The following is a 56203-nucleotide window of genomic DNA, read 5'->3' as shown; positions in this document are numbered from 1 at the left end:
AGCTCCAGCGTGATTCCAGTCGTTTCCTGCCCCTGAAGGTCGCCGCTGCGGGTCAAAGTCAGCATCTCTTTTCACCTCCCTGTCAGCGAATTAACAATTTCGTTTAAAAAGACGGGAAAGGACATCTCCAAAAGAGATGCCCTTCTGCTTCCCGTGGATTAACGGTTATGAATTTCGTTTTCTCTTTTGTTGCGTCCGCCCAGACCGGCCAGACCGACGAGGCCGAGAAGACCGAGCCAGCCCCAGTTCGTATTGTTGCGGGTCGTTCCGTACGTACGGTAAGTGGACGTGTCGTAAGCACCGCGGTTGTTGGTGCCCGTCGTGCTCATGCGGTCCATCATACGGTTGCCGTTGGTACCGACCGTACCGGTCGTTCCGTACGTGCCCGTGTTGCCGTTATAACCCGTACCGTAGGTATTCACGCCGCTGGTTGTGCCTGTCGCTGCGCCTGTCGCCGCACCCGTTGCTGCGCCGTTTACGGCACCGGTGACGGCACCGGTCACACCGCCGGTTACAGCGCCTACCGTACCTGTTACGGCGTTACGGCCCGTGCTGTATGCGCGGTTCAACTGATCCGGTGCTGTGGCGTTCGGGTTAACACCGTTCATGGTTGTCCCCGGAGTCGTCGTGCCGGTCACCGTCGTGTTGGTCGTTCCTGTTGTCGAACCTGTTCCCAACGTGCTGGCGTGCGCGGCACCCACCGTAAGCATAGAAGTCAGGGCAACAGCAAGCGTAGCATAGCGAAGCTTTTTCATGGACAGTCCCCTTTCAAAGCAGTTGTTTTATTGCTCCCTTAGGATGTCCGGCCCGGGTTGCTTTAAACGGGGTACATACTGGCAGAGGAAGGGGTGCATTCCCTTTTGTTTTGGGCTACAATAGGAAAAGTCAGATTGAAAAAGGAGTACTGAAGCCTCATGAACGCAATTACAACCGAGCCTCTCCTGTGGGGGGATAAACGGTTTCATACATGGAATTACGAGATGCGCCGCCAGTTCGGCGAGAAGGTATTTAAAGTCATGCTGGACGCGGGTTTCACATGCCCGAACAGGGACGGCAAAATCGCTACCGGAGGCTGCACGTTCTGCAGCGCAAGAGGGTCCGGCGACTTTGCGGGAAGACGCCGCGACGACCTGGTGACGCAATTTAACACGATCCGGGACCGCCAGCACCAGAAATGGCCGGATGCGAAGTACATCGGCTATTTTCAAGCCTACACCAACACTTACGCGCCCGTGGACGAGCTGCGGGAGTATTACGAAGTCATTCTTCAACAGCCCGGCGTTGTAGGGCTCTCCATCGCCACGCGGCCGGACTGCCTGCCCGACGATGTCGTGGAATATCTGGCCGAGCTTAATGAGCGCACCTACCTGTGGGTCGAAATGGGCCTTCAGACCATTCACGAAAGCACGTCGACCCTTATTAACCGGGCCCATGACACGCAGTGCTACACGGAAGCGGTCGCCAAGCTGAGAAAACACAACATCCGCACGTGTGCGCATATTATTTACGGACTGCCTCAGGAAACCGATGACATGATGATCGAGACCGGGAAAGCCGTCGCCGCCATGGATGTGCAGGGCATCAAAATCCATCTGCTCCACCTGATGCGCAAAACGCCGATGGTGAAGCAGTATGAAGCGGGCCTGCTGCGCTTCCTGGAGCAGGATGAATACATCAAGCTCATCGTCGATACGCTCGAGCTGCTCCCGCCGGAAATGATCGTTCACCGGCTGACCGGCGATGCGCCGCGCGATCTGCTCATCGGCCCCATGTGGAGCCTGAAGAAATGGGAAGTGCTGAACGCGATCGACGCCGAGCTCAAACGCCGGGATACTTGGCAGGGGAAGCTCTGGACGCCCGCAACCCCCGCCGGACCGGTATAAGCGGAGGCCGCCATGGGATTTCTCTCCATTCTGAGCTGCGCGCATAAATGGATCGAGGAACGTGTCCGCCCCGGCGATACGGTGGTAGATGCCACCGTGGGCAACGGAGTGGACACCCTCTTCCTCGCCAGGCTCGTCGGCCGCGTCGGCCGCGTGTACGGCTTCGATATCCAGCCGCAGGCGCTGGATACGGCCCGTACGCGGCTGGAACGCGAGCTGGACGGCTCCGGCGGCGCGCAGCGGGTCTCGCTTCTGCTGCGCAGCCATGCCGACATGGCGGACGCTGTCCCGAACGACTGCCTGGGACGGACGGCCGCCGTCATGTTCAACCTTGGGTATCTGCCCGGCGCAGATCCCGGGGTTATTACCGTGCCGGCTTCCACGCTGCCCGCTCTGGAAGCCGCGCTCCTACTTCTGCGCGAAGGCGGCATCCTCACCATCGCCCTGTATCCGGGCCACGATGGCGGAGCTTCCGAGGCGCAGGCGGTCGAAAGCTGGGCCGCCGCGCTTCCCCAGGAGAAGTGGAGCGTGCTCTGCTACCGGTTTATCAACAGTGCGGCACGGTCGCCTTACTTGATTGGTATAGAGAAAAAGAAACCGAGAGGAGTACTGAAATGAAACCTTACCCGATTCATTTTCAACCCGATTTTAAACACCGTGTATGGGGCGGCCGCGCCCTGGAGGAATTCGGCTACGAGATTCCCGAAGGCCATGTCGGCGAAGGCTGGATGATCGCGGATCATGCGAACGGCACCTCTACCGTTACAAATGGAGAACTGAAAGGCCTCGGCCTGGACGAAGTCCGGGAAAAGCTGGGCGCCGAATGGTTCGGTACGAAAGGCACTTCCGCCGGAAACGGACGTTTTCCTCTGCTCGTCAAGCTGCTTGACTGCAACGACGACCTCTCCGTTCAGGTGCACCCCGGCAATGACTATGAGAACCTCGCGCAGGGCGAGCTTGGAAAGACCGAAATGTGGTACGTGCTGGACGCAAAACCCGGAGCCAAGATCATTTACGGGCTGAAGGATGGAATCACGCGTTCCGAATTTCAAGCAGCCGTTCAAGAGGATCGCATTCTCGATACCATGATGTCCGTGGAGGCCGAGAAGGGCGACAGCTTCTATATTCCTTCGGGTACGGTCCATGCGCTGGGCTCCGGCGTGCTGGTAGCGGAAATCCAGCAAAACTCGGACACGACTTACCGTCTGTACGACTATAACCGCCCCGGACTCGACGGCAAGCCGCGGGAGCTTCATATCGAAGATTCCCTGAACGTCATCGCCTTCGGAAAGGCCGGCGCCACTTTCATGAAAACGATGGACGCTGCACCGAACGAATGGCTGGAGCTGGCCGCTTCCCCTTATTTCGTGGTGGAAAAAGGCATCGTAACCGCTCCGTGGAACTTGTCCACGACACCGGAAAGCTTCACGCTGCTGATCGCCTGCGAAGGCAGCGGTTCGCTGGAATGGGCGGACGGCTCTCTGGCGATGAAGCCGGGCGACTGCTTCCTGCTCCCGGCCACGCTGGGCGGTTACACGCTAAGCGGCAGCCAGACGGTGCTGCGCTCTTATCTGCCTTAGGCCCGAGGCATCGCTCTTAGCCTATAGATAAGCCCCTGCGGCCGAACATAAAAAAAGCCTTCTTCCCTCCGTGCCGACGCACGGAAAGGAAGGAGGCTTTTTAGCGTTGTACGAGACGGAAGATCTCAACGGGCATGTTCGCCCAGGCTCTCCAGAGCCTCTTCGGGAAGCAGCCCTACCCGGACTAGTCCCTTGAGAATGCCGTCTTCGGAGCACGAGTCCGTGACCACATCCGCCGCGGCTTTCGCTTCGGGGGCCGCATTGCCCATCGCGATTCCCGTTCCTACGCTGGTGAGCATCTGAATATCGTTCAGCCCATCGCCGAAAGCGTAACAATTCTCGTTCGGAATTCCGACGGCTTTGAGCATTTCCTGAATGCCGATCGCTTTGGAGCTTCCGGCAGGCAGAACGTCAAGAGCATGCTCGTGCCAGCGGATGAACTGAAAATGCGGGTACCGCTCGGCGTACAGTTTCTCGGCTTCGGCGTCGCAGAATAAATGTCCCTGAAATACCGCAGAATGTTTGTAAAACTCCGGATCGGCTTCCGGACACGGAATCTTGAGGTTATCGTAGCTTTCCTTTACATGCGGATGCGAGCTGCTTACGCGGGTCTCGGGGTGGCCGCAGTACGCCAGGGGATGGCCCTGCTCGTCCGCCGCTTGGACCAGTTCCGCAAGCTTCACGGGATCCATCGGATTCGAATAAATTTCACGGCCTTCGAACAGCACGTACTGTCCGTTAATGGACACGTAGGACGAAATGCCGAGTTCTTCCCTCACATCCTTGAACATGGACGGTACGCGCCCCGTCGCTATGGCCGTAAACACGCCTCGTTCCTGCAGCAGCCTGACGGCTTTGCGGGTGGATGCGGGAAGCTGTTTATTTTCATCCAGCAAAGTCCCGTCGATATCAAAAAATACGATCGCTCTCTCCATCTCTCTGTACCCCTTCCGGTATAAGTTCGTTCTAAAAATGTGTCGAGGTATCAAGGTCTTGATAAGAAGCCCTTCGCCTCATCCGTAACGCCCCGGAGGTTACGCCGGACGGAGACGTGAAGGCTTGCGAATTAAGCGTAAAGTATGAAATGCTTTTCACGTCAAGTCTCTCTCCCGAAATTTTTGACGCGGACGATCGGGCTGCTTTAAACTGAGGACAGAAAGGAGGCCGGACCTATGGCCAACATCAAGGACATTGCCAGACTGGCCGGAGTCTCCGTAGCGACCGTTTCCCGCGTGCTCAACGACCATCCTTACGTCAGCGAAGCCAAACGCGCGGCTGTACAGGAAGTCGTACACCGCCTTAACTATTCCCGCAATGTGAATGCGGTTCATCTCATCACCGGCAAAACGAACATGGTCGGGGTGGTCATCCCCTACCTTAATCTGCCCTACTTCAACAGCATTATGGAAGGAATCGCGCAGGAGGCGCTGGAAGCCAATGTACATCTGCTCGTCAGCCAGACGAACTATGCGGCGGATAAAGAGACCGAGCTGTTGAACATGCTAAAGATCAAACAGATCGACGGCCTGCTGATCTGTTCCCGATCCCTGGAGTGGGAAGTCATCGAGGCTTACTCGCAGTTCGGACCGATCATTGCCTGCGAATATATCGAGAGCGACCGGATCTCGTCCGTCCATATCGATCATTACGGCAGTTTCCGGCTGGCCATGCAGCTTCTTCTGGAAAAAGGGCATACCCGCATCGGCTACTGCCTGGGACGGGGACACAGCTTTAACAGCCGGAACCGGCGGCGCGCCTTTTCCGACGCCCTCTCTTCGGCGGGTGTTCCCGTCCGGGAGGAGTGGATGTTCTACCAGATCTACTCCATCGAAGACGGAGCGGAGGTAGTCCGCGGCATCCTGGACATGGAGGAGCGTCCGACCGCTCTGCTCGTGGCGGGCGACCAGGTAGCCGCCGGCATCATCAGCGAGGCGGTCAAAAACGGCCTCCGCGTACCGGAGGATCTGGCGATCGTCTCTTTCGACAACCACCCGATTGCGCAGCTGTTCGATATCACCACGATCGACAACCGGCTCGTCGAAATCGGGCGCACTGCCTTCTCCCTGCTGCTGAAGCGGCTGCAGGACCCCACCAGCCCCGTGGAACACCGGGAGCTGCCGTTCCGCCTCATTGAACGCGCGACCGTGTAGCGCCGCTTCAAGAGTGCCGGGCTTGGCACGGAGCGGCATGCCGTCGGCGCCCGTCTTGCCGCCCTTCCGCTCGGCAGGAGCCCGGCAGTGCGGCGGCAGCCTCGGAGGCGCGGCGAGCTGCGACAGGCGCCCGGGGCGAAGTTGCCGCGCATCGTGCGGCTTCGCCCCGGGAAGCTGGTGGCGGACCCGGACCAGCCGCCATTACCCGGCCGCGTGAGGTTCCTAACATCGGATACGTGATAAATCCGGCAACAGGAACCGAGCGCATCGCCTCACTACGAAGCCTGTGCGCAAAAAAAGGCTCCCGCCCCCTCGTTACGAGGGCGGGAGCCTTTCTGCCGTGCGGCTGCTCAGTTCCCGGCAGACGCGGACGCCGCCGATGCGCGGCCCAGCGGCATCGAATACACGGACGGCCGACCGCCCGCTTCCGGCCGGTACACGGCCAGCAGCAGCGATTCCGCCGAAGTATCGAGCGAGCCGTCCTGCAGGTAGCGCTGCAAGTCGAACGGGATCACTTCGATGACGGCATGCTTGTGCAGGTCCTTTTCGCCCATGCGCAGCTCGCTGAAATTGCCGGAAACTTCATCCGGACGATCCGCGGCTCTTTTTAAATAATCGCTCTGTTCGGCTTTGTCCAGCTTGAAATCCCACCAGATTTTACGCGGCTTGTATTTATGATTCAGGAAATAATCAAGCTTCATCAGCCCTTCGATAACGTCCATCCGTTCGGTGCCCCGCCAAGTCAGGAAAGCATGAAGCCGGGTGAATAAATCTTCCAGCTGGTGGCCGATTTTCTGCCAGCCTCTTTCCTCCCAGTAATCGCCGAACTCCTGGAAGAAATCGAATGCCGAAGAAAATTCCGAGGCAATCAGGTCATTCACGGTATGGTCCGTGCGGTGGGCGTTCCAGTATTTCTCCAGCACGTCTTCTACACGTTTGATCCGGATCAGGTCGGTAAACGGCAGAATGTCGTTGCCCAGAATCTCATAGGGCGCCTGATCCATGAAAATATAGCCGTACTTAGCCGCATCGATGCGCAGACCGGTTCCCCGGAGCATTTTCAGGAACCCGAGCTGGAGCTCCTCGGGGCCCAGCGCGAAGACGTCGTTGAACGTTTTGCGGAAGGAGTCGTAGTTCTCCTCGGGAAGGCCGGCTATCAGATCCAGATGCTGGTCGATTTTGCCGCTTTCCTTCACCTTCGTCACCGTGCGGGTAAGCTTGGCGAAATTTTGGCGGCGCTTCACCAGGTTGTTCGTCTCATCGTTCGTGGACTGGACGCCGATCTCGAAGCGGAAAATTCCCGGAGGCGCGTTCTCGGCGAGGAAATCCAGCACTTCGGGCCGCATAATATCGGCCGTAATCTCGAACTGGAACACGCAGCCCTGATGATTGTCAATCAGGAACTGGAAAATTTCCAGGGCGTAATCCCGCTTAATGTTAAACGTCCGGTCGACAAACTTAATAAGTTTGGCTCCGTTCGCTATGAGATACAGGATTTCGGACTTCGTCCGCTCCATATCAAAATAGCGCACCCCCACCTCGATGGAGGATAGGCAGAACTGGCATGAGAACGGGCAGCCCCGGCTCGTTTCGAAGTAAACGACCCGGTTCCCGAGGTCCTTAAGATCTTCTTCGAACCGGTGTGGAGAAGGAATCGCATTCAGGTCCAGCTTCGGACGGCCGGGGGTCAAAATAATTTCTTCCCCTTTGCGGTACGCGATGCCGTACACGAAATGAAACTTCCGCGTAGTCGACAGCTCCTGAAGGAAATGCTTGAACGTCTCTTCCCCTTCGCCCATAACGATAAAATCCACTTCCGGAACGGTGCGCATCCATTCCTCCGTATCGTAGGAAACTTCCGGTCCGCCGAGTACGATGGTCAGATCGGGACGGATTTTTTTGATCATGCGGATGACGCGGAGTGTTTCTTCAATGTTCCAGATGTAGCATGAAAAACCGAGCACGTCGGGATTTTTGCCGTATAAGTCCGAAACGATGTTCATCGCCGGATCTTTGATCGTGTACTCCACGATATCAATCGGAAATTCGGGCTCGCTGAATGCCTTCAGGTACCGCAGAGCCAGCGAAGTATGAATGTATTTGGCGTTCAATGTGGCAAGAACGATATTCATGGTCGTTTACAACCTCTTTTATCAATAAAATCAAGGATCGTTCTTATTCTACACGAACCCCGCCGAATTGACAAAGCGGAGGGATACGGGCGCATGCGCCTTGTCAGCGCGGCGTGTCGAATTCCGGCTCTGTGTCCTCCCACCCGGCGCCCGTCTCGGAAGACCAGGAAGGAAACTGATCGGCGGCGGGCAGGGCAGGCACATCGGCGTACACGTTCCTCCACCGCTTCGCCTGTTCCATCAACTGCCGCTCCACCTGTTCCTTGCGCTGCATAAGTTCACCGGGGTCCCCCGCCTCCTGCTGAATCGCCTTGCGGATGCTGGTATGCTCCTGAAGCCATTGGGTAAGCTGGTACAAGATCATGGGCGTCTCCTCCTTTTAAAGCGCTGTCATTTAGGTATCAGGTTGCCCTTTTAGACGCCGGGTCATACCGTTTGGAGAAACCGTAAATCGCAAAGCATACATATTTTTCTTTTATTGAAACATTTCTCCTGTCCGTGCAGTCTAAAGTTTCAAAGCGGCCGGACCGAAAATTCAGGAGGGATTTGATTATGAAAAGCAAAAAGCCGGTTTTTTATTTAACGGGAGGCATTCTGATCGGAACGCTATTCTCCCAGACAGATGTGTGGGCCAGGCCTGTAATCGACTATCTTCTTCAAGCGGCGACCTATCCGGTAACCGTTGACGGGCAGACATACAGCTCTCCCGATCTTCCCCTGCTAAATTACGAGGGCAGCACGTATGTCCCCCTGAAATCGTTGGGTGATTTGCTCGGAGCTTCCGTGACCTGGAACGATTCGCTCAAACAAGCGGAAATTCACAAGACCAAGCCATCGGCCGCAAAAGAAGATCTCTCCGTCGCTGCCAAAGATTATTACGGTGCCGTGGAGCAATGGACGTTTGACACGCTTTATCAGCCGGATAAAGGAACCTTGGATGAGAAGGGCCGCGGAGAACTGTTGAAACAGCTGGAAACCGTCTACGGACCGAATCTGGCCGCCCGCTTTTTCGACTACGGCTATATGAAAGAAAGCGACGGCAGCTATCTCTCGCGTCCGGGGGACCATCTCCCCCTGCGGAAGCTGAACCGCAACATCATCGCCACCCATGAGATCGCAGGCGGGAAAACTATCGTTACCATTAAGGGAGAAATCGAATATAACCTGGACGGAAAGACATTCACAGACCGATACAAACAGCAGTATACAATCGATCCTCTTACGTTAAAGATTATCGATATCGCTTATCTGGCTCTTCCGATCTGAATGTACGGAGCCTTTTATCAAAACAATAAAAGAACCGCTTCCTGTTACGGAAACGGTTCTTTGCTCTATATTCAGGCGGTTCCTATATGACGTCCGCCTTACTCCCACTTGAAGGTAAAACTCGCGATTGCGAAAGCCACGACCATCCAGCCGCCGAGGATAAGGGCCTGCGGCCACAGCACGGTTAAATCCGCCCCCACGTTCATGACCTGCCGCATAGCCGTCGACAGATGCGTGATCGGGATCAGGTTCACGACCGGCTGGAGGAAAGACGGGATGCTGTCCGCCGAGAAGAAGACGCCCCCCAGAAAGAGCATCGGGAACGAAATAAAACCCGCGATCGGTCCGGCGCTTTCCGGTGTTTTCGCCAGCGACGCGACGATAAAACCGACCGACATAAACGCCAGCGTGCCGAGAATAACGAAAAGCAGAAGCAGCCCCCACGAGCCGTTCACTTTCGTTCCGAAGATGACGGACGCGATGAGCAGAACGATTACCGCCTGCAGTCCGTTCAGCAAGAGCCTCGCCGTGATTTGCGAGGCGATGAACGTGGACGACTTCAGCGTGGTGCTCTGCATCCGTCGAAGAATGCCCCTCTCCCTCCAGGAGGCGATCTGTCCCGCCACACCGTTGAGGTTGTTGGACATGATCATCATCGACACGATGCCGGGAACGAGAAAGTCGATATACGACAGCTTCAGCGCCTGAACGCCTTCCGCTTTGACCGTTATCGCCGGCTTGTAGGCGGTCTTCTCTTTGGAGATGCCGTCCGCCACCTGGGCCACGACGGTTTTGCCGAGCTCGGCGGTCATCATGTTCGTCTGGTCATAGTAAACGTTGACGGAGGAGGCCTCTCCCCCCTTGACGGCGGCATCGAGTCTGTTGCCGTATCCGGCGGGGATGACGACCACCATCTGAAGATTGCCGTCCTTGAGCTTTTGGAGCCCCGGAGCCGTGTGCTCCTCCTGTTTGAGCTTCATGGCAGGCGTCTTCATCAGAGCGCCGACCAATTGAGCCGACTGGGCCGACCGGTCCTGGTCGATGACGACTCCGTTGATGGACATGCTGCTGCCCCCTCCGAAGAACGTGCCGAACATGACCATGAAGAAGACAGGGAACAGAAAAGACCAGAGAAGCACCTGCTTGTTCCGGATAAAAATCCGGAGCTGTGCGAGCGTCAATTGAAGGTACGCTTTCATTCTTCTCTCAGGCTCCTTCCTGTCATGTGAATGAACACGTCCTCCAGCGTGGCTGTCCGTGTCAGCAGATCCGTCAGCTTCCAGCCCCGCAGCTCCGCCTCCCGGATCAGGCCGGTGAGCGACTGCTGGAGATGGTCGGTGTACAGCACGAGGGTGTCGCGGGCAAGCTCCACCTGCTTCACGCCCTGGAGCCTGCGCAGCGTGTCCGTCAGCTCCGTCCGCTCCCGCGGGGAAGCCGACTCCGCCTGGGGCAGCCGGAATTCAATCGCGTTCTCCGATTGAAGGCTGCGCACCAGGTTGGCCGGCGTATCCAGCGCGACGACCTGCCCCTTGTCGATCAGGCAGATCCGGTCGCACAGCACGTGCGCCTCGTCCATGTAATGCGTGGACAGGACGATGGTCTTGCCCTTCTCCTTCAGGCGCAGGATAATGTCCCAGAGCGTGCGCCGCGCCTGCGGGTCGAGACCCGTGGTCGGCTCGTCCAGGAACAGCACCTGCGGGTCGTTGACCAGCGCGATCGCGATGGCGAGCCGCTGCTTCTGTCCGCCGGACAGGTGCTTCACGCGGTCACCCGCTTTCTCTTCCAGCGTCATATCCGCGAGCAGGGGGCCGACAGGCACCGATTTCGGGTAGAAGCTGGCGTACATCTCCACGATCTCGCGCACCTTCAGCAGATCGAACAAGGAGGTCGATTGCAGCTGAACGCCGATCACTTCCTTGACCTTGCGAAGCTCCCGGATGGTGTCGTACCCCGCAATACGCGCCGTTCCCCCGTCGGGCTTGCGCAGCCCTTCCATCATTTCGATGGTCGTGGTCTTGCCCGCACCGTTGGGACCGAGCAGCCCGAACACCTCTCCCTTGCGCACCTGGAAGCGCACGCCGTTAACGGCCGTGAAGCTTCCGTACGTTTTGACCAGCCCGTCCACATCAATGAGAATTTCGTCTGATAATCCGTCCGTCTGCGGCATTCCCAGCCTCCTTTTTTCCATTTTTATGTACGTTTTGTTCCGGCATGCCGAACCAAGTACGAATTTCGCGTTCATTTTCCCAAAAGGAATTCCAGCTTTTCCATTATATCACTCGATCAGGCAGTTATCACGAGCCCGGGCGGGATGAAAATAATTCCCCAATGCGCTATAGTAAATGGATAGAAGATCCGAAGGAGCCAACCTATGCGAAAACAGCGTCCCCCTTTTAACTCCAAAACGAAACCGGCCAGGCCGGCCGCCCCGAAAACGGACAAAGAACCGACTCAATTCGAAATTGGGGAGCCGTCCGAACTGATGAAATTTTTGCTTGAAAAGCTTGCGAATAAAGGAAGGAACACCGTTAAGGGCATTCTGTCCAGAGGCCAAGTGTCCGTGAACGGCAAAAAAACGACCCGCCACGACCATCCTCTCCAGCCCGGCGACCGCGTTACGGTTCAGTGGAGCGTCGTTACCGAAGAGGAGAAACCGATCGGACTGCACATTCTGCATGAAGACGAGGACCTTCTGGTTATCAATAAAGAAGCGGGCCTTCTTTCGATCTCCGGCGGAGACGAGAAGGAATTGACCGCCTATTGGCAGCTGACCGAGCATGTCCGCAGAAAAGACCCGAAAGCGCGTATTTTCGTCGTCCACCGGCTGGACCGGGATACGTCGGGCGTTATGCTTTTCGCCAAGAACGAGAAAACCCAGCAGACGCTTCAAACCGCCTGGCAGGAGGCCGTGCACGAGCGTTCCTACGTAGCCCTCGTCGAACGAAAGGTCAAGAAGCCCGAAGGCACGATCGTCTCCTGGCTGAAAGAAAGCAAAACGCTGCTGATGTATTCCAGCCCCGTGGATAACGGCGGACAGAAGGCGGTCACGCACTATAAAGTGCTGCAGGCTTCCTCCGACTACTCCCTGCTTGAAGTTCAGCTCGAAACGGGCCGTAAAAACCAGATCCGGGTCCACATGCAGGACATCGGCCATCCGGTTGTCGGCGACAAGAAGTACGGCTCCGTGAAAAACACGATCGGCCGGCTCGGTTTACACGCACGGGTCATCGCGTTCGAGCATCCTTCCACGGGACAGCCGATGCGGTTCGAGACCCAAATCCCGGGCAAGTTTCTGCGGGTTTTCGCCAGCAAACCCACTTCATAAAAGGAGAATCCCATGAACGGACAATCGAGAAAAAATATCCATGCCGGACTGACCGTCGACATTGTGCTCAAGCAGGATCAGCGTACCGGCAAACGGACGCGCGGAATCGTGAAAGATATTTTGACGAATTCGCCCAATCATCCCCACGGCATCAAAGTCAGACTGACGGACGGCCAGGTCGGACGAGTCCAGGAAATTGTACAAGAGCCCTGAAACCCTATTGTAAAGCGCCCTGAAAACCAATAAACTAAAAGTAATGAACGCAGTGAGGTGATACGAATGTCAGAAAATCAACAGACACCGCAATCCGCAGAAACACAACCGGCCGAAGGGGCCGAGCCGCGCAAAGTTTCGCTCGCGGAAGCCATGAAACAGAAAATGGCCCAGAAGAAAGCGGCGCAAGCCCAGGCCAACTCCCAGCAGAAGCACCAGGTAACCGGCAATCAGATGATGAAAAGCCAGCAGACCAAGAAACAAAACAATCAAAGAAGACGTATGGGTGTCTAAACTTTGAACGTCATAAGCAGTAGGCAAAGACATGAGGGTTCCGCTTCATGTCTTTATTTTTGCAGGAACCGGCGGTAAATCCGCCTAACCCCCTGCTTCAACATACTTCCGCCGGAGGTTCCTGAGATGTCCATGCTTTTATTTGTGATCGCCGGGCTCGCGGAAATCGGAGGCGGCTACCTCGTCTGGCTGTGGCTCCGCGAGGGTAAGCCTGTCTGGTACGGAATCGCGGGCAGCCTTGTGCTCGTCCTGTACGGAATTATCCCGACTCTCCAGGCCTTTCCTACTTTCGGACGGGTCTATGCCGCATACGGGGGCGTTTTTGTCGTACTCGCTGTTGTGTGGGGATGGCTTGTGGACAAAAAGACCCCCGATTTCTACGATTGGCTCGGCGCGGCCGTTTGCATCGTCGGCGTGTCCATTATTTTGTGGGCGCCCAGAACCTGATCAAATGTCTTGAAGGAGGCGTTCCCCTATGAATTTCCTCGACAGTCTGGTAGAGCAGCGCATTCAGGAAGCGATTCGAAACGGCGATTTCGACAATCTGCCCGGCAAAGGCAAACCGCTCGTTCTCGAAGATTGGTCCGCTGTTCCGGAAGAGCTTCGTTTGTCGTATAAAATCATGAAAAATTCGGGATTCCTTCCCGAAGAAATGCAGCTCCGCAAAGACATGATCACACTGGAGGAACTCCTTGCATGCTGTCATGACGAAGAGGAACGCGGCAAGCTGAAGAAAACACTCAACGCCAAGAAGCTCCGCTTCAATATGTTAATGGAAGAGCGGAGCATGAACCTCTCGCCCGCGCTTGCCCGGTACCGGGACCGGATCGAAACGAAATTTTCCGCAGAACCGGATAAACCGTCCGAATAGGATGAGAAACAGGAGAAACCGAGATGAACCTCACTACTCAAAATTTGCTTGAACTTACCCGGGACATCCAAGAGCGGCACGTCAACTTTGCCGTTTCGGACGTAAACTCGCATGTGCTCCGCATCGCGGTCATGACCGGCAATTACCGCTGGCATTTTCATCCCGATTCGGATGAATTGTTTATGGTGCTTGAAGGAGAACTCTTCATAGACTTCGAGGACGGAACGACTGCCTCGCTGAAAGCGAACGACACGCTTACGATTCCGGCGGGCACGGTTCACCGGACGAGGGCGGAAGTGCGCACTGTCAATCTCTGCTTCGAAGCCAAAGAAGCGGAAACGGTTTTCGTGGACGAGCCTGCGGGGCAGGCAAAATAAAACGAGCTCTGCAGAATAAGCTGCAGAGCTCGTTTTATTTCTTCATCCAGCTTGGCCTTGGGCGAGTCGGGGCTTGTCCCGTTCAAATGGGCCCAGTAAAGGAGCAGTACATTCTGCTGCTCAATGGGCAGCGGAGTGAGGAACTCCTCCCCCTTTAAGCTTTGTTTCAGCTTGTTAAACTCAGTCATCGCCTTTTGGCGTTCAAGCCCTGATTCATACACGTAAATCGAGACGAACTCCTTGTATACGGCTTTCTCAGTCGGACGGCCGACGGAATAACGAACGGGTTTCCTCCCGTTAAGCGTCCAATCGTGAGGATCCGTCTCTTCGAACATCTCTATGCCTTCAGCCGCTAATGCTTCTTTTACCTGTTCCAGCGTTACTGGCGTCTCGATTGTACGCTCCTTAGCACATCCTGTAAGCGCGAGAAGAACAACCAGCAGCAAGCCGCCTAAAAATACCCGTTTCATCGAAATCCCCTCCTGTCCCATCCGTTAGGATTTAATTTCCTTGACGGGTCATCAGAGGGGAATGTTGCAAGGCCGCAAAAGCGGGGAAATATTTACCTGAGCCGAAAGCCGCCCTCCGAATGGAGGATCTGGCCCGTAATCCATTCCGCTTCCTCGCCCGCGAGAAATGCGATCAGTCTGGCGGCGTCTTCCGGTCTGCCGATCCGGCCGAACGGGAACTGATCTGCGAGCCCGTTCCGGAGCTCTTCCGTCATCCAACCGGTGTCGGTCGGACCGGGATTGACCGCGTTGACGGTAATCCCTTTGGGAGCCAGCTCGGCAGCTAATGTGACGGTCATCGCTTCGACAGCGGCCTTCGTAGCCGCATAAGCGATCTCACCCCGCATCGGCCCCAAAGACTGGCCGGATGTCAGGTTAATAATCCGGCCGCCCGATCCCCGGTTAAACCGGCGGCCGAATTCCACGCTGAGCAGGGCGGTGCCCCTCATGTTCACGGCGTAATGGGCATCCAGAATCGCCGCATCAAGCTTCTCGTACCCGTCATTCACCGAGTAGGCCGCATTATTGACAAGGATAGACGGAAACCCGAGCCGCTTCTCCGTTTCGTCCACAATTCGCTTCGCCGCTTCCGGATCGGACTGGTCGATCTCCAGTCTTTCGCAGCGGATTCCCGACTCGGCCAGCTCCCGCAGAATCGCGTCAGGCCCCTCTTCATCCGCTCCCCACGGCATTCCCTTATCGAATGCGGTCCAGGATGTGAATAGCACATCCATTCCTTTGGCCGCCAGCGCCCGGCATATAGCGGCGCCGATACCGATCCGGCGGGAAACTCCCGTGACGATGGCAACAGGTGCGCGGCCTTCCTTGGTTCGTATAGCAGCCTCATTTACCGAATCCGGCCTATTTCCGTGCATGAATACCTCCATCCGCCTCCTACTAACATTGATTAGGGAGGACTTTTTGTTACCTTCAGTATAGAACGGCATCACGATCCCCTGCTGAGATTGTTCGATTATAAAGGAAATTTCCACCGCTCCCTTACATGGGCGGGTCAAATGCGTTATAATGAGACGGTTCCGATGCGCGGCACGGCTTGGAACGGAACCATGAACGTGCCGGATTCATAACCCAATAAGAAAATCCATATGCCCCGCGCATATGGGAGAGGTTCGCGAACTCCCTCTATAAAAAACTAAGGAAAAACAATATCCCTGGATATTCGGGCACAGCTGCTTAAAAAGCGGGCGCTAGGTGTACGTTTTTTTGACGTTCACTTCCGGTTCGCTTTATGATTGCGCTGCGTCCTTCCTTGTGGCATTGTTTTTGTTTTGTTTAAAATGACGGATCAAGAACTCTCTCCATCACCTATTTTTTATTTAAAGGAGACGGAAGAGCGATGAAACATGAAAAAGCGGTTGTCGTATTCAGCGGCGGACAAGACAGCACGACGTGTCTGTTCTGGGCCCTGAAGCATTTTGGCGAGGTGGAGACGCTCACGTTCGATTACGGGCAGCGCCATAAACTCGAAATCGAGTGCGCGGAGCAGATTGCGCGCGAGCTTGGCGTAAAGAACACCGTACTGGACATGAGCCTGCTGAACCAGCTCGCACCCAATGCGCTGACGCGCGCCGATATCGAAATTGAAGAAAAAGAAGGCGAACTTCCTTCCACTTTCGTGGACGGACGCAACCTGCTGTTCCTTTCGTTTGCAGGCGTATACGCCAAAGGGGCCGGGGCCAGACACCTCGTTACCGGCGTGTGCGAGACGGATTTCAGCGGCTACCCGGACTGCCGGGACGCTTTCGTAAAATCCCTTAACGTGACTCTGAACTTATCCATGGATTATCCATTCGTTATCCATACGCCGCTAATGTGGCTGAATAAAGCGGAAACGTGGAAGCTTTCCGACGAGCTGGGAGCTTTCGATTTTGTGCGCACCAAGACGCTTACGTGCTATAACGGCATCGTCGGAGACGGCTGCGGCGAGTGCCCCGCATGCAAGCTCCGTTCGGCCGGTCTGCAGAACTATCTTCTGGAGCGCGAAGGAGCCGATGCCCGATGAAGACGCCAGGCGAATTCCGCATTGTAGAAAACCTTCAGCAGTACGGGCAGGACATCCGGCACGAACAGCTCCGTTACCATACCAAGCGCGTCCTCGTTTCCAAAGAGTTTACGTTCGACGCGGCGCATCATCTGCACGCTTACGAGGGCAAGTGCAAAAACCTTCACGGCCATACGTACAAAGCCGTTTATGGAATCAGCAGCTATGTCAACGAGATTGGCCTTACGCTTGATTTCGGAGAAATCAAAGACATCTGGAAAACCCGGATCGAGCCTTATCTCGATCACCGTTATCTGAATGAGACGCTCCCGCCCATGAACACCACCGCCGAGAATATGGTCGTCTGGCTGTACGAACAGATGGAGACGGCTCTGCAGTCGGATGAGATGCAGGCGAAAGCCCGGGGCGGCAGGGTCGAATTCGTCCGTCTGTACGAGACGCCGACGAGTTATGCCGAAGCGAGACGGGAGTGGATGTCCGAATGAGCGCAAGCCATACAAACGCTGCGGTCCCGTCCCCTCCGCGGACCTTGCCTGCAGCGGGTACAACGGCGGATGCTGCCGTGTCCCCTTCGGGCAAAGCAGCGGCGGGTGAAGCAGCCATCCCCGTGCTCGAAATCTTCGGCCCGACAGTCCAGGGCGAGGGCATGGTCATCGGGCGCAAGACGATGTTCGTGCGCACCGCCGGCTGCGATTACCGCTGCTCCTGGTGCGATTCCGCGTTTACGTGGGACGGATCGGGCGCAGGCGATATCCGTCCGCTCACCGCGGAAGCGGTCTGGGAGGAGCTCGTCCGCACCGGCGGCAGCCGCTTCTCCCACGTGACCTTGTCGGGCGGCAATCCCGCCCTCCTGCGCAGCCTGGGCCCGCTCGTGAAGCTGCTGCGGGCCAAAGGCATCCGCACCGCCGTCGAGACGCAGGGCTCCCGCTGGCAGGACTGGCTGACCGAGATCGACGAGGTCACGCTCTCTCCCAAGCCGCCAAGCTCCGGCATGGAGACGGACTTCGCCAAGCTGGACGACATCGTCCGGCGGCTGAACCCGGACGGCATCAGCCTCAAGGTGGTCGTGTTCGACGAACGCGATTTCGCGTTCGCCCGGGAAGTCCACCGCCGCTACCCTGCCGTCCCGTTCTACCTGCAGGCGGGCAATGAAGACGTCCGACTTGCGGACGACGACCTGCTTCGCGGGCAGCTGCTGCACAAATACGAGTGGCTCGTCGACCTGACGATGGCGTCCGAGGATCTTAACGACGTGCGCGTGCTGCCTCAGCTTCACGCCCTGCTGTGGGGCAACAAGCGGGGCGTCTGATCTCCGAGGATGGCAGTGGCCTGACCCTGCATCCGTCCAAGGCGGTTGACCGCCCAAATCAGTGCTCCAGCATGTTACCCCGGCAGACTTGCTTGCATCTTGCTTATCGACAGCATAGCAGCATGCTTTCTTGCAGTATGCCTATCATGCGGCCCTCGCACTTTTACAAACTTAAAACCGGAGGTGCCTTTATGGCCGGAAGAAACCAGGAAGATCTCGATCTCACCCTGCTGGGCAACCAGCAGACACAATATCCGTTTAATTATGCGCCGCAGGTGCTTGAATCCTTTGATAATAAACACCCTTACCGGGATTATTTCGTCAAATTCAACTGCCCGGAGTTTACGAGCCTGTGCCCGATTACGGGACAGCCCGATTTTGCCACCATTTATATCAGCTATATGCCGGACGCCAAAATGGTCGAAAGCAAATCGCTCAAACTATACCTGTTCAGCTTCCGCAATCACGGCGATTTCCATGAGGACTGCATGAACATCATTATGAACGATCTGATCAAGCTCATGGACCCGAAATACATCGAGGTCTGGGGCAAATTCACTCCGCGGGGCGGGATCTCCATCGATCCTTACTGCAATTACGGACGTCCCGGCACCAAGTACGAGCAGATGGCGGAACACCGCCTGATGAACCACGACCTTTACCCGGAAAAAGTCGATAACCGCTAAGCCGCCGACCATTTAACCGGCTATAAACGGCTTAGCCCATACCCGTACCTGACCGAAAATGAGTTCCGGTATTTTCAACGTCGCCCGCCGATATGCCTAAAGACCCCTTAGGGGTCTTTTTTTCTGCCGATGGGATGCCGATAACTTTGGTATACTAGGAAAGAACATCTAATTGGAGCTGGGTTGAAGGGCTTTCGGAATGGGAAGGAAAAGAAATGGATAATTTAGGAGACTATTTCAAATCGTTTTTCGCCAATATAAGCACCTTGCTCACATTTACTTATTTAGGCAGTCTGGCTTATAAATATGTTTTGTACCGGGTCCCCGTCAACTGGATGAAAGTGCTGTACATCCTGCTTTCGATAGCGGCGGGCTGGCTCTCCATGATGTACGGAGCCCGGCTGACCCCGACGGTCATCTTCGATTTAAGATTCGTTCCTATCCTGGCGGCTCCCCTGTTCCTGTCGCGTCCCTCCCACATTATGCTCATCGGAATCGGAATCGGACTGACGCGCTTATCGTTCGGCTTGAACCACGCCGCTTGGGCGGGCTTCGGCAATATGGTCATTCTCGGCGTTGTAACCGCGCTGACCAGCGAGCTGCTCAAACGCACCTCTCTGCGTCAGACCGCCCGGATTTTGCTGCTGATTCTTATCGTAAATCTGTTCAACGTGGCGGACATCGCGATTCTCGGGGTATATCCGGTCGCTACGTATCTGATTGAGCTTGCTCCGCTGTCCGGCACGGCGGGCCTGTTTTTCAGCTTTTTCTTTACATTCATCCTGCACGATTTCAAAGCGGATTTTCTTCGGCGGGAAGCGCTGAACAAGACCAATCGGGAATTGGCCCAACAGTTCCGGCTGGCCGAAGAAAGAACCGCGGAGCTTCAGCAAATTCACGACGAGCTGGAAGCGAAAAACGAAGAACTGGTGGCCGCTTCCCGTTACAAATCCGAATTTCTGGCGAACATGTCTCACGAGCTCCGGACCCCGCTGAACAGCATGCTGATTCTGTCCCAGTTCCTGGCCGAAAATCAGAACGGGACGCTTTCGGAAGAAGAGATTGAATTTGCCGGGATTATTTACAGCTCCGGCCAGGATCTGCTTACGCTGATTAACGATATTCTGGATTTGTCCAAAATCGAAGCGGGACATATGTCCATCACGCCGGGAGAAGTGAACGTCAGCGAAGTCGTCGAAGCGATGACCCGCACGTTCGAACCCGTTGCCGCCCAGAAGGGCCTATACTTTCACATCCGTTCAACCGGCGTTCCCGACATCATTCATACGGACGAACAGCGGCTTCAGCAGATTTTGAAAAATCTGTTGTCCAACGCGTTCAAATTTACCCAGCGAGGCGGTGTTACGCTTACCTTTTACGTTGAAATGGACGCCGAAGGCATTCAGCATCCCGCCGCCGCCATCCGGGATACCGGCATCGGCATCCGGGCGGACAAGCGGGAGCAGATCTTCGAGGCCTTCTACCAGGCGGACGGCACGACCAGCCGCAAATTCGGCGGAACCGGACTGGGCCTTTCTATTTCACGCCAGTTTGCCCGGCTGCTGGGCGGAGAAATCCGGCTGACCAGTGAAGAGGGAACCGGAAGCACGTTTACCCTCCTCCTTCCTTCCAGCAGCTTGAGCGGTCAGGAGCAGGAGCTTCGGCAGCTCGTGGACAACGCCAAGCTTCCCCGGCTTACGCCGCTTTCCTCTCCGCTTCCGGAGGGAAGCAACCGATCATCGCTCTGACCGCCCGGGCCCTTCCCGGCGACCGGGAAGCCTGCATCGAAGCCGGGCCATCGGACTACATCACGAAGCCGGTCGATAACCACGCGCTCATGATGCCGGTAAAGCCATGCAGCATCAAGCCCGGCTAAGCTCAGAGAAAAAAAGTCTTCTTTCCTTGTCGGAAAGAAGACTTTTTTAGTTCCGGCCCTTGAAGACACGGCCTACGGCATCCTTGCTTGAGCCGATGGACCACAGGGCCATCTATCTTAAAAACCTCGCGCCGGAAACGATAGAGCGGCCCGTGCCCTTCAACCATCCGTGAAAGCGGGCGCCATGACACCTTGCGGGAAGGGGGGGGAATTCCTCCTGCATGGCGGCGGGCCGCTTAACCCGATAGTGTCGAAGAACATTGCCGTGCTGCTTTTCCCAGGCTCTTACCCGTGACAAATTAACGCGGAGGCATTTGTCCGGAACCGGAACCCGCTCCCTGCGGAATAAAACCGCTGAGATCGATTCCGAGCCCTTCCGCAAGCCGTGTCCCGTATTCCACATCGGCACGGAAGAAATTGCAGACGGCGCGAAGCTGGATTTGCATATCCGTTTGTTTGAGGTCGTTCACGAGGTTATCGATCAGGTTAGCGCGTTCTTCCGGCGTAAACCGGCGGTAACGCTCGCCTGCCTGCGTGAAATCGTCCGTTTTCTCGATTTTGCGGCGTGTAGTGGATCCCGTCAGCGGCTGTTCGCTCTCCGCATAAGCGCTTCCCGCTTCTTTCGGCGAATGGTCGTAGGAATTCGGCTCGTAATTGATCGGCGAATGGTCCTGGCGAACCGCCATTTGACCGTCCCGCTGATAATTGCGGACCGGCGCATAAGGGCAGTTTACCGGAATCTGCATATAGTTCGGTCCCAGCCGGTGGCGCTGTGTATCCGGGTAGGAGAACAGACGGCCCTGCAGAAGTTTGTCTTCGGAGGGTTCGATCCCCGGCACAAGCACGCTTGGCGCAAAAGCCGACTGCTCGACTTCGGCGAAGAAATTTTTAGGATTCTCGTTCAAGGTCATTCGTCCTACTTTAACGAACGGAACAAGGTCTTCCGGCCACTCCTTCGTCGGATCGAGGGGATCGAAACTGAACTGATCCAAACGCTCCGGTTCCAGCATTTGCACATTCAGCTCCCATTCCGGATAATTGCCCGCCTCGATAGCGTCATACAAATCGCGCGTCGCGTGATTGTGGTCCCGGCCTCCTTGCTCCTCCGCTTCTTTGCGGCTTAAGGAACGGACACCTTGCAGCGATTTCCAGGTGTATTTGACGTATACGACCTTGCCTTCCGCGTTTACCCATTTGAAGGCATGCACCCCGAATCCGTCCATTTCCCGGTAGTTGGCGGGAGTGCCTCGGTCGGAGAAGACCCAGGTCAGCATGTGGGTAGATTCGGGAGAAAGCGACATGAAATCCCACAAGTGATTTGGCGTTTGAACATTTGTATGCGGAGCCGGCTTCAGCGAGTGAACCATGTCCGGGAATTTCAGCGCATCGCGGATAAAGAATACGGGCAAATTGTTGCCGACGAGGTCATAATTTCCTTCGGACGTGTAGAACTTAACCGCAAAGCCGCGGGGGTCACGAAGCGTCTCCGGCGATCCGCTCGGATGAATAACCGTCGAGAAGCGGACAAGCACTTTCGTTTCAATGGAAGGGTCTTGCAGAAAAGCGGCTTTCGTATACTCGCTCATACCGGCATAAGGCCGGAATACTCCGAATGCCCCCGCACCCCGCGCGTGCACGACACGCTCCGGAATACGCTCGCGGTCAAAATGAGCCAGTTTCTCCAAAAGATGATAATCTTCGAGCAGCGTCGGGCCGTGAGTACCGGCTGTCTTCGAATTCTGGTTGTCGGCAACGGGCGCGCCTTGATTCGTTGTGAGATAAGGACGATGTGGATTCATTCTGCACCTCTTTATAATTATTATTATATGAAAATGATTATCAATGTTATGACGGTAGTATAGCATCGTCTTCTTGTCTCCGTCAATAGAATGACTATAAAATTATAATTATTTTAATGTGGAAATAAAATCGCCTGATTTTTACAAATTCCGACGAGAAGGCAATTGCTTTAACCGACCGTGCTTGTTTACAATAAGAATAATCCGGTGGGAAGCAGCAATGTCCAGTCCAGGATAAGAAAGGAAGATTTTACAGGATGTCGAGCCCTATTTTAACAATTGTGGTGCCTTGCTATAACGAAGAAGAAGTTCTCCCGGAAACGGTAAGCCGGTTAAGCGCGGTTCTGGACCGCCTCATCCAAGAAAAGCTTGTCGCAAGAGAAAGTGTGATGCTTCTTGTCGATGACGGCAGCAAAGACCGGACCTGGGAGCTTATCGATCAATACAGCCGTTCCCATGACTATGTAACAGGCGTTAAGCTCGCACGGAACGCGGGCCATCAGAATGCCCTGCTTGCAGGTTTGATGACGGCGCGGCATACATCGGACATCGTGATTTCCATCGATGCGGATCTGCAGGACGATACGGACGCGATACGCGAATTTGTACTTAAATATCTGGAGGGGGCCGAGATCGTTTACGGAATCCGCAGCGACCGGACGACCGACACCTGGTTCAAAAAAACGACCGCCGAATCCTTCTATAAATTAATGCTACGTCTGGGCGTCCAGATTAAGAACAATCATGCGGATTACCGGCTTATGAGCAAACGCGCGCTGGATTATTTGTCCCGCTATAAGGAAGTCAATGTGTTTCTGAGGGGGATTGTCCCGCTCCTGGGACTGCGTACGGCCGAGGTCATGTACGAGAGGAAAGAACGTTTTGCCGGGGAATCGAAGTATCCGCTGCGCAAAATGCTGTCTTTTGCACTGGACGGGATTACGTCCTTCAGTGTCAAACCGATCCGCATGGTGACGATCACGGGATTTCTGCTTTCCATCTTCAGCGTGTTCGCCGGCGCTTACGCCATCATTTCTAAATTATGGGGAACGACGGCTTCCGGTTGGACTTCTCTTATTTTATCCGTCTGGTTTATCGGCGGGGTGCAGCTTCTTGCCCTGGGGCTGATCGGAGAATATATCGGCAAAATCTACCGGGAGGTCAAACAACGTCCCTTGTATCTCATCGAAAAGTCAATCCCGGCTCAGCAGGACTACGCAGACCCGGCAGACTTTGACCGAATTCCGGTAGGGGCGGGACGAGCGAGGCGTTAGTTTTTAGACGGGAACCGGCTTTCCGTGAAATTACGGGCATCCGCCCTTTTGCCGGAATCCCGGGACGGGGGGGGGGGGGGGATATCCTCACGGCCAGCTTCAGCACGGGGCTTACCTCTGCGCTTTGAGCCTCATGCCCCATAGTCCTGTTATCACACCGTGTGCTTACTGCGCACGGTGTTTTCTATACGGGCTGCCTCAGGCTCCGGGGCTTATGACTATCTTACCGGTCCGGATACCGCTGACCCCTTGATACTCCGGGAACTCTTGGGCATCCTAACCGCAGGAGGTGATAGCATGGCAAGAAGACGAAGCCGCAGAGCCGCTGTTCCCGGAAGCGAGCGCAGTCTGGATAAGTTCAAGGGCCAGGTTATGAGGGACGCGGGTTACAACGTGTCCGACGATCAGCCGAACCTGGTTAAATACGAAGTCGCCCGCACCCTTGGAGTGCCTCTGGAGCCGGGTAACAACGGTCAGCTCCGCACCGAGGATGCCGGTAAAATCGGCGGCGAAATCGGCGGCCGCATGGTGCGGGAGCTTGTCCGGATGGCACAGAAGCAACTTGCGGAACGCGGCGGACCGAAGTGATCCCCGGAACGCCGGAACGCCGCCTGCAAGGTTGACCGCCCGCAAGTGCATCCGCTCTGCGCGGAGGAGCATAAAGCCGCGAATCCGTCCGTCATCGGCGGGCCAAATCGGCCCGGATGACCAGACAGCCGTCTTCGCGGGTCATCCGGCATGAACCCGGCCGGATAGGCCTGAACAGGCGGATGATCTGCTTCCCGCCGATCCGGCTGCCGCTAAGGCGGATGCTCGACCTGTCCGCCGCCAGTTCAATCTCTCCCGGGCGTATCCCCGAAGGCTGCTGCACGATAACCATCAGCCCGCCCCCGCCCTCGGTTATCGAATAGGCAAAAGGCTCCGCCGCCTTGACCTTGGCGGTTTGCCGCTTCTTGCTTCCCGCAGCGAGGCCTTTAACCGGCTTTCGGCCGGAAAAGGGATTGGCCGCGGGAAGCCGGGCGGCGGCAGGCTGATCTCCGCTCGCCCGGCGTTTCTCCCCGCCGCGCGGAGGAGTGCCTCCCTGCGCGCTCTGGCCCGCCGAACCCCCGGCCGGTTCGTTTTCCCAATCGGTTCCCATCCACTCCGGAATCCGGTAGCCCGGCATTGCCTCCCGGAGAAGTTTATCCAGCCATTGGTCCAGCCACGCCGTGTTTTCCGGGTCTTCTGAAATCCGTTTGGACAGCTCGGTAAATAAAGTCTCCCCGCCTCCGAAAATGGAGGAAAACGAAGGAATCTCACCGGAACGAAATCCGAATTTCCGTTCCCACTCTTTTTCATAGTCGAACTCGCTCTTTCCTCCGCTCATCTTCTTCCCCTCGTTCCGCTTGTTTCAAGAAACGCAGCGCATCCCGCCGCCTTATACACACCAGACTATTCCGGAGCCGGACCTTTAGTGTTTGGTCAAGCCCGCCCGCAAATAAAAAAACAGGTCCCGTAGCCGGAACCTGTTGTACTGTCTCGCTCTTTACCAGAAAAATCCGGGGCCGCCAAAACCGCCGCCGTAACCGAAACCGCCGCCGAAGCCGCCGCCGTAACCGAATCCGTTGACAAACGGGGATGTGCCGATGGCAAGCAAATCGAACAAGACGAGAGGAACGAACGCTTTTGTTTGAGCAGTTCCCTCTTGAGGCTCGAGAATCAGCTGGTCACCTTGAATACGTACCAGTTTGCCTCTGACCATGGAACCATCCTTGCGGACGGCCACGATGTTCTGACCGACTAGTTTGGACGCGTCATTACGAAGTGTGGAACTCATACCGTATACCTCCCTTTTCAGCGAATCATGCATGCTACCTTACACCATATGCGGCCGGCTAACGGCCCGATTGGATAGCTGTCCCTTCTCCCTGTTTTATTGGGTCAAGGTATTCTTTCCAAGAGAGTGCGAGGAGTGCAAGCAGAAGGAAGGTGTCTTTTTTTCATAGAAAAAAGCCCCCTGCCGGAAGAATCCATCTCCATGCAGAAAGGCTTTTCGCAAAAGGGCAAGCAGGCTTCAGGCCTTGCGGAGCTTGCCCAGTTCCGTTGTGATCGCGTCAATTTCGCTAATGCTGAAATTGGGTTTGCTCATCACCAGATCGTACAAATCCTTAAGATCTTCATATTGTTCCTGGCTAAAGTTGGACGCTTTAATCGATCCGCCTGTCGCCATTCTCAGTTTGGTTTTGATTTCGTCGAACATATACTCTACATTCCGTTCCGACCATACCGCCAAATCCAATGCGTTTCATCCTCTCGTTATCCGGTTTTGCTTTTATTGTAACACGTTTTGACACCGGAAATCCCGTCCGTTACGATAGAATCTGATACAAGTCCGGGCTTGACCATACCGCGCCTACAAGAGGATACACAGCCTGTTCGGCTTCCTAGGCCTCCAATCCTCATGCACGCCGGTTACAAAAGCCGCAAGGAGGAAATTCGCTTATGCTGCATACCTACGATCTTGTTACCCGCAGACGGGACGAAATGGTTGAAATTACAGACATCGTGGCTAGGTTGGTTCAGGAGAGCAGTCTGGAAGACGGCACCGCCATTGTATACTGCCCTCATACGACGGCAGGAATTACGATCAACGAAAATGCCGATCCTGATGTAAAAAGAGATGTACTCATGCGCCTGGATGAAGTGTTTCCCTGGGAGCATCCGCGCGACCGTCATGCGGAAGGCAATACGGCCGCTCATCTGAAAGCCATGACCGTCGGAGCCTCGCAAACCGTATTTATCCGCGGAGGCCGCCTTCAGCTGGGCCGCTGGCAAGGAATCTACTTCTGCGAATTTGACGGGCCCCGCAGCCGTACGTTTACCGTTAAGCTGATTCGTGATTGACCAGACTGACTTTGGAAGATTCGGAACGGGCCGCCGTGGAGACCATGTTGCTGCACAGCAGCTGTACATGCTCTTCGGCAAGCTGTTCCACCAGCTCGTACGTCTGTCCGTAATGAATGGAATGCGAGATGAATCCGTGCATGGACATGAACAAGTTCCATGGGAGCCGGTATTCCTGATCTTCTTTGTCCGGCATTCCGGAAATGACCTGGCGTACGACTGTGGCAAACAGATCGAAACATTTCGCCTGCTCGGTACGCGAGTACTGGCGCAGCTCCTCGTCCCGGATCATAAACATGATTTCGTAGTGATGCGGGTTCTCCAACCCGAACCGGATAAACTCCATCATCAGTTTCTGCAGCAGGGGAACCCCGAGAACAGCGGATTCGACGATGATTTGCCGCTGCCGCTGCAGAAGTATGCCGAAATCCTCCAGAATGAGCGCATTGAACAGCTCTGCTTTTTCTCTAAAATGATAGTATAACGCGCCATGGCTGTAACCCATTGCTTTAGCGATGCTTCGCATCGTTAAAGCGCGATAACCGCGAGTTACGAATAACTCCCTGGCCTCTTCAAGAATCCGCTCTCTGCTAAGTTCCTGAGCGACTGCCTTCCTCGCCATAAGAATCCCTCCGCTTCGGTGGTGTATGAAATTGTTAGGGTAGCTCGCTATGTTCGATATATGTATGTTCGCCGCGTATGATGTTTCCTTGACCTTGGGTCAAATCGGTAAACCAGTCGGCGAAAGAATCCGCCTCGGCAGATAAGGGATAGCACCGGAGGATAACCTTGTCGGTAAATTCCGTATCGCCCATCCGCATGTTGCGGTTCCGCAGCTCATTCTCCACTTTACCCAGCCAAGTATAATCGATTTCAGCGAGCAGTTCCTGATGACTTACTTTGTAAACGGGCACCGCGGCCTGTATTCCCGCGACGGCGCCATCCGTGTAGGCTCTGATCAGCCCGCCGGCTCCCAGCATAATACCGCCGAAATACCGGGTGACGACTACGGCCACGTTCTTGAGATCCATATTCCGGATCACTTCGAGAATCGGCTTGCCGGCTGTGCCGCTCGGCTCCCCGTCATCCGACTGTTTCTGAATCTCATTCCGTTCTCCGATCATGTAAGCGGAGCAGTTGTGGGTCGCCATCGAGTGTTCTTTCTTCACGCCGGCAATAAAAGCAAGCGCTTCCTCCTCGGACGAAACCTGCAACGCCTGACCGATAAACCGGGAACGTTTGATGATGATTTCATCGGCTCCATGCTTCTGTACCGTTCTGTAGGATGCTATCATGTCGCTTCTTCATTCCATTTCCTAACGAATGCGCCTTCTGTTTCATATCATTTTACACAAATCAGAATATTAGTACAATAGTTAATTTAGTTCTAAGATTATTTCCAATAAAAAACAGACCTAATCCCGAAGGAAAAGGCCTGTTTTCGTCGAAAATCGGCTTATAGAGCCCAATACCGGTTCTGTCTGGACGAAACTAACCGTTCAGACGAGCTTCCAATCTGGCTTTGTCTTCTTCATAACCGGGCTTGCCCAGCAGCGCAAACATGTTTTTCTTGTAGGCTTCCACACCCGGCTGGTCGAACGGATTCACTCCGAGGAGGTAGCCGCTGATGCCGCATGCTTTTTCGAAGAAGTAGACCATATAACCGAACGTGTGCGCCGAAGTATCAGGCAGTGTCACGATCAGGTTAGGCACTCCTCCATCCGTATGAGCCAGCATAGTGCCCTGGAACGCTTTTTTGTTCACGAAATCCATCGTTTTGCCGCTCAGGAAGTTAAGCCCGTCCAGGTTCTCTTCATCGGTTCCGATGACGATCTCCTCTGCGGACTGGTCTACGAACAGAACCGTTTCAAACAGGTTGCGATTGCCTTCCTGAATGAATTGGCCCATGGAGTGAAGGTCTGTCGTGAAATCGACGGCAGCCGGGAAGATCCCTTTGTTGTCTTTGCCTTCGCTCTCGCCGTAAAGCTGCTTCCACCACTCCGATACATAATGCAGAGAAGGCTCGTAGTTCACGAGAATCTCCGTGGTTTTGCCTTTGCGGTAGAGCGCGTTGCGGACAGCCGCGTACTGGTAGCTCGCGTTCTCGCTCAGCTCGGGGCTGGAGAAAGCTTGGCGCGCGTCGGCCGCGCCCTGCATCATTTCTTCGATGTCGATGCCGGCCACGGCGATCGGCAGCAGGCCTACAGCCGTCAGCACGGAGTAGCGTCCGCCTACATCGTCCGGGATAACGAAGGACTCGTAGCCTTCGCCGTTGGCAAGCTGCTTAAGAGCGCCCTTCTCGCGGTCGGTTGTGGCGTAGATGCGCTTGCGCGCGGCTTCTTTGCCGTATTTTTTCTCCAGCAGCTCGCGGAAAATACGGAAAGCAATCGCCGGCTCCGTCGTCGTTCCGGATTTGGAAATGACGTTTACGGAGAAGTCTTTGCCTTCCAGCAGCTGCAGAAGGTGCGTTACGTATGTAGAACTGATATTCTGGCCGACGAAGTACACGGCCGGAGTTTTACGCTTGTCTTTATCAAGCAGGTTATAGAAAGAATGGGACAGCATTTCAATCGCCGCGCGGGCCCCCAGGTAGGAGCCGCCGATGCCGATCACGACAAGCGCCTCGGAATCGGATTGAATTTGTTTCGCCGCCTTCTGGATTCTGCCGAACTCTTCTTTGTCGTAAGCGACCGGAAGATCGATCCACCCTAAATAATCACTACCGGCTCCGGTTCCGTTATGCAGTTGGTCATGTGCGGTACGGATCGGCCCGGCCAGGTAATCAATTTCGTGCTGGGCAACGAAGTCAAGCGCCTTGCTGTAATCAAATTGCAGCTTCTGGGTCAACTTTCTCTCCTCCTCGGTTCTTTTACTTGGTTCTTTCCTCTAGCATACCGCTTCTGTGCCGCTGTCCGCAAGTCACACGCCCGAGGCATGCTGCCTCTCCGCAAAACGTGCTACAATAGGAAAAACGCCTAGTGCCGTACCTTCACCCAAACGCTTGCGGGGACGGCTTCGTAGAACGGATACGTGCGGGCGGGGCCTGCCCGACAACCCTTCGGTAGTATTGCCAGGGCGGCGGATTTATTCTCCGAAAACACCCGGCGCATCGGCTTCGCATGCATTGATTCCTTACTATAAAAGCTTTCCGGACAAACTGCAAGTGAAATTATCGTGTCTGGCGTGACTCTAAACGAGGTGATTAGTGATGAAACAAATCGGATTTATCGGATTAGGCACCATGGGCGCTCCGATGGCCCTGAATCTTCTCCGCAAAGGGTACGCGGTCACCGTATACAACCGCAGTGCCGATAAAGCGGCGGAACTTGTCCAGGCGGGCGCTTCGCTTGCCGCAACCCCTGCGGAAGCCGTCTCCGGCGCCGGGGTTCTGATCACGATGCTGAGCAACGATTCCGCCATCGAGAGCGTTTTTTACGGCGAGAATGGGGTTCTGGAGAAGGCCGGTGAAGGCCTTACCGTGATTGATTCCAGCACCGTCTCCCCGGCCCTCAGCCAGCGTCTTTACGCCGATCTGGGCAAACGCGGGGCGTACTTCCTGGACGCGCCCGTAACGGGAAGCAAGCCCGCTGCCGAAGCGGCGACGCTCGTGTTCATGGTCGGCGGAGACCGCCCCGTGTTCGACGCCCAGCATGCGCTGCTGAGCGATCTCGGCAGCAAGGTGCTTTACATGGGGCCGTCCGGTTCCGGCTCCTATACGAAACTGGCCCACAACACGATTGTGGGCATCAATGCGATCGGCTTGATGGAAGGCCTCTCGATCGCGACGAAAGCGGGCCTTGCCCCCGAGCAGTTCCTGCAGATCGTGCAGGCGGGTTCCGGGAACAGCAAGCAGGCCGAGCTCAAAGGCCCGAAGATCCTCGAGCGCGATTTCAGCAACCAGTTCTCGCTGAAGCTGATGCTGAAGGATCTGCTGCTCGCGTCGGACCTGACAGGCAAATTCCAATTGCCCGCTCCCATGCTGCATGCAGCCACCACCGTCTTCCAGATGGGCCTGAGCAAAGGACTAGGCGAGGAAGACCTGGCCGCCGCCATCCAGTGCTACGAGGAATGGATGAATGAGCGGGTGGAGAAAAAAGGCGAGCGGTAAAGCGCGCCTTGAAACCGGTGGGTACCCGCGTAACCGCTGACCGGGCTCGCATCTCCGCTTTCCTCGTGATTTATCCGCCGTATAGGGAGTCGTAACCGTTTAATACGCGGCATTCGTCCATTAAATAGAATCGGCATCGCATTCGGTTCTATCGGCATTTTCCACGGTGTGCTGCCTTATAGCCCCGTCGGCAACACAAGCAAGCATAGCCGGCAGCAGCCCGCCGCCGCGCCTGCTAGCGGCCGTAAGCCCCGGACTGCGCACACGCCTTGAAACCGAGGTCTCCGATTGACCATGGTCTTGCGATGCGCGACACCGCGGGCCGGGCTTCTCCGCAAGGCAAGAAAGGCCCTTCCGAACGCTGGGTTCGGAAGGGCCTTTTCTATTGCCTGCTGCGGCGTATTACGCTGCGTATGGCTTGCACACGCGTATTGCCTGCGTATATCTGCAATGCGTGTACCTGCACTGCGTATACCTGCTGTCGCGTGTACCTCGGTCGCGTACTGCCCGCAGTTTCGTGCTGCCTGCGTTGTGTAACCTGCCGCGTATACCAGCAGTCGTGTAAACCTGCTGTCAGATATACCCTCAGTCGTGTACACCCGCAGCCGCGTATATCTTCTGTCGCACATACCTGCTGTTGCTGTACTGCACGCACTGCATGTGTACCTGCTGTTGCGTGTACCCACAGACATATTGGCCCGCAGCCTCGGCCGTAGCCGAAAACCTATTCCGCGATGTAGGAGCAGCAGTAATCCGTGACGGTCCGGACTTTCAGCTTGAATTTCGCGTTAGCCGGGACGGTAAACTCCCCTTCACCCTGAATGTCCGTCCAATCGGATTCGCCGGGAAGGAGGACGCTCAGGTCGCCGGCCAGAATTTCCATGATCTCTTTGGAGTCCGTACCGAATTCATACTCCCCCGGAAGCATGATGCCCAGCGTCTTCTTCGTGCCATCCGCGAACAGAACGGCACGGCTGGTCACTTTTCCCTCAAAATAAACGTTCGCTTTCTTGACTACGGTAACTCCTTCGAAATTCGACAACCTGTTCTCCCCCTCGTGATTGGCGGCTGCACTTAAGGACGACCCTGTGGAAGCGGTCGTCCGGATGGCATTCCTTTTTTTATTTAAGCAGTTCTTTGACGCGCTTGGCGACATTCTCTGCCGTAAATCCGAATTCCTTGATGAGCAGATCGCCCGGAGCCGAAGCGCCGAACGTGCTGATTCCGAGGATAGAACCCTCATCGCCTACATAACGCTCCCATCCGAGCGGATAAGCCATCTCTACGCCGAGACGCTTTTTGACACTCGGAAGCAGGACGGAATCCTTGTACTCCTGGGACTGCTTCTCGAACAGCTCCCAGCTCGGCATGCTGACAACGCGGACTTGGATGCCTTCTTCGGCGAGCAGCTTCTGAGCGGCCACACCGTGCTGAACTTCCGATCCCGTCGCAAGGATAAGTGCGTCCGGCTTGCCGTTAGGCGCGTCGGATACGACGTAAGCGCCTTTGGAGAAGTTCTCGCGCGCAGATTTGGCGGAGCCTTCGAGCTGCGGCAGGTTTTGACGGGTCAGAATGAGCGCGTACGGTCCGTCATTGTGCTCCATCACGTAACGCCAAGCTTCGCTCGTTTCGTTGCCGTCCGCAGGACGGAGAACGGTCATGCCCGGAATGACGCGGAGAGCCGCAAGCTGTTCAACCGGCTCGTGAGTCGGGCCGTCTTCGCCTACGCCGATGCTGTCGTGCGTGAAGACGTAGATCACCGGCTGCTTCATCAGGGCAGCCAGACGGATCGACGGACGCAGGTAGTCGGAGAACACGAAGAACGTGCCGCCGTATACGCGGAGACCGCCGTGCAGGGAAATTCCGTTCAGAGCGGCGCCCATTCCGAATTCGCGCACGCCGAACCAGATGTTGCGGCCCGCGTAATTTTCCGCGTTGAAGATCGGAGCGTTCTTGATCTCCGTGTTGTTGGAGCTTGCCAGGTCGGCGGAACCCCCGAAGAAGAACGGAACGTTCTTCGCTACGGCGTTCAGCGCGTTACCGGAAGCGGCGCGCGTTGCCAGAGCCTTGTCTTCCGGCGTGTAAACCGGCAGATCGCGGTCCCAGCCTTCCGGAAGCTTGCCGCTTTCGCCCAGTTCAAACTGCTCGGCGAGCTCAGGGAAAGCTTTGCGGTAGTCGTCGAACAGCTTCTTCCATGCCTGTTCGGCTTGGATGCCTTTTTCTTTAACCGCCGCATAATGCTTGCGGACTTCTTCAGGAACATAGAAATCTTCTTCGTAGTTCCACTTGTAGAATTCCTTCGTCAGCTTGGCTTCTTCCAGACCGAGCGGGGAACCGTGCGGTCCGGCATGTCCGCCTTTGCCGCCTTTGTTCGGGCTGCCGTAGCCGATCGTCGTTTTCACTTCGATCAGAGTCGGACGGGTCGTGTCGGCTTTCGCCTCTTCAACCGCACGATTGAGGGCTTCCAGGTCGTTCTGCTCTTCTACGCGGAGCACCTGCCAGCCGTATGCTTCGAAACGTTTTTGAACATTTTCGGTAAAGGAAACGTGCAGATCGCCGTCGAGCGAAATGTCGTTGGAGTCGTACATCATGATCAGCTTGCCCAGTTTAAGGGTTGCGGCCAGAGAGACGGCCTCGGAAGACACACCTTCCATCATGTCGCCGTCTCCGCAGATGGCGTATGTATAGTGATCGATAACCGGGTAACCTTCACGGTTGTACAGGCCTGCCAGATGAGCTTCGGCCATCGCCATACCTACGGCCATGCCGATACCTTGTCCGAGCGGACCGGTTGTCGCGTCTACGCCCGCCGTGTGACCGAACTCGGGATGTCCCGGAGTCAAGCTGCCCCATTGGCGGAAATTTTTGATTTCTTCCATCGGAAGATCGTAACCCGTCAGGTGCAAAATCGCATAAAGCAGCATGGAACCGTGGCCTGCGGACAGGACAAAGCGGTCGCGGTTGATCCATGTCGGGTTGGCCGGGTTATGTTTCATTTGATTCGCGAACAGCGTATATGCCATAGGCGCGGCTCCCATAACGATGCCGGGGTGGCCGGACTTGGCTTTCTCGATAGCGTCGATTCCGAGTGTACGGATCGTGTGAACGGCAAGTTCCTGAATAGGCGTATTGCTTGCAGACATGGTGTATCCTCCTAGGAATGGTCTCGTGTTATACTTGTTATTCTCGCCAACATTGAAGCTTTAGTTCCATTATAAAGCTAAAATCCGAAACCGCAATGTCAGTCCTTGGTGTTAGCGCCCGCATGGTGACAAGGAGAGTGAAAAGCGGATGAACCGCCATTTTTTTGAAAACGGAAACACGCTTGTCCTGCGGGGCTTTGTTTTCGGGCTGGTGCCCGGGGCCGCACTCGCTCTGCTTTTTAAAGCCGTGGAATTCTTTGCAGGTTCCCGCGTCTATACGCTGCTGCTGAATGTCGACTTTATCCCGGGTCTTGGGGGCGATCAGCCTGAATGGTTCGAACTGACCCTGCATCTGGCCGTTTCGGTCCTTATCGGTTTCCTGTACGCGATTCTGCTCGGACGTACGGGAAAACCGTGGCTGCCGGGGATCCTGCTCGGTATCTCGCCTATCCCCTTGTTCGTACCTCTTACCCAATTGGCCGTATCGGCGAAAACACCCGTCCTTTCGGATGTAAGCGCCCTGATCTGGTGGATCGCGGGACACCTTCTTTACGGCGTGATACTCGCCGCCTTGGGCACAAAAGCTCTGCAAGCCTTTAACAAGGAATGAACCGCTTTAAAGCGGCATAGTCCAGAGGAATGCTCCTTTAATAAAATCCGAAGCGGCAGAGAAGCCTCTTCGGATTTCTTTCTGAAATAAGCCCTGGTACGATATCGCTCCACGGCTGCGGCTTTAGCTGAATACGACCGTTTTGTTCTGATGAACGAGGATGCGGTCTTCCGTATGCCAGGAAACGGCCCTTGCCAAGACGATTCGCTCGATATGGCGGCCGATGCGCTTCAAATCGTCGACATTGTCCCGGTGGCTGACGCGCTGCACGTCCTGCTCGATGATCGGACCTCCATCCAGCTCCTCGGTCACGTAATGCGCGGTCGCCCCGATCAGCTTAACTCCCCGCCCGTGAGCCTGCGCGTAAGGTTTACCTCCGACGAAAGCCGGAAGGAAGGAATGATGGATATTAATGATCCGGTTCTGGTAATGTTTGATAAAAGAAGCCGGAATAATCTGCATGTACCGGGCGAGGATGATCAGATCCACCTGGCCTTCGAGCAGCTCCAGATGGCGCTTCTCCACCTCGGCTTTCGTATCCGGAGTTACCGGAATATGGTGGTACGGAATACCGAACGGCTCGACGAGCGGCGCCATATCCGGATGGTTGCTGACGACCATGGCGATATCCGCGTCGAGATCCCCGGCGCGCCAGTGCCACAGCAGCTCAAGCAGACAGTGATCTTCCTTGGACACGAAGATCGCCAGGCGTTTTCTCTGACTGGCCAGCGACAGGCTCCAGTCCATGGAGAATTCGGCCGCCACTCCGGCAAAATCGGCCTCAAGCTGCGGCTTGCGCTGCTCAAGGTCGGTTAAGTCAAATTCGATCCGGATAAAGAACATGCCGCCTTCCGGATCCATGGTGTACTGGTCCGACTGGACGATGTTCGCCCCATATTCGGACAAAAATTTGGATACCGCGGCCACGATTCCAGGCCGGTCCGGGCAGGAAATGAGCATTCTGCCGCGGTTTTGCTTGCCGGCTGCGCCGGACGTTTTTGCTGCTGCCATCTCTACTGGATTCTCCTTTGTACCTGCAAAATAGTCACCTATCCGGTCCGAGCCGGTGATGAAAACGGCGTTAACCGTTCACTTACAAAGATTTAAGCAGATCTTTGCCGGCAAACCATGCCGTCAGACGCTGATTGATCTGCTCTTCGGACAGCTCCGGGAACAGACGCTCTTCCGCGATCATGTCGTACAGGCGCTCCATCGGTTCGCGTCCGTCCGCTTTCTTGGCTTTCGCGTCGGTTTTGAGCAGCTCCCAAGTTTGCAGGACGAAACCACGCGAATCGACTTCTTTCTTTTCGAAAAAGAAAGCCAGCCTCTCCACGTCTTCCGCGAAGGATTCGCCGAACCGTTCCAGAACGGTTCCGCTGAGCAGCGCGATTTCCGCTTCGTACATCGGACGCTGGGTTTTCGGGTCCTTCCCGATCCACGGAGTCTCCAGGATCATCGGCAGGCCGATCAGCTTCTCGTGATGAACGACGCGGTTCATCGCTTCGAAGCCGATCCAGCCCGCTCCGACCGGAGCATGGCGGTCTTTGGACGCGCCGCGCGGATTCTTGCTGTCGTTCAGGTGGACGACCCCGATGCGGTCCAGACCGACCACGCGGTCGAACTGGTCCAGCACGCCGTCCAGGTCGCCTACGACATCATACCCTGCATCGTGGATGTGGCAGGTATCCAGACATACCGTCAGGCGGCCGTTGTCTTCGACCTTGTCGATAATCTGCGCCAGCTCCTCGAAGCTGCGGCCCATCTCGGTGCCTTTGCCCGCCATCGTTTCCAGGGCGATATGCACACCCGTGTCCTTGACGCCGGCGAGGACTTCGTTCAGCCCTTCCGAAATGCGGGCGAGGCCGTACTCCGCATCCTTGTCCGTAAAAGCGCCGGGATGAAGCACGATATTTTTAACGCCCAGATAGTCCGTGCGGCGGATTTCATCCTGCAGGAATTGGACCGCCAGCTCGTACGTGTTCTCTTTGTAGGAACCGAGGTTGATGATGTAAGGGGCATGAACGACGATTTCTCCGATCCCGTGCTCCTGCATGACTTCCCGGCCCTCTTCGATATATTGCGTTTCAATAGGCTTGCGCCGTGTATTCTGAGGTGCACCCGTATAGATCATGAATGTGCCGGAGCCGTACGAAACAGCTTCCCGGGCCGCATTCAGCAAGCCTTTGTCGGAAAATGAAACGTGTGAACCGATTTTAATCATAGGGAATAGGCTCCTTGCTTAGTAAAATCTTTTCCCCCTATTTTACAGGCAATGTCGCAAGAAAGCCAGAAATAAGGTATAATTTCAAGAGAGATCCAGTGCTTAAACCTGGCCCAGCGCGGGAATAATAGATTCCGAGGTGACGAGTTTTGAACAACTCCCTGTTTATGTGGTTTATTACTTTCTGGCCCCTTGTCCTCATTGGTCTGATGGCGATCGGCGGTTATTTTATGTTCCGCAAATTCCTGAAAGTGCTCCCCAAGGCCGACGGAAAATCCAAGCTCGACTGGCAGAACTATTACGTGGAGAAATCCCGCCATATGTGGACGGACGATTCCAAAGCCTTTCTTAACAAACTTGTCGCCCCTGTACCCGGCCCGTTCCGTGACATCGCCAAGCACTCCATCGCGGCCAAAATCGGGCAGATCGCCTTGGAAGAAGAGGCGGCGGAAGTTACACGCGAGCACTGCATCAAAGGTTATATCATCGCCACTCCCAAGCGGGATTACCGGAGCCTGATGAATTTCCTCGAACGCGAGAAGATTGATTACACGCCTTACAAACATCTGATCAATTCCTGATTCTTCTATTATACTCGCAGGAAGATTTCAGGAAGTCTGATCGGGATACACGCCAAAAAAACCGCTCGGCCCTCTCGGGACAGGAGCGGTCATTTTTTTTACGCAAAGTCAAAGCGGCACACAACGCGGCGGGATCGGCTAGAGCAGCCAGAGGCCCATCGCAAATGAAACGATCCCCAGAAGCAAATAAAGCGAGCTGATCAGCCAGCGGAGCCAAGGCTTCCATGCTTTATCCCCCTCAACAACCATTCTTCTCATCCTACTTTCCCTGACCTGAACGTTACCGACTTGGGGAGCATGTAACCCGGTTCTGCTTTATGCCATCAACGGAAGGCGAGTCTCATACTCGTTCAAACGTCCGTGATGCGGCAGATCGTGACAGCCCGTGGTGTTCGAATTCGGGGTTGCACAGCTTTTGCAGCTTGCCAGCGGTACCGACACCCGGTAAAATCCGGTTTTGAAAATGTGATCCGCCTGTGTCCGGGACACAATCGAACCGCAGTGAATGCAGTAGACCAAATCCAAAGCTTTCATCCTCACACACCTCTTCATTTTGCTTCTTGTTGTCGCAACTTGTTACATTCTGTATTTGTAAATTATTATAAGATACGTTTTGTAACAAATCAAGAAGTTTTTGGGTGATTCGGTGCGTTTTTACGAGATTTTTGTAGAATTTTTAGAAAAAAATAATACATCGCTGTACCCAGAAGGGCACCGCAGGTGTCCAGGATAACGTCTTCCGTCATCGAGGTCCTATGCGACGTAAATTTCTGATGCCATTCATCCGTGACCGCGAAAATGACACAGACCGCTAGCATGATGCCTGTCTGCTTGCGCTTGCTCATCAAGCGCAGGCTTCCGAGCCAATAGCCCGCAAGCAGAGCCAGGATGGCGTACTCCACGACATGGGCCGTTTTGCGTATGAAAAATTCGACATAGCCGTAGGTCCCCAGTCTTTTAACACTTACCACGGACCGGCCGTACTGAAACGATCCCGCGGGAACGGCTTTTTTTAATTGCAGTTCCGAGATATGTTCACGCAGCAGAGGCTTTAAGCTTTGTTTCTGGTACGGCTGCGAGGAGAGATAGAACATGAACGACATCCACGCCAGCACCAGCAGAAGGCGGAACATTTTATTACGGCCGAGAGCCCTCATAAGCGCATTCACCTGTTTCCGATTTAACGTTTTCCCGGTTAACAAAATAAAGCCCCCCAATATCGCATCCGATATTAGAGGGCTTTGAATCTATCTTTTATCTTATTTATAAGTAGTAAGCAAGGACATTTCCGTCTGATTCACATGCTTAAGCATAATTTGCTTTAAATCGTCCACGTAGGGCTTGACCGTAGGAACCGGTTCACTCTGCTCTTCCACCCTATGTACAAATTGCTCCAACTCCAGCAGCAGTTGACGCATGTCCGGGTTCTGCATAATAGCCGCCTCTACCGGGTTAGCGGTTCGGGATAGCTATGGTACGCAGAACCATATCCATCACCCTGTTTTGATCGGCCGGAGTCAAGCTGGAGCCGGAAGGCAGACACAGCCCCGTCGAGAAAAGCCGATCAGAGACGCTGATCTCCTCTTCATGGGGATAATAAGCGCATCCCTCGAAAAGCGGCTGGAGGTGCAGCGGTTTCCATACGGGGCGCGCCTCAATACTTTGACCCGCCAGGCGGTCCACGATTTCCGTCGAGGAAACGCCCGTTACCCGTTCATCGACCGTAATCGCCGTCAGCCATCGGGTCGAACGCCCGTAATCCGCCTCCGGCATGAAGGAAATTCCTTCTATGGATTCGAAGGCTTTGCGGTACTGCCCGAAGACTTCTCTCCGTGCCTGTATCCGGTCATTTAAAACCCGGAGTTGGCCTCTTCCGATGCCGGCCAGAACATTGCTCATCCGGTAATTATAGCCCACTTCCGAGTGCTGGTAATGCCGGGCGGTATCCCGGGCCTGCGTAGCCCAGAATCTGGCCTTCTCCAATGCTTCCAGGTCGTCGGAAACGAGCATGCCGCCCCCGGAAGTCGAAATGATTTTATTTCCGTTAAACGAGTAGACACCGAATCTGCCAAACGTCCCGCTCTGTTTTCCCTTATAAGTGGCTCCCAAAGATTCGGCCGCATCCTCAATTACCGGAATGTCGTACTTTCCGCACAGAGTCAGAATCGGATTCATATCGGCACTTTGTCCGTAAAGATTAACGACGATAACGGCCTTCGGCAGGTTTCCTTCCCGGTCCGCTTCTTCAAGAGCTCTCCGGAGAGCTCCGGCGGACATATTCCATGTGTCCGGATCGGAATCGATGAATACGGGAATCCCGCCCTCGTACAGAATCGGATTCGCACTGGCCACGAATGTCAGGGAAGAGCAAAAAATCCGGTCACCCGGGCAGATGCCCACAAGCTTGAGCGCCAGATGAATAGCCGAGGTGCCGGAACTTAATGCGGCGGCCCCGGCAGCTCCCGTATATGCGGCCAGTTCTTCTTCAAAAGCATTGACGTTCGGGCCCAGAGGAGCGATCCAGTTCGTCTCGAACGCTTCCCTGACATACTGCTGTTCGTATTCCCCCATATGGGGGGGAGATAAATAAATTTTCGGGTTCAAAGGAATAGCCATTCTTTTCACTCCTTCTCTCTCTTAATGGGCCTGGCAGGTACCCCTACAACCGTGCAGCCGCCCGGCAGGGAACGGGTCACCACGGCACCTGCGCCGATTACCGCATCGGAGCCGATTCGCAGCCCCGGCAGAATAACCGAGCCTGCCCCTACATCTCCCGCATGGCCGATCTGCACATGACCCGACACTCTTGCTCCGGGTAATATGCTGCTGTAATCCCCGATAGCGGAATCATGGCCGACCGTCGCACCGTAATTAATCAAGACGTGGCGTCCGAGACGGACATCGGTCGATACCAGGGTATGAGCCGCGACTATGCATCCTTCCGAAATCCGGGCGCTCTCGGAGATAACGGCGGTGGGATGATAAAGCGAGGCGTACCGGACCAGCGGGAACGCCTCTTCGATTTTTCCGGCAACGACCGTCTTAGTCCGAGAACTGCCGATCGCGAAGATCAGCCTGGTTTCTTCCCAATCGGTTTGGGCCAGGGCCGTGTAGGGATGGAGAACGGGATAACCGCTCACCATCTTTCCCTGTATCTGCTCACTCTCATCAAGAAAACCGAGTATGTCCCAGGAAGAGGAGAGGCGGTTGATATCGTTGACCAGTTGTACCGTTTCACGCCCCTGCCCGCCGGCTCCGTAAATCCATAACTTCAAGGGCCGGAAAGGTTTCATTTCTCAACGGCCCCGTTCGATGTGTACCCTTGGAATTCCGGCATCGTTACGTGCCCGGTCCTGCTTACACCTTCGGTTTTGATCACCTTGATCACGGTCATCCATAAAATTTTCATGTCCAGAAGGAAAGACTGATGATCCACATACCAGACATCGAGCTCAAACTTCTGCTCCCAGCTTAAATCGTTGCGTCCGTTTACCTGCGCCCAGCCTGTAATACCGGGTCTGACATCGTGCCGGCGCGCCTGTTCGCTCGTATAACGGTTCATATAATCCATGAGCAGGGGCCTGGGTCCGACAAGACTCAGTTCGCCGCGCAGCACGTTTAACAGCTGCGGCAGTTCGTCGAGGCTCAATTTGCGGAGCAGCATCCCGAATCGGGTCAGCCTTACCTCATCGGGAAGCAGGCGCCCGTGTTCGTCGCACTTGCTGGTCATCGTCCGGAATTTGAAAATAGCAAATGGTTTTCCGTGCAGTCCGGGCCGTGTCTGCTTAAACAACACCGGCGATCCCAATTTTATCCGGATCAGTACAGCGACGAGAAAAATAACCGGAAGCAAGATAGTTAGAGCGATTAGGGCGACAAGAAAATCAAACGTGCGTTTCATGGGAAAACCGACTCCTTATGCTAATTGGCTAACCGGAACGGCAACCGTATCCACGCGGCTCAATTCATGCAAATTCCCGTAATTATAAAGTTTTCCCGCCGACTGCGGCACATGCGAAGACTCCACGCAATTTTTGGTATCCAGGATAACGGGAGATTTCATCCGGGAAAGCAGGCTCAGATCCAGTGCTTTGAATTCGTTGTGATCCGTCAGAATCAGCAGGCATTCCGCATCGGCCACAGCCTCTTCCGCCGTGAACATCGGGAACGGGGCAAGCTCTGCCAGCACGTGCGGGTCGTGGACACGGACATCGAATCCGTTCTCGCCGAGCATATGCACCACTTCCAATGCCGGTGACTCCCGGATGTCGTCCACATTGCCTTTATAGGTAATCCCGAATACGGCCACTCGTTTTCCGGCATGGGAAGGCGTGATTTTGCCGGTCTGCTCGACGACAAAGGCGGGCATGGAATTATTAATGGCGCGTGAAGCCGTCATAAGCGGAGTCAGCTCAGGCGCTTTCTCGATAATAAAATAAGGGTCGACCGCAATGCAGTGGCCGCCTACGCCGGGCCCCGGCGTATGAAGATTAACACGCGGGTGCTTGTTGGCCAGGCCGATCACTTCCAGCGCATCGACACCGATTGAAGCGGACACCTTCGCCAATTCGTTGGCTAACGCGATATTCACATCGCGGAAGGTGTTCTCCATCAGCTTTGCCATTTCGGCAGACGTAGCGGAGGTCAGGATGATTTCGCCTTTAACGAAAGCGCGGTAGACTTCGGCGGCTTTCTCGGCGGACTGAGGATTGTATCCTCCCACGATCCGGTTGTTTTCCACCAGTTCCTGGAAGATACGTCCAGGCAACACTCTCTCCGGGCAGTGTGCCAAGTAAATTTCCTCGCCCACACGCCATCCCGCTTTCGTCAGTACGGGAGCAACAACATCGTCGATCGTTCTCGGAGGAATGGTCGATTCTACAATGACGGTGTTGCCTTTGCGGAGATAAGGCAGCACCGCTTCCGTCGCCGATACGACATAATCGACGTTGGCCGTATGATCCGCGTTGACAGGAGTAGGTACCGCGATAATGTATGTATCCGCAGGCTCCGGATGACGCTGTGCTTTGAAGGCATAGTTGGTACGGACATCTTGAAAAATTTCTTCCAGGCCGTTCTCTTCAATGTGAACTTCGCCCGCGTTCAGGGCCGATACGACTCTTTCGCTAACGTCGACACCGATAACCTCGAAACCGGCTCTGGCGAATACAAGCGATGTCGGAAAACCGATATAGCCCAATCCGATTACACAAATCTTTTTAGTCATAAGTATGTTCCTCCTCATATATCTATAAGTTACATTTTGTATCAAAAGGTGCAAAAAAAAATTTAAATCGCCATATTCCTAAGCTCGGTCTGATACCGGTCCGCAAGAGACTCTCTCGAAAAGTTCTCCGTCACATACCGGTACCCGTTATTCCCGAGACTCTCGGCCAGCTCCCGGTTGCTCATCAGCAGACGTATCTTTTCTTTGAAATCTTCCGGATCCTCCGGGTCCACGTAATAGCCGGACCCGCTATCTTCCACAAGAGCTCTCGCTACTCCGTCGATTCCGATGAAAATCGGTTTGGCACAGGACATGTAATCGAAAACTTTATTGGGATAAACCGTTTTAAAAGTATCCACCTTTTTCAAAACAGCCGTACACACGTCTGACGCTCTGCAAAAATCAGGCACAGCCGATTTGGGCTGCGGGGGCACAAACAGAACATTTTCGATACGATTCGTATCTACATAGGCTTGAAGGGACTTCTTTTCCATTCCGTCCCCTACGAGCATAAACAAGAGATCCGGAATGTCCCGGCAAGCTTCCGCAACCTTAATGATGGACATTAAGTGGTTGGCGACTCCGTGAGCGCCCAGGTAAGTAACGACGAATTTGTTTTCGAGCCCGTATTTTTCACGCACCCAATTTTCCTTGGGGCCCGGCTGGAAAATATCCAAATCCGCCCCGTTGGGCACGAAGATGATTTTGTTCGTGCTGATCCCTTTTTCCTCAATCAACTTATGGCGGAAAGCCGGGGTCAGCACGTTTATTTTCGAAGCAAACCGGTAAGAAAGCTTCTCGACCAGATAGGCGGCTTTGATCAGCAGGGAATTTTTGAGCACACCCGTATCGATTGCCGATTCCGGCCACAGGTCCCTAACCTCGAACACCATGGGCATTCTCTTCAGCCAACTGACGATAATGCCGGTAATTCCGACAAATAACGGAGGAGAAGTGACGATCATCACGTCGTGTCTTTTAATATGAAACAAACAAACCAGGAGCGAAGAGAAGGTGAACGAGAAATACGCCCAGAGCCGGCCGAGAAACGACTTGTTATAGGATTCCGAAACATAAGTCCGGTAAATTTCCGTCCGTTCCGAATACTGCTCCTTAACGACAAACTTCCCTTGATATTTTTCCTCCTTCTGTCCCGTCGTGTAGTTCACATTTCCGGCAACGACCGTAATGTCGTGCCCCATTTTGTTCCAGTGTTTAACAAACTGGTTGAAACGCGAACCGCCCGGATCGTTATCTCCCAAAAAGTACTGATGAAGAATAAGTATTCTCATAGAGTCACCTTTTCTTGCGGTAGAATGGTTTCGCTTCCGGCCGGGTTAAGCCGCAGACACCGATCCTGCATCCTAAGCAGGTTTTGTTCCGGATCGTAGGTGACTTGGCCCGCTACCGGGGAAAGAACGGTCACCAGACGGACCGGCTTCCCGGAGCGAAGGCTCCGGACGATCTGGTAAGCGGGCTCCTTCTCCCCGTAGTACAGAGATCGCCAGCCTCTGCGCGCTTTTTCGTCCCCGTGGTAAATCCGGAACGTACTGCTCTGCGTATCCAGCGTCTCAATAAAATACGGGCCTGCCGGAGTTTCCAGCTCGATCAAGCCCTTCTCGCCGGTGGCCTTCGCTCCCCGGGCCGCGCTAAGCCAAGAAGCGGATATGGCCCTTTCGGTTCCATTAAAGTCCCCGGCAATTTCGTCGATGACCGCTATGACCGCATCGGATTGAATGACCGCTCTGCGGTGAATAAGCGGGCCATAGCCGTAATGTTCTCCCTCGAACAGCGTCATTCCGTCCGCAGCCGCTTCCGCTCGTCTGGTATGGGATTTGGTCCAGTTATACCAGATAAAACGGGACCCCTTCTCCATTTGATCGTCATCACCGATCATCACCGTATTGTGCGAAGCGGTGCCCATAAAATAAGCGCTCCATTCGGCATCCGTGTTGTAGGAATAGGTTCCGGCATCACAAATCACGTTCGTACCTTCGCGCCATATATCGAGATGAAGCATGTCGGCCTGGGCAGGACGATGCCGGTAGGTTCCGCAGCGGATCATGGCGCTTCCTCCATCCATCCGGATGGAATAATACCCGCCTTCCGGATAAGCCTTCAGCGCCGCTCTTGGAAAGGTGTCCCGAGGAGCCCTCGAAGCCGATTCACCGGCCAGCCAGACAAGACTCTCCTCATGAGGGCCGTCCGGATAAAGCCTCTTACCTGTGAGGATAAAATAGAACGCACCCAACTGCGGACGGTAATCCAGATACTCGCAATGCGACAACGGATGAATAAGGGCACCGTCGTTCATCCCGTAGTTGGGCAGCCGACCGGTTGCCTCATCCTGGAACTGGTACAGGAAATCGAAGGTTTTATACAGCCGCTCCTTCAGCTTGTTCGAGAAGGCTTCGCCGTTTAACTCGGCCAGGCGCAGAGCCCAGGTGTAATCTTGCACGACAAGTCTGTGATAATTCATGGAATGCTGGAGGTAGGAACCGTCCTCGTAAATCTGCCACATTCCCTCCGCTTCCAGATGACGGAATCCTTTCTTCTTCCATCTCCCGCTCCGGTCAAAGAAAGGAAAAAGAAGCCCGACCGTATACAGGCCCGCAGCTTCGCTGATCGTATGATTGTTTTTCACCGACTTCAGGGCAAAATCGAAATGTTTATCGATATGATCGGTATGGCAGTAAACTTGTTTAAGCAGGCTGAACACTCTCTTGTCCGTAGAAGAAGAATGGTTCGCAAAAGCATACAAGGCGAAGATCCAGGCCATGACGCGCAGCGACATCTCCTGGCAGCACTTATAGTTGACTCCCCGCTCCTCCGGGTTATTTTTCACCCAATCTTCAAACAGGTTCCAGAACGTTTCCGGATATAAAGAGGACCCGGTTAAGGCATACGCCCGGACCAGCGTGTACGCGAACGAAAATCTGGACAACTCCCATATATACTTGATATCGCCGAATGCCCCGCTTAGATCGGGAATTTTCGACCAATGCAGATCTCGTGGAGATTCTTCATTGGTGATAGGATTCCAGTGCCAGTTCGGAGTACCTTGATGGACATTCCATCTGCTGAAATACGTAAACGTTCCCTCGCAGATCCGGTCGGCCTGGTTCAGAAGCTCTTGCTCCGATGCCCCCAACGTTTTTTGAAGAACCGGCTTCAGACCGTTCAGTTTATCCGGATGAAAGAAAAAAGGCCGTGCTTGAGCCCTCCACTCCCGGACGGCTTGATCGGGTGAGGCGGCATGAGACGACCAGCGTTTTAAAAATTCCTCTTCGGTCATGGACACGGCCGGAAACTCTTTTTCCAGAAAGCCTGCCCGTTTCTTCAGCTCGTACTTGATCCGGAATAACGTCCACCCCAGCCCCATGTTCTGCATCATCCGGAGTTGATTACGCATATTCCGCCTGCCTCCGCTGTTGCTGCCGCTCCTGCTCCCGCATCTGCTCGACAATGTCCAGGCAGGCTTCCGTCACTTCGTAAATCTCGCTTAAAGGTATCGGGGAGTCCGATCCGGTCAAAACGGCGTCCACAAATGCTTTCATTTCTTGTTTATGGCCTTTGTCCTGGGACCACAGCTTCATCTTGGTAAACCCGTTCCAGCCATATCCGCGGAGTTCCTTGAAGTTGTTCATCTCCAGGATTTTGCCTGCCGCGAAAACCTCAATGCGTTCTTTCGGAAACGATTTGTGACCATTCGCAAAATAATGAACAGTTCCGAGTGAACCGTCTTCAAAGCGCAACGTTATGGTCGCTTTGTCTTCTATGATTTTAACGCCCGGCTGTCTTCCGACCGTATGGGAAGTTACTTCCGTTATGGGGTGCCCCACCAGAAACCTCAGCGTATCGACAAAATGACACGCTTCTCCGATGATGCGGCCGCCGCCGACTTCCGGGTCCTGGGTCCAGTGTTCGGCGGGAATATCGCCTGCGTTGACGGTCATAATTAGCGTTTTCGGCTCCTTAACCGTATCCAGGAGCTGTTTCATTTTCACGGTAAAAGGCGAAAAGCGTCGGTTGAAACCGACCATAAGAATCTGCTTGGGCTGCAGGCGCAAGTTTTTGATATCCTGCAGTTCGTTCCGGTTCAAACAGAGCGGTTTTTCAACAAACACATGTTTACCCGCCTTGACCGCTTCTTCTGCGTAACGCGCATGCGTGTTATGCCGGGTCGTGACGAATATGGTGTTGATGGCGGGATCGGCCAGCATGGCTCCCGTGTCCGTCGTCGTCTGAACGAATCCGTGTCTCCGGCCCACATGAAGGCCGTTCACTCCCCCGCTGCTGGCGATCGTATGAAGGGAGGCTTTCGTTTGTTTTAAAGCCGGCAGCAGCACCTGATTCGTATAGTTCCCCGCTCCGATAATGCCGACGGAAGCTTCTCCGGTCCGCGCTTCATCGGCAGGCGCCAAAGCGAGCTCGACCGTCTTCCGGTTTAGCAGGGCTTGAACGTTCTGCTTCTGATCATAATGCAGAATGATGCCGAGCGAAGATTTCCCCTGGCCCAGGACCTCATACGCTTCTACCGCCTGCCCGATCGGAAACCGGTGAGTAATGAGCGACTTCAGATCGAGCTTGCCGTCGGCCAGCATATCCAGAATCGCTTCGAAGTTCCGCTGCTCAGTCCAACGCACGAAACCGACGGGGTAATCCTGCCCCTTCTCTTCGTATTCTGGATCATAGCGCCCCGGACCGTAAGAACATGAGACCTGGAAGCTCAACTCTTTCTCGTAAAAATCCGCCCGCGAAAGCTCCAGTCCCGTTACGCCGACAAGGACGATACGGCCGCGTTTGCGGCACATATGCGCGGCCTGGTGAACAGGCTCGCTGCTTTTGGTGGAAGCGGTAATGAGGACACCGTCGACACCGCGGCCCTTGGAGAACGTTCGCGCCGCCGAAAGAGGGTCCTCCCCTTTGGACAAATCCACGATTTCCGCTCCCAGCGACTTCGCAATTTGCAGCTTACCTGGGTCGAAATCGATGCCCAGCACCCGGCACCCGTGAGCCCGGAGCAGCTGAACGGTGATCAGACCGATCAATCCGAGTCCGGTTACCACGAACGTTTCCCCAAGTGTCGGATTGGCCAGCCGGATTCCCTGCAGTCCGATCGAGGCGATAACCGTAAAGGCTGCTTCCTCATCGTCCACTCCGTCAGGAATTTTAGCGCATAAATGCTTGGGCACATGCACAATTTCCGCATGAGGACCGTTAGAGATGACACGGTCACCGACAGCGAAGCCTTCGACTCCCCTGCCTACTTCCACCACGGTCCCCACGTTGCTGTATCCCAGAGCCAGCGGCTGGTCCAGCTTCGTCCTCACAGCCTCCAAGGTAGGAGCAAGACCATCGGTCTTGATCTTATCCATCACCTGCTTGACCTTATCCGGCTGCTGCTTCGCCTTCTCCAGCAAGTTCGCCTTGCCGAATTCAACAAGCATTCTTTCCGTACCTGCCGAAACGACACTCATTCTCGTTTGAATCAATAAGTGCCCCGTCCGGACTTGGGGACAAGGGATATCGGCGATCTCCGTCGCCCCGGTTTTTAAATTTTGAAGGATCTGATTCATAATGGGTTAGCCATTTGTCTCCACACAAACGGCTTCATTCACCTCGTCTTTTTTTATTGGGCCTGAACTTGAATCCGGGAGGATTTTAGCGATTCGAACACCTTTATATACTGCCTTGCCGCGGTATCCCAGGAAAAATCCCGGGCCCGTTCTAACGACAATTTGGAGTAATGCTCCAATTTGTCTTTATCCGAGAGCAGTTCATACACCTGCAAAGCTGTCTTCTCGATATCCTCGACATCAGTCAGCAGAATCCCATGCCCGTTTATAATCTCGGGCATAACGCTCGCGTCGTTGACCAGAACGGGCACCCCGCACGTCATCGCTTCCACGATAGGCAGACCGAACGATTCCAGAGAGGAGAGCGTGATAAAAATGCTGGCCTGGTGATAATAACGCGGCAGTTCTTCGTTCGGCACAAACCCTTCGAAAATAATGTGCTCCGCCATGTTTCGTTCCCGGATTATGTTCTCCAGCCTTCTCGCTTCTTCGTGATCCTTGTTGCCGACGATTCTTAACTTGTTCCGTATATGGCGGGTTTCTTTCAGGTGCATGTATAGATGGACCAGTTTATCGATGTTTTTGTGTTTGGCAAAGCTCGATACACAGAGAATATCGCCATCCGCTGCCGGGAAGCCGCCGGTTCCGAAAGAATGGTGGACTCCTTCATAAATAATGCTGATTTTGGACTCCCACGCCTCCAGCTTATCCGAGAACGAAACGATATTCCGGGACGTTTCCTCGGAGACCGCTATAACCCGGTCGGCCGCGATGATCGAACGGGGGGTAAGATTTCCGAAATAAATTTGCTTGATACGGCCCAGTAAATTCGCCGGGCGCTGTTCCTGCTCTTTTTGGAAATATTTAATGTTCTGAATAACGAGCACGGTTTTGGTGAAATTCACAAGCGGCAGCGTATCCGCCGGGCCCACTAGCACGTCGATATCCAGCGCCTTCAGTCTGAACGGAAGATAGACACTCTCGTACAAAATGCGGAAGTGGGGTTTGCTCGTGATCTCATGAGCCTCCGCAAACTGGACGTGCTCCTCGATCTCCCCGAAAATGGAGCGGTTCCGTTTATTAACGAGAAGCACGTACGTATTGATCTTGTCGTTTGCAATCAAATGCCGGACCAGGTTTTTGATAAACACTTCTCCGCCGCCGTTTCGATTAGGAAGCACGGAAAGCGTGTTGATTGCGATTCTCATAATGAAATCCCTCTCGTTCCTCCTACCCAGGTTTTCTCCTCAGGTACTCGATTCTTTAATTTGTCAAAGAACATCCATGCATAAAGCAGAATAAAATAGTTCACTACCACCGGAAGTGTGCTTGATATCCCTCCCCGCGCCATAATCAACAACAAGACAGCCATATACATGGATACTCCGGTCAAAGCCGGCGTTTTCATCGTAAGTCTGCATAAGAACGAAAAAATAAACCCGATCAAGATCGCATGCATCCAGAAAAAGTAATTCCCGTAAATATAGATACTCTCTCCCACAACGGAAACAAGGTGGACATAAGTTCCGCCCTTCCCAACGTCCTGCCCCGTCAAAAATGTCGTAATCTGATTGTTCAGCTGCAGGCTGAAGCCGCCTCCCAGTATTTCCTTGGGTATGGGCAGTGTCAGCATCCAGAGCACATATTTCTGAAAATCTACCTGCTGTCCGGCTTGAATGAGCGTATCCGCATACTCGGAGTAGAAAAATTCCTTGCTGATCAACTCATTTGCCGAATTTTCGAATGAGCTGTTATTCTGGGCTTGCTGCAAGTCAACGCCAAGCCTCACTTCTCGGTAAACACTGTAGAAGTTTGTAAAGGCGATAACGGTGAGCAGCCCTACAACAACCATCGTCTTTTTGCTCATACGCTTAGTAAATACGAATAAAAGAATAACCAGAAGCAGGAATTGAATCAGAACAAATCTTCCGATGTAAGACTCGATACAATAAATGGTGTACAAGTAAAAGGCAACAAAGAACAGAACCGTTAGCCGGCTCTTTCTCAGGGCATACAATCCGATTAAAAAAAACGGAAATAATGTGGTTTTTATTTTTTCATGTATCCCAAGAAGCGGATGTACGGAAGCAGACCCGAAGCGTTCATAGAAATTTTCCAGAAGGTTGGGCTTTGGAGGCTGTACCAGCAGCATGAGCTTGAATTCTGGAAAAACCAGCGGAAACAGATTAAAAACCGAGTAGACACACAAAAAAACAAACCAGAGTTTTGTATACCGGTCTGCCGCCGACTGAATCTGAGTGAAATAGAAGGTGCTTTCCTGTTTCTGCTTTATACTCGATAGACCGATAAACGTTACCGTAAAAACCAAAGTGAAAACGAGATAATACCAGAGGTATGTATTCGTAATCTGATTCAGAGCGGTTCCAATCCCGCTGTACAGATACATGCCTGTAAGACCCAGGGCATAAAACACCTTTTGATACTGATTTTTAAGCAGGAACAATCCGAGAGCAAGGAGAACGCCCGTATAGAAGGTGACCAACAGTAGCGTTAAACTGCTAATTTCCATAATTCTCTCCCGTTCGTGCATAAGATAACTCCGACATATCCGTAAGGAGGGCCGCCTTCTCGTTTTCCCACGTGTGCTCCCTTATGAAGGCACCCAGATTGCTTTTAAAGAAAGCGATGGATTCCGGATTCATTTCCCGGATCAGAGACGCAATTTGAGAAGGATCGTTATCCGGCTGTCCTTCTTCTTTCTCCGCTATTAGCCCGATCTCATAGCTTTTCACATAATACTTGAGCGGCGGCTGACCTGTGGCTATAACCGGCAATCCCGCTTGGGCATATTCGTACAGCTTGTTCGGAGCGCAGTAAATATTATTCAAGCCCTTATACGGATAGCTGATAATCCCCACGTCAAAATGAAGCAGAAGACCCGGCAGTATGTTCCGGGGCACTTTTCCCAACATGACGATTCTGTCGGTTAACTTTTCTTTTCGGATAAGTTCTTCAATTCTAGGGGCGTCTGTCCCGCCGCCGATCAGGAACAAACGAAACTCCTCCGGCAAATATTTAAAAGCCAGAATAAATTTTTTCAATCCCCTTTCCAAACTCATATCTCCCTGATAGACAAGTTTAATCGCACTCTCATGATGCTTATAACGATCCAGGACGGATGTATATTCCCCTAGTGATTCGTAATCGGAGATCGGCGGTATGTTTCGTATAACCAAAGGAGTCTGCTTCAACGCATAGTAATCTTTCATCAGATCCGCTCTTTCCTTATTCGCTGCCACCACTCTCGAGGCACGCCGCACGACCCAGCTTTCCAGGAGATAGAAAATTTTCTGGCGTCTTCCCATTTTTTCATTTCCATCCGGGATTATTAATTCGTGGGCATCGTAAATAAATTTCGACCTTGTCAGCTTGGCGGCGAGCCATCCTGGAAATGCCATGAAGTAATCATGCGCATAGATCAGGGAGCCGCGGTTTTGTATGGACTGGCGAATAAACCACAGGCTGAAAACGAGAAAATGAATTTTTTTCCACCGGTTCGGCCTATCCCATGTTTCGAGGGAATACTCAGGATGCACGTACCCTTTTCCCGAATTAACCGAATAGACCGTTACTTGGTACGATTGACTCAATGCCTCAGCCGCCCGCTGAACACGCCCATCATAGTCAATTTCGTTAAATACAGGCATTAATACTTTCCCACTCACCAAATGATTCCCCCTAAACGGCTATAAAGATGGAACTTCCTTCACTTTGCTTTTTCTTCCCAGAAGCGCGGCCATATCCGTGATTAACTGTTTCTGATACCGGTAAATGCATAACGTATAAAGGATGACTCCCGCCACAACCTCCCAACCGATGACGATAAGCGGCGAAGACACGGGAAGGATCATTTCCGCCAGTTTGATCACGATTACCATGAACGAACTGTAAAGCAGAGCGGGTCCGAAACTTCCTATAAAAGACGCCAGAGACGGACCGAGTACCCGACGGATCAGATACGTATAATTGGTGATTAAATAAATAACCTGATAAAACATATAGCCGTAACAAAGCCCCAAAATTCCGCCATAGTAGGCTCCTAACGAAAGCGCAGGAATGATGGTAACCAGCATCATGATATGCCATTTAAATCCCAAATCGACCCGTCCCTTAGCCATCAGAAGAGATCCGATAGGATTTCCGATCACCCGCATGATTCCGATAACGACCAGTAATTGAACGATCGCAATACTTTCTGTCCATTGATGCCCGAAAATAACCGGGATCAGATTAGGACCCGTAAGGAAAATACCCGCCAGGATGGGGAAATTGATCAGGCTGATCGTCTGCAGAACTTTAAAATATCCTTTTTTCAGACGCTCATCCTCATCCTGCATTTTCGAGAAAATCGGAAACATCACATTCGTTATCATCGGATTAATCTTCAGAATAGGCACGATGACTAAGTTGATAGCTAACATATAAATTCCCAATGCATGAGCACCTAAAAATTTTCCGATCAAAAGCGTGTCCAGGTTGGCATTCAGAAAGAAAACGGTTCGTTCACCCAACTGGTAGAGACCGAAGCCCAGCAAGCTTTTGACTTCTTCAAATTTATAATGCCGGGAGGGTCTGGAGATTCTCCGGCCGACAACCGTAAAAGCTATACTTCGGAATAAAGCGCTGAGGAGGTATCCCCATATAATTGCCAGTACTTCATACCCGATTAAGGCCAGCAGCAAAGTGGCAAATAATCCGACTACGGAAGCGGCCGCTTCAATAACCGCTACTACTTTAAACTTCAGGCTTTTTCTCAGAATTACTTTATACTGCTGGCCTAGGGGAGTAATCAGAAAAATAAGAGAAGCCCAGTATAAAGGAACGGCCAGCCCGTTTTCCTGGTAGTACATCACGATAAGAGGATTAACAAGCAATACGATCACAAAGACCGCAATTCCCAGCAGCCAGTTAAACCAATATAGGCTGGACAACTGATTCTCGGAAACTTCTTTCTTCTGAATAATGGCATTTGAAATTCCCATATCGACGTACATCTGGGCGAAATTCAGCACCACCATAATCATGCTCATAATCCCGATTGCAGCAGGGTCCAGAAGCTTTGCCAACAAGGCAAACTGCAAAAATTGCGAAATGGTCACTACACCCGTGGAGATTGTAGTCCACTTCATGCCGTTTAATGCGCTGGTTTTTAACGATGTCATAAGATTAGCTCCCTCATACGAGAGATAGTTCCTTTTTATTTTCCGGTTTATGTTGGTAAGCAGGGACAATTTCTTTTAATTTGTCTCTCAGTGAATCTTCTTCGACCAATGATTTATTCAGCTTATTCAGCTGAAATTGGAGCTCCGCATGGTTGATATGCGCCGGCTTTCCTATAAAGATCCGGTTATGCAACGTCGAGGAAAGTCCTTCTTCCTGAGTAAGCAGTTCTTCGTAAAGCTTCTCACCCGGCCGCATGCCCGTAAATTCGATCGCTATTTCGGAGTTGGGATCAAATCCCGAGAGCCTGATCAAATCCGTTGCCAAATCTACGATTTTGACGGGTTTGCCCATATCCAGGATGAAAACTTCTCCTCCTCTTGCAAACGCCCCTGCTTGAATGACAAGCTGAACGGCCTCCGGTATGGTCATAAAATAACGGATCATATCCGGATGCGTCACCGTAACGGGTCCTCCATTAGCAATCTGTTCCTTAAATCTGGGAATAACGCTGCCTCTGCTTCCCAATACGTTCCCAAACCGGACCGCAGCGAAAATCGTATCGCTGGAGGCGTTCAGGCTTTGAATATACATTTCGGCAACTCTCTTGGTCGTCCCCATAACGCTTGTCGGGTTTACGGCCTTATCCGTTGAAATCATGACAAATCGCTCTGCCCGGAAGCGGTTGGCGCAGTCGGCTACATTCTTCGTACCGAATACGTTGTTTTTGATCGCTTCACTCGGGTTTCTTTCCATCAGCGGGACATGTTTGTGTGCTGCGGCATGAAACACCACCTGGGGTTCATATTCGGCGAAAACATCTTCGATACGCTTCACATCCTGAATATCCGCGATTACGGTTTCTAATTGAAGAGCCGGGTATAACTGGCGCAGCTGCATTTCGATCGTGTAGATGCTGTTTTCTCCGTGTCCCAGCAGGAGCAGCTTCTTCGGATTGTACGGACCTACTTGCCGGCACAGTTCCGATCCGATTGACCCGCCGGCTCCCGTAACCAGCACGACTTTTCCTTCTACGTAATTGGCTATTTCATATAAATCCACTTTAACGGGATCGCGTCCAAGCAAATCTTCAACGTCGACGTCTCTGATTTCTTTAATGCTTACCCGTCCGTGTATCAGATCGCTGATTTTCGGAATCATTTTCAACTTGGCTTTAGTTTGTTTGCATATTTCTATAATGCCTAAAATCTCGCTTTTACTGGCGGACGGGATCGCGATAATAATTTCGTCGATATTCAACCGGCTTACGGTCGAGACGATTTGATCTCTTCCGCCCACAACCGGAATCCCGCAAATCTGCTGTTTGTGCTTCTGTTTGTCGTCATCTATGAAAGCAGCGGGATACATGAGCGACTGGGGGTTGTGCTTCAGTTCCTTCGTAATAATAATTCCGCAATCTCCGGCGCCGATAATTAGAGCGGCCCGTTGACCGCCTTTCTTTTTGTAATAATTGTCTCCCAGCATTCTTCTGACAAAACGTAAACCTCCCATTAGAAAAAATACGCATTGATAGGAAGACAGAAAGATAGACGTGGGTACGCTGAACTGGCCCGCGAGGGTAACCGCCAGATAAGATAGAATCGAGCTTAACGTAACCGCCTTAAAAAGCGAGACCATCTCGCCGATACTCGCATACTGCCAAACCCGGTTGTAAAGCTTGAAGTAAACGAGGCTGCTCAACGTCGTAAACGTCAGAACCAGAGAAAAAATCAACCCTTGCGTTATGTATGAAGCAGGAATTGCGCCGTCAAACCTTAACAAATAGGACAGCCAGACACTTCCCCATATCACAAGTACATCAAGCAGCATGAATACGTACACCTTGTTTCTATTTCGCATAACTCCACTCTCCAATTTTTCATTTTTAAGGAGATATAAAAAACCGAGGTATACTGTCCAAACCTAGACAACATACCTCGATTTTTTACGGATGCGGGCATTGAACCCTTCCTCACATCACACCCTTGACGATTAACGTCTAAGGCATTTCTGCCCACAGCATGACCGAGTGTCTACAGTGATAAAGGTGCAGTAGACATTACCTGATCTCTTAGACCGAATCTATTCTTAAGTACTTAGGAACCGTAATGATAGTAGTAACCTGAGTCTTTGCCTGTGTAAGTTCTGTTATTAATAACAACGCCCAGCACTTTGGCATTTACGTGCGCCAGATGCTCCAGAGCTTTCTTTGCCACATCTCTTTTTACTTTGCCGTAATTCAGGACCAAGACTACGCCGTCGCACAAGGTTGATAAAATTTGAGCGTCGGTTACGGCCATAATTGGCGGAGAATCGACCAATACCAGATCATATTCCTGCACGACTTTGTCAAGCAGTTGGTTCATTCGTTTGGAACCTAGCATTTCCGCCGGATTAGGTGTGTGGGTCCCCGAAGTGAGCAAATGCAGGTTGGGTATCTCTGTCGAATGAACAGCATCCTCCAGCGAATGTTCGTTAGCCAGAACATTGGTTAAGCCGGATCGGTTCGAAACGGAAAAGATTTGGTGGAGGGTCGGTTTTCTTAAATCCCCATCTACCAGCAAAATTCTTTTCTCTTCCTGGGCGTAGGCGACGGCCAAATTGGAAACTGTCGTAGATTTCCCTTCTCCCGGCTGTGAGGAAGAAACCAGAATGGTTTTAAGCGGGCTGTCTACAGCCGAGTACTGAATATTCGTTCTCAAAATGCGGTAAGATTCCGAGACCCTCGAATGTGGTTTAAGGTTCGTAATTAAAGGGTTGAGCTTACTGGTTGGCGCTGGCATAAATCGTGTCACCTACAGCTTTCTGTTTGGGTTTGGTCGGTGCTTCGTTTTGAACGTCTCCGGTTTTGATTTTGTCGATAATTGCCACGGTCGGAACACCCAGATATTTCTCGACATCTTTGTCCGTTTTTATGGAATCATCGAAATATTCGAGCATCACAACTAGACCAAGAGAGCCGATCAGCGATAAGATAAATGCAATCGCCAGATTTAACTTCTTGTTCGGCTTTACTAGGACGGGGAGGTCGCTCTCTTTGGCTTCATGCAAAATCGTTACGTTATCGACTTTCATAATGGCCGGAATTTCTTTCTTGAACACC

Annotated in this window: 59 protein-coding genes and 1 riboswitch (2 of these 60 only partly in view); of the genes, 22 read left to right on the top strand and 37 right to left on the bottom strand. The window is 53.6% G+C overall.

Annotation, left to right across the window (positions count from 1 at the left end; all coding sequences use genetic code 11):
* Both ABH899_RS20445 and ABH899_RS20440 read right to left on the bottom strand, forming a co-directional pair.
* A protein-coding gene (locus tag ABH899_RS20445) for a hypothetical protein (RefSeq protein WP_369999987.1) crosses the window boundary here: on the bottom strand, positions 1-65 show its 5' end (the start). The gene continues 121 nt to the left of window position 1, outside the view; only the first 65 of its 186 coding nucleotides appear in the window; its start codon is at positions 63-65; its stop codon lies beyond the left edge, outside the window.
* Between the two features lie 93 nt (positions 66-158).
* Complete coding sequence (locus tag ABH899_RS20440) at positions 159-755, bottom strand: WGxxGxxG-CTERM domain-containing protein (RefSeq protein WP_369999984.1); 597 nt, start codon at positions 753-755, stop codon at positions 159-161.
* A 159-nt stretch (positions 756-914) separates the two neighbouring features.
* On the opposite strand from ABH899_RS20440, the gene mnmL reads away from it, so the two are divergent.
* From mnmL to ABH899_RS20425, 3 genes are read left to right on the top strand one after another with little or no spacing between them, the layout of a single operon-like run.
* Positions 915-1883, top strand: a complete 969-nt coding sequence (mnmL, locus tag ABH899_RS20435) for a tRNA modification radical SAM protein MnmL/YtqA (RefSeq protein ID WP_009672097.1) — start codon at positions 915-917, stop codon at positions 1881-1883.
* 12 nt (positions 1884-1895) lie between these two features.
* Complete coding sequence (gene mnmM, locus ABH899_RS20430; RefSeq protein WP_369999981.1) at positions 1896-2501, top strand: tRNA 5-(aminomethyl)-2-thiouridylate-methyltransferase MnmM; 606 nt, start codon at positions 1896-1898, stop codon at positions 2499-2501.
* The gene (locus ABH899_RS20425) at positions 2498-3463 is read left to right on the top strand and encodes a type I phosphomannose isomerase catalytic subunit (protein ID WP_369999978.1); all 966 of its coding nucleotides are present in this window, start codon (positions 2498-2500) and stop codon (positions 3461-3463) included. The genes mnmM and ABH899_RS20425 overlap by 4 nt, the downstream gene beginning before the upstream one ends.
* A 125-nt stretch (positions 3464-3588) precedes the next feature.
* On the opposite strand, the gene ABH899_RS20420 is transcribed toward ABH899_RS20425, so the two are convergent.
* Positions 3589-4398 (bottom strand): Cof-type HAD-IIB family hydrolase, encoded by an 810-nt coding sequence (locus tag ABH899_RS20420; RefSeq protein ID WP_369999975.1) that lies wholly within the window; start codon positions 4396-4398, stop codon positions 3589-3591.
* A gap of 237 nt (positions 4399-4635) precedes the next feature.
* Between ABH899_RS20420 and ABH899_RS20415 the strand changes: the two genes are divergently transcribed.
* A complete protein-coding gene (locus ABH899_RS20415; RefSeq protein WP_369999972.1) occupies positions 4636-5613 on the top strand; it encodes a LacI family DNA-binding transcriptional regulator in 978 nt (325 codons plus the stop codon).
* A 350-nt stretch (positions 5614-5963) separates the two neighbouring features.
* On the opposite strand, the gene ABH899_RS20410 is transcribed toward ABH899_RS20415, so the two are convergent.
* Complete coding sequence (locus ABH899_RS20410) at positions 5964-7745, bottom strand: B12-binding domain-containing radical SAM protein (RefSeq protein ID WP_009672137.1); 1782 nt, start codon at positions 7743-7745, stop codon at positions 5964-5966.
* 103 nt (positions 7746-7848) lie between these two features.
* The gene (locus ABH899_RS20405) at positions 7849-8109 is read right to left on the bottom strand and encodes a hypothetical protein (protein WP_369999968.1); all 261 of its coding nucleotides are present in this window, start codon (positions 8107-8109) and stop codon (positions 7849-7851) included.
* Between the two features lie 188 nt (positions 8110-8297).
* Between ABH899_RS20405 and ABH899_RS20400 the strand changes: the two genes are divergently transcribed.
* Positions 8298-9011, top strand: coding sequence for a stalk domain-containing protein (locus ABH899_RS20400; RefSeq protein ID WP_369999965.1), 714 nt, complete (start codon positions 8298-8300; stop codon positions 9009-9011).
* A 98-nt stretch (positions 9012-9109) separates the two neighbouring features.
* On the opposite strand, the gene ABH899_RS20395 is transcribed toward ABH899_RS20400, so the two are convergent.
* Entirely contained in the window at positions 9110-10210 is a 1101-nt protein-coding gene (locus ABH899_RS20395) for an ABC transporter permease (protein WP_009672118.1), read from the bottom strand.
* A complete protein-coding gene (locus tag ABH899_RS20390; RefSeq protein ID WP_009672206.1) occupies positions 10207-11178 on the bottom strand; it encodes an ABC transporter ATP-binding protein in 972 nt (323 codons plus the stop codon). Before ABH899_RS20390 ends, ABH899_RS20395 begins: the two co-directional genes overlap by 4 nt.
* Before the next feature lie 204 nt (positions 11179-11382).
* Between ABH899_RS20390 and ABH899_RS20385 the strand changes: the two genes are divergently transcribed.
* The 6 genes from ABH899_RS20385 (at position 11383) to ABH899_RS20360 (ending at position 14091) form a co-directional block, all read left to right on the top strand.
* Positions 11383-12336 (top strand): RluA family pseudouridine synthase, encoded by a 954-nt coding sequence (locus tag ABH899_RS20385; protein WP_369999960.1) that lies wholly within the window; start codon positions 11383-11385, stop codon positions 12334-12336.
* A gap of 12 nt (positions 12337-12348) precedes the next feature.
* The gene (locus ABH899_RS20380; RefSeq protein ID WP_369999957.1) at positions 12349-12549 is read left to right on the top strand and encodes a YwbE family protein; all 201 of its coding nucleotides are present in this window, start codon (positions 12349-12351) and stop codon (positions 12547-12549) included.
* A 66-nt stretch (positions 12550-12615) separates the two neighbouring features.
* A complete protein-coding gene (locus tag ABH899_RS20375) occupies positions 12616-12843 on the top strand; it encodes a hypothetical protein (protein ID WP_009672142.1) in 228 nt (75 codons plus the stop codon).
* 126 nt (positions 12844-12969) lie between these two features.
* Complete coding sequence (locus ABH899_RS20370) at positions 12970-13290, top strand: YnfA family protein (RefSeq protein WP_369999954.1); 321 nt, start codon at positions 12970-12972, stop codon at positions 13288-13290.
* A 28-nt stretch (positions 13291-13318) separates the two neighbouring features.
* The gene (locus ABH899_RS20365; protein WP_369999951.1) at positions 13319-13714 is read left to right on the top strand and encodes a DnaJ family domain-containing protein; all 396 of its coding nucleotides are present in this window, start codon (positions 13319-13321) and stop codon (positions 13712-13714) included.
* A 23-nt stretch (positions 13715-13737) separates the two neighbouring features.
* Positions 13738-14091: a cupin domain-containing protein gene (locus ABH899_RS20360; protein WP_369999948.1), complete on the top strand. Its 354-nt coding sequence runs from the start codon at positions 13738-13740 to the stop codon at positions 14089-14091.
* Here ABH899_RS20360 and ABH899_RS20355 read toward each other — a convergent pair.
* Both ABH899_RS20355 and ABH899_RS20350 read right to left on the bottom strand, forming a co-directional pair.
* On the bottom strand, positions 13992-14561 hold the full coding sequence (locus tag ABH899_RS20355; RefSeq protein WP_369999946.1) for a hypothetical protein: 570 nt from the start codon (positions 14559-14561) through the stop codon (positions 13992-13994). The two genes, ABH899_RS20360 and ABH899_RS20355, sit on opposite strands and share 100 nt — an antisense overlap.
* Before the next feature lie 92 nt (positions 14562-14653).
* Positions 14654-15487 (bottom strand): SDR family oxidoreductase, encoded by an 834-nt coding sequence (locus ABH899_RS20350; protein WP_369999944.1) that lies wholly within the window; start codon positions 15485-15487, stop codon positions 14654-14656.
* Between the two features lie 232 nt (positions 15488-15719).
* A riboswitch (PreQ1 riboswitch) is annotated at positions 15720-15763 on the top strand.
* 194 nt (positions 15764-15957) lie between these two features.
* Here ABH899_RS20350 and queC point away from each other — a divergent pair.
* The 5 genes from queC to ABH899_RS20325 all read left to right on the top strand — a co-directional run bounded on the left by queC (position 15958) and on the right by ABH899_RS20325 (position 20366).
* Positions 15958-16623, top strand: coding sequence for a 7-cyano-7-deazaguanine synthase QueC (queC, locus tag ABH899_RS20345; RefSeq protein WP_369999941.1), 666 nt, complete (start codon positions 15958-15960; stop codon positions 16621-16623).
* Positions 16620-17108, top strand: coding sequence for a 6-carboxytetrahydropterin synthase QueD (gene queD / locus ABH899_RS20340; protein ID WP_369999938.1), 489 nt, complete (start codon positions 16620-16622; stop codon positions 17106-17108). Before queC ends, queD begins: the two co-directional genes overlap by 4 nt.
* Positions 17105-17932, top strand: a complete 828-nt coding sequence (queE, locus tag ABH899_RS20335) for a 7-carboxy-7-deazaguanine synthase QueE (RefSeq protein WP_369999936.1) — start codon at positions 17105-17107, stop codon at positions 17930-17932. Before queD ends, queE begins: the two co-directional genes overlap by 4 nt.
* Before the next feature lie 191 nt (positions 17933-18123).
* Complete coding sequence (gene queF, locus ABH899_RS20330; protein WP_009672067.1) at positions 18124-18618, top strand: preQ(1) synthase; 495 nt, start codon at positions 18124-18126, stop codon at positions 18616-18618.
* A gap of 215 nt (positions 18619-18833) precedes the next feature.
* Positions 18834-20366, top strand: a complete 1533-nt coding sequence (locus ABH899_RS20325) for a sensor histidine kinase (RefSeq protein WP_369999933.1) — start codon at positions 18834-18836, stop codon at positions 20364-20366.
* A gap of 427 nt (positions 20367-20793) precedes the next feature.
* Here ABH899_RS20325 and ABH899_RS20320 read toward each other — a convergent pair whose 3' ends face one another.
* A complete protein-coding gene (locus ABH899_RS20320; RefSeq protein WP_369999930.1) occupies positions 20794-22293 on the bottom strand; it encodes a catalase in 1500 nt (499 codons plus the stop codon).
* A gap of 257 nt (positions 22294-22550) precedes the next feature.
* Here ABH899_RS20320 and ABH899_RS20315 point away from each other — a divergent pair, with 257 nt between their 5' ends.
* Both ABH899_RS20315 and ABH899_RS20310 read left to right on the top strand, forming a co-directional pair.
* Positions 22551-23567, top strand: a complete 1017-nt coding sequence (locus ABH899_RS20315) for a glycosyltransferase family 2 protein (protein WP_009672148.1) — start codon at positions 22551-22553, stop codon at positions 23565-23567.
* Positions 23568-23864: 297 nt separating this feature from the next.
* A complete protein-coding gene (locus tag ABH899_RS20310) occupies positions 23865-24155 on the top strand; it encodes an alpha/beta-type small acid-soluble spore protein (RefSeq protein ID WP_218228909.1) in 291 nt (96 codons plus the stop codon).
* A 91-nt stretch (positions 24156-24246) separates the two neighbouring features.
* Here ABH899_RS20310 and ABH899_RS20305 read toward each other — a convergent pair whose 3' ends face one another.
* From ABH899_RS20305 to ABH899_RS20295, 3 genes are all read right to left on the bottom strand, one after another.
* Positions 24247-24933, bottom strand: coding sequence for a hypothetical protein (locus ABH899_RS20305; RefSeq protein WP_369999926.1), 687 nt, complete (start codon positions 24931-24933; stop codon positions 24247-24249).
* Positions 24934-25092: 159 nt separating this feature from the next.
* Positions 25093-25383: a hypothetical protein gene (locus ABH899_RS20300; protein ID WP_369999923.1), complete on the bottom strand. Its 291-nt coding sequence runs from the start codon at positions 25381-25383 to the stop codon at positions 25093-25095.
* A gap of 237 nt (positions 25384-25620) precedes the next feature.
* A complete protein-coding gene (locus ABH899_RS20295) occupies positions 25621-25845 on the bottom strand; it encodes a DUF1128 domain-containing protein (RefSeq protein WP_009672213.1) in 225 nt (74 codons plus the stop codon).
* 203 nt (positions 25846-26048) lie between these two features.
* On the opposite strand from ABH899_RS20295, the gene ABH899_RS20290 reads away from it, so the two are divergent.
* Positions 26049-26450, top strand: coding sequence for a secondary thiamine-phosphate synthase enzyme YjbQ (locus ABH899_RS20290; RefSeq protein ID WP_009672144.1), 402 nt, complete (start codon positions 26049-26051; stop codon positions 26448-26450).
* On the opposite strand, the gene ABH899_RS20285 is transcribed toward ABH899_RS20290, so the two are convergent.
* The 3 genes from ABH899_RS20285 to ABH899_RS20275 form a co-directional block, all read right to left on the bottom strand.
* Positions 26431-27072 (bottom strand): TetR/AcrR family transcriptional regulator, encoded by a 642-nt coding sequence (locus tag ABH899_RS20285; protein ID WP_009672155.1) that lies wholly within the window; start codon positions 27070-27072, stop codon positions 26431-26433. The genes ABH899_RS20290 and ABH899_RS20285 overlap by 20 nt on opposite strands.
* A 34-nt stretch (positions 27073-27106) precedes the next feature.
* Complete coding sequence (locus ABH899_RS20280; RefSeq protein WP_009672084.1) at positions 27107-27745, bottom strand: YigZ family protein; 639 nt, start codon at positions 27743-27745, stop codon at positions 27107-27109.
* Between the two features lie 196 nt (positions 27746-27941).
* On the bottom strand, positions 27942-29297 hold the full coding sequence (locus ABH899_RS20275) for a glucose-6-phosphate isomerase (protein WP_369999918.1): 1356 nt from the start codon (positions 29295-29297) through the stop codon (positions 27942-27944).
* 361 nt (positions 29298-29658) lie between these two features.
* Between ABH899_RS20275 and ABH899_RS20270 the strand changes: the two genes are divergently transcribed.
* Positions 29659-30558, top strand: coding sequence for an NAD(P)-dependent oxidoreductase (locus ABH899_RS20270; RefSeq protein ID WP_369999915.1), 900 nt, complete (start codon positions 29659-29661; stop codon positions 30556-30558).
* Between the two features lie 724 nt (positions 30559-31282).
* On the opposite strand, the gene ppnP is transcribed toward ABH899_RS20270, so the two are convergent.
* Positions 31283-31600, bottom strand: coding sequence for a pyrimidine/purine nucleoside phosphorylase (ppnP, locus tag ABH899_RS20265; protein WP_009672106.1), 318 nt, complete (start codon positions 31598-31600; stop codon positions 31283-31285).
* Between the two features lie 79 nt (positions 31601-31679).
* A complete protein-coding gene (tkt, locus tag ABH899_RS20260; RefSeq protein WP_369999911.1) occupies positions 31680-33701 on the bottom strand; it encodes a transketolase in 2022 nt (673 codons plus the stop codon).
* Positions 33702-33849: 148 nt separating this feature from the next.
* Here tkt and ABH899_RS20255 point away from each other — a divergent pair, with 148 nt between their 5' ends.
* A complete protein-coding gene (locus tag ABH899_RS20255; RefSeq protein WP_369999908.1) occupies positions 33850-34311 on the top strand; it encodes a hypothetical protein in 462 nt (153 codons plus the stop codon).
* Positions 34312-34434: 123 nt separating this feature from the next.
* On the opposite strand, the gene purU is transcribed toward ABH899_RS20255, so the two are convergent.
* Entirely contained in the window at positions 34435-35322 is an 888-nt protein-coding gene (purU, locus tag ABH899_RS20250; RefSeq protein ID WP_009672196.1) for a formyltetrahydrofolate deformylase, read from the bottom strand.
* Between the two features lie 82 nt (positions 35323-35404).
* On the bottom strand, positions 35405-36532 hold the full coding sequence (locus ABH899_RS20245; RefSeq protein ID WP_369999904.1) for a deoxyribonuclease IV: 1128 nt from the start codon (positions 36530-36532) through the stop codon (positions 35405-35407).
* Between the two features lie 167 nt (positions 36533-36699).
* Here ABH899_RS20245 and ABH899_RS20240 point away from each other — a divergent pair, with 167 nt between their 5' ends.
* The gene (locus ABH899_RS20240) at positions 36700-37113 is read left to right on the top strand and encodes a DUF2621 domain-containing protein (protein ID WP_042229966.1); all 414 of its coding nucleotides are present in this window, start codon (positions 36700-36702) and stop codon (positions 37111-37113) included.
* 315 nt (positions 37114-37428) lie between these two features.
* Here the strand turns inward: ABH899_RS20240 and ABH899_RS20235 are convergent, their stop codons facing one another.
* The 17 genes from ABH899_RS20235 to ABH899_RS20155 form a co-directional block, all read right to left on the bottom strand.
* Entirely contained in the window at positions 37429-37647 is a 219-nt protein-coding gene (locus tag ABH899_RS20235) for a hypothetical protein (protein WP_009672203.1), read from the bottom strand.
* Positions 37648-37736: 89 nt separating this feature from the next.
* Positions 37737-38315, bottom strand: coding sequence for a VanZ family protein (locus ABH899_RS20230; protein WP_016423823.1), 579 nt, complete (start codon positions 38313-38315; stop codon positions 37737-37739).
* Between the two features lie 57 nt (positions 38316-38372).
* Positions 38373-38546: a hypothetical protein gene (locus ABH899_RS20225; protein WP_009672029.1), complete on the bottom strand. Its 174-nt coding sequence runs from the start codon at positions 38544-38546 to the stop codon at positions 38373-38375.
* A 19-nt stretch (positions 38547-38565) separates the two neighbouring features.
* Complete coding sequence (locus ABH899_RS20220; protein ID WP_369999899.1) at positions 38566-39729, bottom strand: DegT/DnrJ/EryC1/StrS family aminotransferase; 1164 nt, start codon at positions 39727-39729, stop codon at positions 38566-38568.
* Between the two features lie 5 nt (positions 39730-39734).
* Positions 39735-40406, bottom strand: a complete 672-nt coding sequence (locus tag ABH899_RS20215) for an acetyltransferase (RefSeq protein WP_369999896.1) — start codon at positions 40404-40406, stop codon at positions 39735-39737.
* Positions 40403-41014 (bottom strand): sugar transferase, encoded by a 612-nt coding sequence (locus ABH899_RS20210; protein WP_369999893.1) that lies wholly within the window; start codon positions 41012-41014, stop codon positions 40403-40405. The genes ABH899_RS20215 and ABH899_RS20210 overlap by 4 nt, the downstream gene beginning before the upstream one ends.
* A gap of 15 nt (positions 41015-41029) precedes the next feature.
* On the bottom strand, positions 41030-42340 hold the full coding sequence (locus tag ABH899_RS20205) for a nucleotide sugar dehydrogenase (RefSeq protein ID WP_369999891.1): 1311 nt from the start codon (positions 42338-42340) through the stop codon (positions 41030-41032).
* A gap of 62 nt (positions 42341-42402) precedes the next feature.
* On the bottom strand, positions 42403-43632 hold the full coding sequence (locus ABH899_RS20200) for a glycosyltransferase family 4 protein (RefSeq protein ID WP_369999889.1): 1230 nt from the start codon (positions 43630-43632) through the stop codon (positions 42403-42405).
* Positions 43629-45752, bottom strand: a complete 2124-nt coding sequence (locus ABH899_RS20195; RefSeq protein ID WP_369999886.1) for an alginate lyase family protein — start codon at positions 45750-45752, stop codon at positions 43629-43631. Before ABH899_RS20195 ends, ABH899_RS20200 begins: the two co-directional genes overlap by 4 nt.
* Positions 45745-47919: a bi-domain-containing oxidoreductase gene (locus tag ABH899_RS20190; RefSeq protein ID WP_369999883.1), complete on the bottom strand. Its 2175-nt coding sequence runs from the start codon at positions 47917-47919 to the stop codon at positions 45745-45747. Before ABH899_RS20190 ends, ABH899_RS20195 begins: the two co-directional genes overlap by 8 nt.
* Positions 47920-47972: 53 nt before the next feature.
* A complete protein-coding gene (locus ABH899_RS20185; protein ID WP_369999881.1) occupies positions 47973-49127 on the bottom strand; it encodes a glycosyltransferase family 4 protein in 1155 nt (384 codons plus the stop codon).
* Complete coding sequence (locus ABH899_RS20180; RefSeq protein WP_369999878.1) at positions 49124-50449, bottom strand: hypothetical protein; 1326 nt, start codon at positions 50447-50449, stop codon at positions 49124-49126. The genes ABH899_RS20185 and ABH899_RS20180 overlap by 4 nt, the downstream gene beginning before the upstream one ends.
* Complete coding sequence (locus tag ABH899_RS20175) at positions 50439-51605, bottom strand: glycosyltransferase (RefSeq protein ID WP_369999875.1); 1167 nt, start codon at positions 51603-51605, stop codon at positions 50439-50441. Before ABH899_RS20175 ends, ABH899_RS20180 begins: the two co-directional genes overlap by 11 nt.
* 21 nt (positions 51606-51626) lie before the next feature.
* Positions 51627-53102: an MOP flippase family protein gene (locus tag ABH899_RS20170; protein ID WP_218228893.1), complete on the bottom strand. Its 1476-nt coding sequence runs from the start codon at positions 53100-53102 to the stop codon at positions 51627-51629.
* A gap of 13 nt (positions 53103-53115) precedes the next feature.
* Positions 53116-54960, bottom strand: a complete 1845-nt coding sequence (locus tag ABH899_RS20165; protein ID WP_369999872.1) for a polysaccharide biosynthesis protein — start codon at positions 54958-54960, stop codon at positions 53116-53118.
* Between the two features lie 236 nt (positions 54961-55196).
* Positions 55197-55883 (bottom strand): CpsD/CapB family tyrosine-protein kinase, encoded by a 687-nt coding sequence (locus ABH899_RS20160; protein ID WP_369999869.1) that lies wholly within the window; start codon positions 55881-55883, stop codon positions 55197-55199.
* Positions 55864-56203, bottom strand: the 3' portion of a protein-coding gene (locus ABH899_RS20155) for a YveK family protein (RefSeq protein ID WP_218228890.1). The gene runs 419 nt beyond the window's last position; only the last 340 of its 759 coding nucleotides appear in the window; its start codon lies off the right edge, out of view; the stop codon is at positions 55864-55866. Before ABH899_RS20155 ends, ABH899_RS20160 begins: the two co-directional genes overlap by 20 nt.

It is taken from the genome of Paenibacillus sp. RC84 (genome assembly GCF_041260495.1).
Taxonomy (GTDB): Bacteria; Bacillota; Bacilli; order Paenibacillales; family NBRC-103111; genus Paenibacillus_F.
This window is presented reverse-complemented; position numbering and strand designations above follow the sequence as displayed.

Coding starts and splice junctions, on each gene's coding strand:
- ABH899_RS20210 (WP_369999893.1), bottom strand. CDS start 41,014: ATGAAACGCACGTTTGATTTTCTTGTCGCCCTAATCGCTCTAACTATC.
- ABH899_RS20290 (WP_009672144.1), top strand. CDS start 26,049: ATGCTGCATACCTACGATCTTGTTACCCGCAGACGGGACGAAATGGTT.
- ABH899_RS20310 (WP_218228909.1), top strand. CDS start 23,865: ATGGCAAGAAGACGAAGCCGCAGAGCCGCTGTTCCCGGAAGCGAGCGC.
- ABH899_RS20350 (WP_369999944.1), bottom strand. CDS start 15,487: ATGGAGGTATTCATGCACGGAAATAGGCCGGATTCGGTAAATGAGGCT.
- ABH899_RS20280 (WP_009672084.1), bottom strand. CDS start 27,745: ATGATAGCATCCTACAGAACGGTACAGAAGCATGGAGCCGATGAAATC.
- ABH899_RS20385 (WP_369999960.1), top strand. CDS start 11,383: ATGCGAAAACAGCGTCCCCCTTTTAACTCCAAAACGAAACCGGCCAGG.
- ABH899_RS20200 (WP_369999889.1), bottom strand. CDS start 43,632: ATGAGAATACTTATTCTTCATCAGTACTTTTTGGGAGATAACGATCCG.
- ABH899_RS20160 (WP_369999869.1), bottom strand. CDS start 55,883: ATGCCAGCGCCAACCAGTAAGCTCAACCCTTTAATTACGAACCTTAAA.
- ABH899_RS20425 (WP_369999978.1), top strand. CDS start 2,498: ATGAAACCTTACCCGATTCATTTTCAACCCGATTTTAAACACCGTGTA.
- ABH899_RS20405 (WP_369999968.1), bottom strand. CDS start 8,109: ATGATCTTGTACCAGCTTACCCAATGGCTTCAGGAGCATACCAGCATC.
- ABH899_RS20235 (WP_009672203.1), bottom strand. CDS start 37,647: ATGAAAGCTTTGGATTTGGTCTACTGCATTCACTGCGGTTCGATTGTG.
- mnmL (WP_009672097.1), top strand. CDS start 915: ATGAACGCAATTACAACCGAGCCTCTCCTGTGGGGGGATAAACGGTTT.
- ABH899_RS20240 (WP_042229966.1), top strand. CDS start 36,700: ATGTGGTTTATTACTTTCTGGCCCCTTGTCCTCATTGGTCTGATGGCG.
- mnmM (WP_369999981.1), top strand. CDS start 1,896: ATGGGATTTCTCTCCATTCTGAGCTGCGCGCATAAATGGATCGAGGAA.
- ABH899_RS20375 (WP_009672142.1), top strand. CDS start 12,616: ATGTCAGAAAATCAACAGACACCGCAATCCGCAGAAACACAACCGGCC.
- purU (WP_009672196.1), bottom strand. CDS start 35,322: ATGGCAGCAGCAAAAACGTCCGGCGCAGCCGGCAAGCAAAACCGCGGC.
- ABH899_RS20410 (WP_009672137.1), bottom strand. CDS start 7,745: ATGAATATCGTTCTTGCCACATTGAACGCCAAATACATTCATACTTCG.
- queF (WP_009672067.1), top strand. CDS start 18,124: ATGGCCGGAAGAAACCAGGAAGATCTCGATCTCACCCTGCTGGGCAAC.
- ABH899_RS20225 (WP_009672029.1), bottom strand. CDS start 38,546: ATGCAGAACCCGGACATGCGTCAACTGCTGCTGGAGTTGGAGCAATTT.
- queE (WP_369999936.1), top strand. CDS start 17,105: ATGAGCGCAAGCCATACAAACGCTGCGGTCCCGTCCCCTCCGCGGACC.
- ABH899_RS20400 (WP_369999965.1), top strand. CDS start 8,298: ATGAAAAGCAAAAAGCCGGTTTTTTATTTAACGGGAGGCATTCTGATC.
- ABH899_RS20325 (WP_369999933.1), top strand. CDS start 18,834: ATGGATAATTTAGGAGACTATTTCAAATCGTTTTTCGCCAATATAAGC.
- ABH899_RS20255 (WP_369999908.1), top strand. CDS start 33,850: ATGAACCGCCATTTTTTTGAAAACGGAAACACGCTTGTCCTGCGGGGC.
- queD (WP_369999938.1), top strand. CDS start 16,620: ATGAAGACGCCAGGCGAATTCCGCATTGTAGAAAACCTTCAGCAGTAC.
- ABH899_RS20185 (WP_369999881.1), bottom strand. CDS start 49,127: ATGAGAATCGCAATCAACACGCTTTCCGTGCTTCCTAATCGAAACGGC.
- queC (WP_369999941.1), top strand. CDS start 15,958: ATGAAACATGAAAAAGCGGTTGTCGTATTCAGCGGCGGACAAGACAGC.
- ABH899_RS20165 (WP_369999872.1), bottom strand. CDS start 54,960: ATGCGAAATAGAAACAAGGTGTACGTATTCATGCTGCTTGATGTACTT.
- ABH899_RS20170 (WP_218228893.1), bottom strand. CDS start 53,102: ATGACATCGTTAAAAACCAGCGCATTAAACGGCATGAAGTGGACTACA.
- ABH899_RS20220 (WP_369999899.1), bottom strand. CDS start 39,729: ATGGCTATTCCTTTGAACCCGAAAATTTATTTATCTCCCCCCCATATG.
- ABH899_RS20380 (WP_369999957.1), top strand. CDS start 12,349: ATGAACGGACAATCGAGAAAAAATATCCATGCCGGACTGACCGTCGAC.
- ABH899_RS20195 (WP_369999886.1), bottom strand. CDS start 45,752: ATGCGTAATCAACTCCGGATGATGCAGAACATGGGGCTGGGGTGGACG.
- ABH899_RS20390 (WP_009672206.1), bottom strand. CDS start 11,178: ATGCCGCAGACGGACGGATTATCAGACGAAATTCTCATTGATGTGGAC.
- tkt (WP_369999911.1), bottom strand. CDS start 33,701: ATGTCTGCAAGCAATACGCCTATTCAGGAACTTGCCGTTCACACGATC.
- ABH899_RS20420 (WP_369999975.1), bottom strand. CDS start 4,398: ATGGAGAGAGCGATCGTATTTTTTGATATCGACGGGACTTTGCTGGAT.
- ABH899_RS20320 (WP_369999930.1), bottom strand. CDS start 22,293: ATGAATCCACATCGTCCTTATCTCACAACGAATCAAGGCGCGCCCGTT.
- ABH899_RS20370 (WP_369999954.1), top strand. CDS start 12,970: ATGTCCATGCTTTTATTTGTGATCGCCGGGCTCGCGGAAATCGGAGGC.
- ABH899_RS20245 (WP_369999904.1), bottom strand. CDS start 36,532: ATGATTAAAATCGGTTCACACGTTTCATTTTCCGACAAAGGCTTGCTG.
- ABH899_RS20270 (WP_369999915.1), top strand. CDS start 29,659: ATGAAACAAATCGGATTTATCGGATTAGGCACCATGGGCGCTCCGATG.
- ABH899_RS20365 (WP_369999951.1), top strand. CDS start 13,319: ATGAATTTCCTCGACAGTCTGGTAGAGCAGCGCATTCAGGAAGCGATT.
- ABH899_RS20190 (WP_369999883.1), bottom strand. CDS start 47,919: ATGAATCAGATCCTTCAAAATTTAAAAACCGGGGCGACGGAGATCGCC.
- ABH899_RS20355 (WP_369999946.1), bottom strand. CDS start 14,561: ATGAAACGGGTATTTTTAGGCGGCTTGCTGCTGGTTGTTCTTCTCGCG.
- ABH899_RS20395 (WP_009672118.1), bottom strand. CDS start 10,210: ATGAAAGCGTACCTTCAATTGACGCTCGCACAGCTCCGGATTTTTATC.
- ABH899_RS20415 (WP_369999972.1), top strand. CDS start 4,636: ATGGCCAACATCAAGGACATTGCCAGACTGGCCGGAGTCTCCGTAGCG.
- ABH899_RS20360 (WP_369999948.1), top strand. CDS start 13,738: ATGAACCTCACTACTCAAAATTTGCTTGAACTTACCCGGGACATCCAA.
- ABH899_RS20205 (WP_369999891.1), bottom strand. CDS start 42,340: ATGACTAAAAAGATTTGTGTAATCGGATTGGGCTATATCGGTTTTCCG.
- ABH899_RS20215 (WP_369999896.1), bottom strand. CDS start 40,406: ATGAAACCTTTCCGGCCCTTGAAGTTATGGATTTACGGAGCCGGCGGG.
- ABH899_RS20180 (WP_369999878.1), bottom strand. CDS start 50,449: ATGGAAATTAGCAGTTTAACGCTACTGTTGGTCACCTTCTATACGGGC.
- ABH899_RS20315 (WP_009672148.1), top strand. CDS start 22,551: ATGTCGAGCCCTATTTTAACAATTGTGGTGCCTTGCTATAACGAAGAA.
- ABH899_RS20300 (WP_369999923.1), bottom strand. CDS start 25,383: ATGAGTTCCACACTTCGTAATGACGCGTCCAAACTAGTCGGTCAGAAC.
- ABH899_RS20305 (WP_369999926.1), bottom strand. CDS start 24,933: ATGAGCGGAGGAAAGAGCGAGTTCGACTATGAAAAAGAGTGGGAACGG.
- ABH899_RS20285 (WP_009672155.1), bottom strand. CDS start 27,072: ATGGCGAGGAAGGCAGTCGCTCAGGAACTTAGCAGAGAGCGGATTCTT.
- ABH899_RS20440 (WP_369999984.1), bottom strand. CDS start 755: ATGAAAAAGCTTCGCTATGCTACGCTTGCTGTTGCCCTGACTTCTATG.